Annotated in this window: 48 protein-coding genes and 4 tRNA genes; 22 read left to right on the top strand and 30 right to left on the bottom strand. The window is 57.6% G+C overall.

Annotated features, from left to right (window positions below; translation table 11 throughout):
• Positions 1-6 precede the first annotated feature (6 nt).
• The 13 genes from AX755_RS14590 to mltB form a co-directional block, all read right to left on the bottom strand.
• Positions 7-83 (bottom strand) — tRNA-Arg (locus AX755_RS14590).
• A gap of 29 nt (positions 84-112) precedes the next feature.
• A tRNA-Arg gene (locus AX755_RS14585) sits at positions 113-189 on the bottom strand.
• A gap of 64 nt (positions 190-253) precedes the next feature.
• A tRNA-Arg gene (locus tag AX755_RS14580) sits at positions 254-330 on the bottom strand.
• Positions 331-334: 4 nt separating this feature from the next.
• Positions 335-427, bottom strand: a tRNA-Ser gene (locus AX755_RS14575).
• A 343-nt stretch (positions 428-770) separates the two neighbouring features.
• On the bottom strand, positions 771-956 hold the full coding sequence (gene csrA, locus AX755_RS14570; protein ID WP_000906486.1) for a carbon storage regulator CsrA: 186 nt from the start codon (positions 954-956) through the stop codon (positions 771-773).
• Between the two features lie 241 nt (positions 957-1197).
• Positions 1198-3825, bottom strand: a complete 2628-nt coding sequence (gene alaS, locus AX755_RS14565) for an alanine--tRNA ligase (RefSeq protein ID WP_062856979.1) — start codon at positions 3823-3825, stop codon at positions 1198-1200.
• Positions 3826-3956: 131 nt separating this feature from the next.
• Entirely contained in the window at positions 3957-4457 is a 501-nt protein-coding gene (recX, locus tag AX755_RS14560) for a recombination regulator RecX (protein ID WP_013098437.1), read from the bottom strand.
• 68 nt (positions 4458-4525) lie between these two features.
• Positions 4526-5584, bottom strand: a complete 1059-nt coding sequence (gene recA / locus AX755_RS14555; protein WP_013098438.1) for a recombinase RecA — start codon at positions 5582-5584, stop codon at positions 4526-4528.
• An 89-nt stretch (positions 5585-5673) separates the two neighbouring features.
• Complete coding sequence (gene pncC, locus AX755_RS14550; protein ID WP_013098439.1) at positions 5674-6171, bottom strand: nicotinamide-nucleotide amidase; 498 nt, start codon at positions 6169-6171, stop codon at positions 5674-5676.
• A 129-nt stretch (positions 6172-6300) separates the two neighbouring features.
• A complete protein-coding gene (locus AX755_RS14545; protein ID WP_061772095.1) occupies positions 6301-7179 on the bottom strand; it encodes a metal ABC transporter substrate-binding protein in 879 nt (292 codons plus the stop codon).
• Between the two features lie 14 nt (positions 7180-7193).
• A complete protein-coding gene (locus tag AX755_RS14540) occupies positions 7194-8054 on the bottom strand; it encodes a metal ABC transporter permease (protein ID WP_013098441.1) in 861 nt (286 codons plus the stop codon).
• Positions 8051-8704 (bottom strand): metal ABC transporter ATP-binding protein, encoded by a 654-nt coding sequence (locus tag AX755_RS14535; protein WP_013098442.1) that lies wholly within the window; start codon positions 8702-8704, stop codon positions 8051-8053. Before AX755_RS14535 ends, AX755_RS14540 begins: the two co-directional genes overlap by 4 nt.
• 242 nt (positions 8705-8946) lie before the next feature.
• Positions 8947-10047: a lytic murein transglycosylase B gene (mltB, locus tag AX755_RS14530; RefSeq protein WP_023620633.1), complete on the bottom strand. Its 1101-nt coding sequence runs from the start codon at positions 10045-10047 to the stop codon at positions 8947-8949.
• A gap of 274 nt (positions 10048-10321) precedes the next feature.
• On the opposite strand from mltB, the gene srlA reads away from it, so the two are divergent.
• The 7 genes from srlA to gutQ all read left to right on the top strand — a co-directional run bounded on the left by srlA (position 10322) and on the right by gutQ (position 15232).
• The gene (gene srlA, locus AX755_RS14525) at positions 10322-10885 is read left to right on the top strand and encodes a PTS glucitol/sorbitol transporter subunit IIC (protein ID WP_013098444.1); all 564 of its coding nucleotides are present in this window, start codon (positions 10322-10324) and stop codon (positions 10883-10885) included.
• Positions 10882-11841: a PTS glucitol/sorbitol transporter subunit IIB gene (srlE, locus tag AX755_RS14520; RefSeq protein ID WP_020689263.1), complete on the top strand. Its 960-nt coding sequence runs from the start codon at positions 10882-10884 to the stop codon at positions 11839-11841. The genes srlA and srlE overlap by 4 nt, the downstream gene beginning before the upstream one ends.
• Before the next feature lie 12 nt (positions 11842-11853).
• Positions 11854-12216, top strand: a complete 363-nt coding sequence (srlB, locus tag AX755_RS14515; protein WP_013098446.1) for a PTS glucitol/sorbitol transporter subunit IIA — start codon at positions 11854-11856, stop codon at positions 12214-12216.
• A 14-nt stretch (positions 12217-12230) separates the two neighbouring features.
• Complete coding sequence (gene srlD, locus AX755_RS14510) at positions 12231-13010, top strand: sorbitol-6-phosphate dehydrogenase (protein WP_013098447.1); 780 nt, start codon at positions 12231-12233, stop codon at positions 13008-13010.
• Positions 13011-13077: 67 nt separating this feature from the next.
• Entirely contained in the window at positions 13078-13437 is a 360-nt protein-coding gene (gene gutM / locus AX755_RS14505) for a transcriptional regulator GutM (RefSeq protein ID WP_013098448.1), read from the top strand.
• Between the two features lie 63 nt (positions 13438-13500).
• Complete coding sequence (gene srlR, locus AX755_RS14500) at positions 13501-14274, top strand: glucitol operon DNA-binding transcriptional repressor SrlR (protein WP_013098449.1); 774 nt, start codon at positions 13501-13503, stop codon at positions 14272-14274.
• The gene (gutQ, locus tag AX755_RS14495; protein WP_062856978.1) at positions 14267-15232 is read left to right on the top strand and encodes an arabinose-5-phosphate isomerase GutQ; all 966 of its coding nucleotides are present in this window, start codon (positions 14267-14269) and stop codon (positions 15230-15232) included. Before srlR ends, gutQ begins: the two co-directional genes overlap by 8 nt.
• Here gutQ and norR read toward each other — a convergent pair.
• A complete protein-coding gene (gene norR / locus AX755_RS14490) occupies positions 15229-16743 on the bottom strand; it encodes a nitric oxide reductase transcriptional regulator NorR (protein ID WP_058678788.1) in 1515 nt (504 codons plus the stop codon). The genes gutQ and norR overlap by 4 nt on opposite strands.
• Positions 16744-16927: 184 nt before the next feature.
• Here norR and norV point away from each other — a divergent pair, with 184 nt between their 5' ends.
• The gene (norV, locus tag AX755_RS14485) at positions 16928-18370 is read left to right on the top strand and encodes an anaerobic nitric oxide reductase flavorubredoxin (protein ID WP_013098452.1); all 1443 of its coding nucleotides are present in this window, start codon (positions 16928-16930) and stop codon (positions 18368-18370) included.
• A complete protein-coding gene (gene norW, locus AX755_RS14480) occupies positions 18367-19500 on the top strand; it encodes an NADH:flavorubredoxin reductase NorW (RefSeq protein ID WP_062856977.1) in 1134 nt (377 codons plus the stop codon). Before norV ends, norW begins: the two co-directional genes overlap by 4 nt.
• 286 nt (positions 19501-19786) lie before the next feature.
• Here the strand turns inward: norW and AX755_RS14475 are convergent, their stop codons facing one another.
• The 4 genes from AX755_RS14475 to AX755_RS14460 form a co-directional block, all read right to left on the bottom strand.
• Complete coding sequence (locus AX755_RS14475; RefSeq protein WP_038984766.1) at positions 19787-20809, bottom strand: HoxN/HupN/NixA family nickel/cobalt transporter; 1023 nt, start codon at positions 20807-20809, stop codon at positions 19787-19789.
• A 1-nt stretch (position 20810) separates the two neighbouring features.
• The gene (gene hypF, locus AX755_RS14470; RefSeq protein ID WP_062856976.1) at positions 20811-23027 is read right to left on the bottom strand and encodes a carbamoyltransferase HypF; all 2217 of its coding nucleotides are present in this window, start codon (positions 23025-23027) and stop codon (positions 20811-20813) included.
• A gap of 6 nt (positions 23028-23033) precedes the next feature.
• Positions 23034-23579 carry an electron transport protein HydN gene (hydN, locus tag AX755_RS14465; RefSeq protein ID WP_014833044.1) on the bottom strand — a complete coding sequence of 182 codons (546 nt, stop codon included), beginning with the start codon at positions 23577-23579 and terminating at the stop codon, positions 23034-23036.
• Positions 23580-23713: 134 nt separating this feature from the next.
• Positions 23714-24727 (bottom strand): LacI family DNA-binding transcriptional regulator, encoded by a 1014-nt coding sequence (locus tag AX755_RS14460; protein WP_029883949.1) that lies wholly within the window; start codon positions 24725-24727, stop codon positions 23714-23716.
• Between the two features lie 215 nt (positions 24728-24942).
• Here AX755_RS14460 and ascF point away from each other — a divergent pair, with 215 nt between their 5' ends.
• Together ascF and AX755_RS14450 are read left to right on the top strand one after the other, a co-directional pair.
• Positions 24943-26394, top strand: a complete 1452-nt coding sequence (ascF, locus tag AX755_RS14455; protein WP_062856975.1) for a PTS cellobiose/arbutin/salicin transporter subunit IIBC — start codon at positions 24943-24945, stop codon at positions 26392-26394.
• An 18-nt stretch (positions 26395-26412) separates the two neighbouring features.
• Positions 26413-27837 carry a 6-phospho-beta-glucosidase gene (locus AX755_RS14450; protein ID WP_062856974.1) on the top strand — a complete coding sequence of 475 codons (1425 nt, stop codon included), beginning with the start codon at positions 26413-26415 and terminating at the stop codon, positions 27835-27837.
• A 67-nt stretch (positions 27838-27904) separates the two neighbouring features.
• Here AX755_RS14450 and hycI read toward each other — a convergent pair whose 3' ends face one another.
• From hycI to hycA, 9 genes are all read right to left on the bottom strand, one after another.
• Positions 27905-28378 (bottom strand): hydrogenase maturation peptidase HycI, encoded by a 474-nt coding sequence (gene hycI / locus AX755_RS14445; protein ID WP_013098461.1) that lies wholly within the window; start codon positions 28376-28378, stop codon positions 27905-27907.
• On the bottom strand, positions 28371-28781 hold the full coding sequence (locus AX755_RS14440; RefSeq protein WP_014833049.1) for a formate hydrogenlyase maturation HycH family protein: 411 nt from the start codon (positions 28779-28781) through the stop codon (positions 28371-28373). Before AX755_RS14440 ends, hycI begins: the two co-directional genes overlap by 8 nt.
• Positions 28778-29545 carry an NADH-quinone oxidoreductase subunit B family protein gene (locus tag AX755_RS14435; RefSeq protein ID WP_014833050.1) on the bottom strand — a complete coding sequence of 256 codons (768 nt, stop codon included), beginning with the start codon at positions 29543-29545 and terminating at the stop codon, positions 28778-28780. The genes AX755_RS14440 and AX755_RS14435 overlap by 4 nt, the downstream gene beginning before the upstream one ends.
• Positions 29545-30087 (bottom strand): formate hydrogenlyase complex iron-sulfur subunit, encoded by a 543-nt coding sequence (locus tag AX755_RS14430; protein ID WP_062856973.1) that lies wholly within the window; start codon positions 30085-30087, stop codon positions 29545-29547. Before AX755_RS14430 ends, AX755_RS14435 begins: the two co-directional genes overlap by 1 nt.
• A gap of 9 nt (positions 30088-30096) precedes the next feature.
• Positions 30097-31806, bottom strand: coding sequence for a formate hydrogenlyase subunit HycE (gene hycE / locus AX755_RS14425; protein ID WP_062856972.1), 1710 nt, complete (start codon positions 31804-31806; stop codon positions 30097-30099).
• Between the two features lie 15 nt (positions 31807-31821).
• Positions 31822-32745 (bottom strand): respiratory chain complex I subunit 1 family protein, encoded by a 924-nt coding sequence (locus AX755_RS14420; RefSeq protein ID WP_062856971.1) that lies wholly within the window; start codon positions 32743-32745, stop codon positions 31822-31824.
• 1 nt (position 32746) lies between these two features.
• Positions 32747-34561, bottom strand: a complete 1815-nt coding sequence (hycC, locus tag AX755_RS14415) for a formate hydrogenlyase subunit 3 (protein ID WP_062856970.1) — start codon at positions 34559-34561, stop codon at positions 32747-32749.
• Positions 34558-35166, bottom strand: a complete 609-nt coding sequence (locus tag AX755_RS14410) for a 4Fe-4S dicluster domain-containing protein (RefSeq protein ID WP_013098468.1) — start codon at positions 35164-35166, stop codon at positions 34558-34560. The genes hycC and AX755_RS14410 overlap by 4 nt, the downstream gene beginning before the upstream one ends.
• A 70-nt stretch (positions 35167-35236) precedes the next feature.
• Entirely contained in the window at positions 35237-35701 is a 465-nt protein-coding gene (gene hycA, locus AX755_RS14405) for a formate hydrogenlyase regulator HycA (RefSeq protein ID WP_013098469.1), read from the bottom strand.
• A gap of 210 nt (positions 35702-35911) precedes the next feature.
• Between hycA and hypA the strand changes: the two genes are divergently transcribed.
• The 10 genes from hypA (at position 35912) to AX755_RS14355 (ending at position 45841) form a co-directional block, all read left to right on the top strand.
• The gene (gene hypA, locus AX755_RS14400) at positions 35912-36262 is read left to right on the top strand and encodes a hydrogenase maturation nickel metallochaperone HypA (protein ID WP_014833056.1); all 351 of its coding nucleotides are present in this window, start codon (positions 35912-35914) and stop codon (positions 36260-36262) included.
• A 3-nt stretch (positions 36263-36265) separates the two neighbouring features.
• Positions 36266-37129 carry a hydrogenase nickel incorporation protein HypB gene (hypB, locus tag AX755_RS14395; RefSeq protein WP_062856969.1) on the top strand — a complete coding sequence of 288 codons (864 nt, stop codon included), beginning with the start codon at positions 36266-36268 and terminating at the stop codon, positions 37127-37129.
• A complete protein-coding gene (locus AX755_RS14390) occupies positions 37120-37392 on the top strand; it encodes a HypC/HybG/HupF family hydrogenase formation chaperone (RefSeq protein ID WP_020689280.1) in 273 nt (90 codons plus the stop codon). Before hypB ends, AX755_RS14390 begins: the two co-directional genes overlap by 10 nt.
• Positions 37393-37394: 2 nt before the next feature.
• Positions 37395-38516: a hydrogenase formation protein HypD gene (hypD, locus tag AX755_RS14385; RefSeq protein ID WP_062856968.1), complete on the top strand. Its 1122-nt coding sequence runs from the start codon at positions 37395-37397 to the stop codon at positions 38514-38516.
• Positions 38513-39523 (top strand): hydrogenase expression/formation protein HypE, encoded by a 1011-nt coding sequence (gene hypE / locus AX755_RS14380; protein ID WP_062856967.1) that lies wholly within the window; start codon positions 38513-38515, stop codon positions 39521-39523. Before hypD ends, hypE begins: the two co-directional genes overlap by 4 nt.
• Positions 39524-39585: 62 nt before the next feature.
• Positions 39586-41658 carry a formate hydrogenlyase transcriptional activator FlhA gene (gene flhA / locus AX755_RS14375; RefSeq protein WP_029883188.1) on the top strand — a complete coding sequence of 691 codons (2073 nt, stop codon included), beginning with the start codon at positions 39586-39588 and terminating at the stop codon, positions 41656-41658.
• Between the two features lie 151 nt (positions 41659-41809).
• Positions 41810-42808 carry an ABC transporter substrate-binding protein gene (locus AX755_RS14370; protein ID WP_013098477.1) on the top strand — a complete coding sequence of 333 codons (999 nt, stop codon included), beginning with the start codon at positions 41810-41812 and terminating at the stop codon, positions 42806-42808.
• Positions 42808-43845: a FecCD family ABC transporter permease gene (locus tag AX755_RS14365; protein ID WP_013098478.1), complete on the top strand. Its 1038-nt coding sequence runs from the start codon at positions 42808-42810 to the stop codon at positions 43843-43845. The genes AX755_RS14370 and AX755_RS14365 overlap by 1 nt, the downstream gene beginning before the upstream one ends.
• A complete protein-coding gene (locus AX755_RS14360) occupies positions 43845-44606 on the top strand; it encodes an ABC transporter ATP-binding protein (RefSeq protein WP_013098479.1) in 762 nt (253 codons plus the stop codon). Before AX755_RS14365 ends, AX755_RS14360 begins: the two co-directional genes overlap by 1 nt.
• Positions 44607-44620: 14 nt before the next feature.
• Positions 44621-45841, top strand: a complete 1221-nt coding sequence (locus tag AX755_RS14355; protein ID WP_062856980.1) for an MDR family MFS transporter — start codon at positions 44621-44623, stop codon at positions 45839-45841.
• Positions 45842-45846: 5 nt separating this feature from the next.
• Here AX755_RS14355 and AX755_RS14350 read toward each other — a convergent pair whose 3' ends face one another.
• Entirely contained in the window at positions 45847-46191 is a 345-nt protein-coding gene (locus AX755_RS14350; protein ID WP_062856966.1) for a nitrous oxide-stimulated promoter family protein, read from the bottom strand.
• A gap of 174 nt (positions 46192-46365) precedes the next feature.
• Here AX755_RS14350 and AX755_RS14345 point away from each other — a divergent pair, with 174 nt between their 5' ends.
• On the top strand, positions 46366-46611 hold the full coding sequence (locus AX755_RS14345) for a SymE family type I addiction module toxin (protein ID WP_013098482.1): 246 nt from the start codon (positions 46366-46368) through the stop codon (positions 46609-46611).
• Here the strand turns inward: AX755_RS14345 and AX755_RS14340 are convergent.
• A complete protein-coding gene (locus AX755_RS14340) occupies positions 46589-47068 on the bottom strand; it encodes a membrane protein (RefSeq protein ID WP_023621089.1) in 480 nt (159 codons plus the stop codon). The two genes, AX755_RS14345 and AX755_RS14340, sit on opposite strands and share 23 nt — an antisense overlap.
• Complete coding sequence (locus tag AX755_RS14335) at positions 47065-47880, bottom strand: winged helix-turn-helix domain-containing protein (protein WP_038984748.1); 816 nt, start codon at positions 47878-47880, stop codon at positions 47065-47067. Before AX755_RS14335 ends, AX755_RS14340 begins: the two co-directional genes overlap by 4 nt.
• Positions 47881-48240 lie beyond the last annotated feature (360 nt).

The following is a 48240-nucleotide window of genomic DNA, read 5'->3' as shown; positions in this document are numbered from 1 at the left end:
AATAGATGGTGCATCCGGGAGGATTCGAACCTCCGACCGCTCGGTTCGTAGCCGAGTACTCTATCCAGCTGAGCTACGGATGCATCAGGGTACTGCTTTCAGAAATAGTAAATGGTGCATCCGGGAGGATTCGAACCTCCGACCGCTCGGTTCGTAGCCGAGTACTCTATCCAGCTGAGCTACGGATGCATCGGGATTTACTACTGTACTGCTCGATGTTCATATCACTTCTAAAGCAATATGAAGTAATAGATGGTGCATCCGGGAGGATTCGAACCTCCGACCGCTCGGTTCGTAGCCGAGTACTCTATCCAGCTGAGCTACGGATGCAAAATGGCGGTGAGGCGGGGATTCGAACCCCGGATGCAGCTTTTGACCGCATACTCCCTTAGCAGGGGAGCGCCTTCAGCCTCTCGGCCACCTCACCACACAACGCCTCTTTCGAGTGCTTCGAGCCACTCGTTAAGAGCTTCTCGTCGCTGCGTGGCGCATATATTACTTTCTGGGACTTATAAGTCAAACAATTTTCCAAAAGCTTTTATCGTTTGCACAAATCACAGGCAATTCGCATGTAAAAGCCGCAAAGAGAGTGTTTTATAAGCGGATTTTGCAGACATCCTCACAGAAATCTATGAAGAGAAGCGTGTGGTTTGGACGAGATAAGCTGGCGAGAGTGGTTAAAAACAGAGCGATTGAAATCGAACGGTAACTTTAAGCAGGAAAAATAACAGGAGGGGTTGCGTCTCGCCCGACAGCGAGACGCGACAATATCAGTAACTGGACTGCTGGGATTTTTCAGCCTGGATACGCTGGTAGATCTCTTCACGGTGGACAGATACTTCTTTAGGAGCGTTAACACCAATACGTACCTGGTTACCCTTTACCCCTAAAACTGTCACGGTGACCTCATCCCCAATCATGAGGGTCTCACCAACTCGACGAGTCAGAATCAGCATTCTTTGCTCCTTGAAAGATTAAAAGAGTCGGGTCTCTTGTATCCCGGCATTATCCATCATATAACGCCAAAAAGTAAGCGATGACAAACACGTAAAGTGTAAGCAGTCACGGCATCACATTCTGTTAAACGTAAGTTTAGCCGATATACACAAACTCAACCTGACTTTATCGTTATCGATAGTGCAGTGAACAAGACGCCATAACGTTACCGCTATGGCGTCTGTTTGTGCTTTGTAGTTATTACAGTTTCGCGCTTACCCAGCTTTCAACGCTGGCCAATGCCGCAGGAAGTGCCGCCGCATCCGTACCACCGGCTTGCGCCATGTCCGGACGACCGCCACCTTTGCCACCCACCTGCTGGGCAACCATGCCAATCAGTTCCCCTGCTTTAACGCGGTCGGTCACATCCTTAGAGACGCCCGCAATCAGAGAAACCTTACCTTCTGCTACCGTCGCCAGTACGATAACCGTCGAACCAAGCTGGTTCTTGAGATCGTCGACCATGGTACGCAGCATCTTAGGCTCTACACCTGCCAGATCGCTGACAAGCAGTTTGACGCCCTTAATGTCTACAGCTTTGCTGGAGAGGTTTGCACTCTCCTGCGCCGCAGCCTGCTCTTTCAGCTGCTGCAGCTCTTTTTCCAGCTGGCGAGTACGATCCAGCGCAACACGCACTTTCTCGCCCAGATTCTGGGTATCGCCTTTCAACAGCTGCGCGATATCGTGCAGTTGGTCGCTCTGCGCATGCAGGCTGGCAATCGCGCCTTCACCGGTCACCGCTTCAATACGACGCACGCCTGCCGCCGTACCGGATTCAGAAACGATGCGGAACAGACCGATATCACCGGTACGCGATGCGTGTGTGCCACCGCATAGCTCGGTAGAGAAGTCGCCCATGCTCAATACGCGAACACGGTCGTCATATTTCTCACCAAACAGGGCCATCGCACCTTTTTTCTTCGCCGCGTCGAGATCCATAATGTGGGTTTCGATTGGCAGGTTACGACGGATTTGCGCGTTCACCAGATCTTCCACCGCACGGATCTCAGACGGTTTCATCGCTTCAAAATGCGAGAAGTCGAAACGCAGCACTTTGTCGTTAACCAGAGAACCTTTCTGTGCAACATGCGTTCCCAGAACCTCACGCAGTGCAGCGTGCATCAGGTGCGTTGCCGAGTGGTTCAGACGGATGCGTGCGCGGCGCGCTTCGTCAACATTAGCCTGAACGCCCTCGCCCACTTTCAGGGAGCCTGAAACCAGTTTACCCAGATGACCAATCGCCTGGCCGTATTTCTGAGTGTCGTTCACACTGAAGCTGAAACCGTTGCCTTTCAGTTCGCCTTTATCGCCAACCTGACCACCGGATTCCGCATAGAACGGAGTTTTATCCAGAATGACAACTGCATCCTGACCTGCGCTGATGCTGCCTACGGCTTTGCCGTCAACAAACAGGGCGGTCACTTTGCCAGTCAGTTCCAGCGCTTCATAACCTTTGAATTCAGACGCGCTGTCCACGCGGATCATCGCGTTGTAGTCTGCGCCAAAACCGCTGGACTCACGCGCACGACGACGCTGCTCCTCCATCGCCGCTTCGAAGCCCGCTTCGTCCACTTTGATGTTGCGCTCACGGCAAACGTCCGCCGTCAGGTCAACCGGGAAGCCGTAAGTGTCGTACAGGCGGAAGGCGGTTTCGCCATCCAGCGTGTCGCCCTTAAGCTTAGCGAGTTCTTCATCCAGCAGCGCCAGACCACGCTCCAGCGTACGTGCAAACTGCTCTTCTTCAGTCTTCAGTACTTGCTCAACCTGCGCCTGCTGGCGTTTCAGCTCGTCACCTGCAGAACCCATTACGCCAATCAGTGGCCCAACGAGCTTATAGAAGAAGGTGTCCTTCGCGCCCAGCATGTTGCCGTGACGGATAGCACGACGAATGATACGACGCAGCACATAGCCACGGTTTTCATTCGACGGAATAACACCGTCAGCAATCAGGAACGCACAGGAACGGATATGGTCTGCGATTACGCGCAGTGATTTGTTGTTCAGATCGGTCGCGCCGGTCACTTCTGCAACGGCTTTGATCAAGGTGCTGAACAGATCAATTTCGTAGTTGGAGTTAACGTGCTGCAGAACAGCCGCAATACGCTCCAGGCCCATACCGGTATCAACGGACGGTTTTGGCAGCGGCTCCATGGTGCCGTCGGCCTGACGGTTGAACTGCATGAAGACGATGTTCCAGATCTCAATGTAGCGATCGCCGTCTTCTTCAGGGCTGCCTGGAGGGCCACCCCAGATGTGGTCGCCGTGATCGTAGAAGATCTCGGTGCATGGACCGCAAGGGCCGGTGTCACCCATCTGCCAGAAGTTGTCAGACGCGTACGGTGCGCCTTTGTTGTCACCGATGCGAATAATACGTTCGCGCGGGATACCGACTTCTTTTTCCCAGATTTCGTAGGCTTCGTCATCGGTTTCATAGACGGTAACCCACAGACGCTCTTTCGGCAGGTTGAACCAGTTTTCACCGGTCAGCAGTTCCCACGCGTATTGAATAGCATCATGTTTGAAATAGTCGCCGAAGCTGAAGTTACCCAGCATTTCGAAGAAGGTATGGTGGCGCGCGGTGTAACCGACGTTTTCCAGGTCGTTGTGTTTACCGCCCGCACGCACGCAACGCTGTGAGGTTGTGGCGCGGGAATAATTACGCTTGTCGAGACCAAGGAACACATCCTTGAACTGGTTCATCCCGGCGTTGGTAAACAGCAGAGTTGGGTCGTTGTTCGGCACCAGGGAGCTGCTGGCAACAACCTGGTGTCCCTTACTATGGAAAAAATCGAGAAACGCCTGACGGATCTCAGCGGTGCTCTTGCTCATAATTATCCTGAAATCAAGCTAACGAAATGTCGTAGCAAGCCGGTATCGGTAAACCCCTGGACAGACCTGCTACTGGAAAAAGTGGGAATAAGATAAGTTTTCTTTGGTGGGAAGTAAAATCCCGCATGCGTTCAATCGGCAAAATTACGCCAGATATCCTGAATATCTTCCATCAGAAAGCCGCGGTAGAGCAAAAAGCGCTGGATTTTGACTTTTTCTGAAAATTCACGCGGCAGCGGTTCACCGTATTTACGAATCGCCTGCTCTTTTGCCAGCGCACACCAGTCGGTGTCACAGTCGCGCATTGCTTTTTCGATGGACTCACGGGCAACGCCCTTCTGGTTCAGCTCCTGACGAATACGCGCCGGACCGTATCCCTTGCGGCCACGGCTGGCCAGGAACCGGGAAGCAAAACGGTCGTCATCCAGATAGTGATGCTCGTAGCACCAGGCAATCACCCGGTCATAATCTTCCGCGGTGGCATCAATCTCTTCCGGCCCATTTTTACTCATCACCGGGGCCGACAGTTTACGCCGCAGCTCTTGTTCACTGTGGTCACGCACGGCAAGGATCCGCACCGCGCGGTCCAGTAATCGCGCATAAGCGGGTCGACGCGTTGTGGATTCGCTCATAAAAAACCTGCTGGTTCAGAAATGCAAAAAGGGCCGCATCAGCAGCCCTTCATTTTTAAACGAAAGCCTTAAAAGTCTTCGTTAGTTTCTTCAGCATCCGCACCATCAACCACAAAATCAGGTTTAGAGTCCTGGTTGTTCAGCAGAAGCTCACGCACTTTCTTCTCGATCTCTTTCGCTGCAGCCGGGTTCTCTTTCAGCCAGGAGATCGCATTCGCTTTACCCTGACCAATTTTATCGCCGTTGTAGCTGTACCATGCGCCCGCTTTTTCGATCAGCTTCTCTTTCACGCCCAGGTCAACCAGTTCGCCGAAGAAGTTGATACCTTCACCGTAGAGGATCTGGAATTCAGCCTGTTTGAACGGCGCGGCGATCTTGTTCTTCACGACCTTCACGCGGGTTTCACTCCCCACCACGTTCTCACCCTCTTTCACCGCACCGATACGGCGGATATCCAGACGGACAGAAGCATAGAATTTCAGCGCGTTACCACCAGTAGTGGTTTCCGGGTTACCGAACATTACGCCAATTTTCATACGGATCTGGTTGATGAAGATCAGCAGCGTGTTGGACTGCTTCAGGTTACCGGCCAGCTTACGCATTGCCTGGCTCATCATACGTGCCGCGAGGCCCATGTGAGAGTCGCCGATTTCGCCTTCGATTTCCGCTTTTGGCGTCAGCGCAGCAACGGAGTCGACCACGATAACGTCAACCGCACCGGAACGCGCCAGCGCGTCACAAATCTCCAGCGCCTGTTCACCTGTATCTGGCTGAGAACACAGCAGGTTATCGATATCCACACCCAGCTTACGAGCATAAACAGGGTCCAGCGCGTGCTCGGCATCGATAAAGGCACAGGTTTTACCTTCGCGCTGCGCCGCGGCAATCACCTGCAGCGTCAGGGTGGTTTTACCGGAGGATTCTGGCCCGTAGATCTCTACGATACGGCCCATTGGCAGACCGCCCGCGCCCAGCGCGATATCCAGAGAAAGCGAACCGGTGGAGATCGTTTCCACATCCATGGTACGGTCTTCACCCAGGCGCATGATGGAGCCTTTACCGAATTGCTTTTCGATCTGGCCCAGTGCTGCCGCCAACGCTTTCTGTTTGTTTTCGTCGATAGCCATTATTACTCCTGTCATGCCGGGAGAAGCGACTGTGCTTCACCGTGGATTTCTGTTCTGTTGGTGCAATTATACTGTATGGTCATACAGTATCAAGTGTTTTGTAGAAATTGTTGCCAGAGCGTTTTTAACGCATAAACGGTGGCCTGACGACGCACGCTTTCACGATCGCCGCTAAAGCACTCGCGACGCGTGATCCCTTCACCTTTAGAGGTGGCAAAACCAAACCAGACGGTGCCGACAGGCTTCACGTCACTGCCGCCGTCCGGGCCGGCGATACCGCTAATAGAGATGGCATAATCTGCACGCGCCGCTTTCAGCGCACCAATCGCCATCTCAATCACCACCGGTTCGCTGACCGCGCCATGCTGTTCAAGCGTGGATTCATGCACGCCAATCATTTGCGCTTTAGCTTCGTTACTGTAGGTCACAAAGCCGCGTTCAAACCAGGCGGAACTGCCTGCAATATCGGTAATGGCTTTAGCAACCCAGCCGCCGGTACAGGATTCGGCAGTCGTGATAGTCGCGCCACGTTGCTTAAGCGCCAGTCCTACGACTTCGCTAAGCTGCATCAATTCATGGTCAGTCATTCTCGCTCCGGGCATCAGAAAAACGTGCAGCACAAGATAGCACTTTCTCGTCAGATATGGAGATGAGGATCATGTTTTACGAGGGGGGTTCAGAAAAAAGCCGATGCGAATGCACCGGCTAAGAAAAGGTTACTTCATGCTCCTGGCGAGGGTATTCACGTTATGGCGAAACGCCTTAACGTAGGTATCCGCCACGCCGCCTTTGGCCGACAGCGCCTCCGGGTAAAGTTCGCCCCCCGGCTGCGCACCGGTGGCCGTGGCAATTTGTTTAACCAGGCGCGGGTCGAGCTGGTTTTCCATAAACCAGGTTTTCACCCCGTCCGCTTTAATCTGATTGATAATCTCAGCCACCTGCGCTGCGCTGGCTTCGCTCTCTGACGACAAGCCCTGCGGCGCAATAAAGGTTACGCCATAGGCGCGGCTGAAGTAGCCGAAGGCGTCATGGCTGGTGAGGACTTTACGTTTTACCTGCGGGATCTGGCTGAACTGCGTTTTGGCCCAGTTGTCCAGTTGCATAAGCTGCGCGATATAGGGTCGACCGGTGGCCTCCAGCGCCGCCTTATCTTCAGGATCAGCTTTTACCAGACCGGCAAGGATATTTTGCGCATACAGTGCCCCGTTCGCCGCGCTGTTCCAGGCATGCGGATCGGTCACGGTTTTCCCGTCCTCTTCAAGCGTGTGGGTTTTCACCCCGGTCGAAGCCACCACCAGCTGGCCCTTAAATCCGGAGGCCTTCACCAGACGGTCGAGCCAGCCCTCCAGCCCCAGACCGTTCACCACCACTACATCGGCCTTGCTGAGCGCCGCACTGTCTTTCGGCGACGGTTCAAAGGTATGCGGATCGCCGTCCGGCCCCACCAGCGTGGTCACATTGACCCGGTCTCCCCCTACCTCACGCGTGATATCTCCCAGAATGGAAAAACTGGTGACCACATTAAGCGTTTTCGCCATTACGCCCTGTGACAACATCCCGAGCGCGAGCGCCATTATTAACCCTGTACGTTTCATCATTTCCCCTTGCGTTAAAAAAGCGCACGCAGGCTGCCAGCCAGGTGGCTTCGTGTGCCAAATAAAACAGAAATAAAGAACAGCGCGCTGGCGGTCAGCACGATGGACGGCCCGGCGGGTAAACTCACCGCCCAGGAGAGGCTTAACCCCAGCCATGCGCAAAAAACGCCGCTGATGCCCGCCAGGCAGAGCAACCCTGGCAGGGTGCGCACCCAGCAGCGTGCCGCCACCGCCGGCAACATCATCAGCCCGACGGCCATCAGCGTGCCGAGAACCTGAAAACCGGCCACCAGGTTAAGCACCAACAGCGCCAGAAACAGCCCGTGCAACAGGCCGGGCAGCCAGCGGGCATTAACCTGTAGCCAGGCGGTATCGAACGCCTCGGTCACCAGCCCACGATAGAAAACTGCCAGCGTCACCAGCGTGAAGATGCATACGCCAGCCACAAACAGCGCGGCGTCGTTATCCACCGCCAGAATGGAGCCAAACAGCAGGTGCAGCAGATCGACGTTCGAACCACGTAGCGACACCAGCGTCACGCCCAGCGCCAGCGAGCCGAGATAGAACCCGGCAAAACTGGCATCCTCTTTGAGCGGCGTACGTCGACTGACCAGCCCGGCCACCAGCGCCACGGCGATCCCAGCGATAAACCCGCCGATGCTCATCGCCAGCAGTGACATACCGCTCAGCAGATAGCCCACCGCAACGCCGGGTAAAATGGCGTGTGATAGAGCATCGCCCATCAGGCTCATCCGGCGCAGTTGAAGGAAAACGCCCAGTGCCGTGGTGCTGACGGACAGCGCCAGGCACACCACCAGCGCGCGACGCATAAAGCCGTATTCGATAAAAGGCTGAAAGAAGAGATGCCAGATCATGCCACCCTCACCCGCTCGGTTTTCCAGTGCGGAATAGCCGTATCCAGCCGTAGTGTTTGCGGAAAATGACGCGATACGCGCTCGCTGTCATGCAATACCGCAAGCAGGGTCTGGCCCTGCATGTACATCTCAAGCATCAGGTCCATCAGCACATTACAGGTAGCTTCATCGACGCCGGTAAAAGGTTCATCCAGCATCACCAGCGGCGCCTGTTGCACCAGGATCCGCGCAAACAGCATGCGCTGAAACTGGCCGCCGGAGAGTGCATCGATGGTAGATAACGCCATGGCGTCCAGCCCGACACGCTCCAGCGCGCTGGCAATGCGCGAGCGTGTTTCCCGACGAAAGCCGGAAAAGAGCGACACACGCGGCCAGCAGCCCATACTCACCACATCCTGCACCGTCAGCGGAAACTGCGCCTCCAGCGCGTGACGCTGTGCCAGCCAGCCAATCACCGGGCGTTTCTCCTGCCAGCGAAAACGGCCGCTCACCGGCGGAATAAACCCGGCGAGCGTTTTGAGCAGCGTGGATTTTCCACATCCATTGGCCCCGATAATGGCGGTCATGCTTCCGCGTTCAATCACGCCCGACAAGGCGCGCGTAACGGGCATGCGGTCGTAACCCGCAACCAGTTCATCCATGACAATCATGGCAATGCCACCGCCCAGCGCACGGCCAGCCCGATAAACACGATAATCACCAGCGCCAGCAGAAACCTAACTGCCGCAGACAAAGAGAAAAGGGACGTTGACATGTTGACACCACATTAAATGTTATAACGTAACAATAATGAAAGGCGATTGAGATGTAAATGGCGCGTTTGCAAAGGGAGTGTGGCGAAATGTTTCTGCAAAATTCCCCTCTCCCGTGGGAGAGGGGGGAATAAAGCGACTTACTGACTGAACGGTGACGCCGCAGGGACACGCGCCTGCGATACCGCCAGGCCCAGCTGCCACACGGCCATCGCATAGTGCGTGCTGTGGTTATAGCGGGTGATGGTGTAGAAGTTCGGCATACCGTACCAGTACTGATACCCGGTTCCTACATCCAGACGCAGCAGGCTCACCTGATCGACATTACCCAGCGGCTGCGTTGGCGTTAAACCTGCCGCCGTCAGCTGCGCAACGCTGTATTTGGTTTTGAAGCCGTTTTCCAGACCAAACGCTTCGCCGTTAGCCTGCACGGCAACCTGCCCACCCGGCGTCCAGCCGTGTGCCTTGAAGTAGTTCGCCACGCTGCCGATGGCATCCACCGGATCCCACAGGTTGATGTGACCATCTCCGTTAAAGTCGACGGCATACTGTTTGTAGGAAGAGGGCATAAACTGGCCGTAGCCCATCGCTCCGGCAAACGACCCTTTCAGATCGAGCGGGTCATCCTGTTCGTTACGCGCCATCAGCAGGAAGGTTTCCAGCTCGGAAGAGAAGTACTCGGCACGACGCGGATAGTTAAACGAGAGCGTGGCCAGCGCATCAAGAATGCGCGTTTTACCCATCACGCGGCCCCAGCGCGTTTCCACACCAATAATGCCGACGATGATTTCAGGCGGCACGCCGTAGACCTGCCACGCGCGATTGAGGGCATCTTCATACTGATTCCAGAACACCACACCATTTTGCACGTTGTCCGGGGTAATAAACTGTTTGCGATAGCGCAACCACGCACCGTTTGGCCCGGTTGGCACCTGCGCTGACGGTGCCTGCCTGTCCATCAGGCGCAGCACGTAGTCCAGACGTTTCGCCTGCGACAAGATTTCATGCAGTTGCTGTCTGTCAAAGCCGTGTTTGCTCACCATTTTATCGATGAACTGTTCGGCCGCCGGGTTATTCGCGAAGTCGCCCCCCATCTGCATCATATTGTGCTGCGGCTCCAGCAGGAATCCTCCTGAAGGCGCGCCAGCCGTCTGCACAGCGGCTTCAGTCTTGGGTTTACTACTACAGGCGGACAGCAGAATAAGCGCAGGTAACAACGCTGCATAACGACGCTTGAACATGGGACATCCATTTAACGGGTTCGATAAGAACCCAGTATGGTAAAGCATCCGCAACACCTCAAGGAAGCGGTACGCGCTTTACCCACCAAATCTTTACGCTCCTCAACGCAAATCTGCGCTTTTTTCAACCAAAATGCGTCTCCCCTGCCCATTAACTTTCAAAATAATCCATTTTTCTTTCATTGTGAGATCTGATTAACACTTTAAAACCTTTCAAAGTGATTATTATTAGTCCCGGTAATACAAAACAAGAAAAGCCTCACAGGAGAGAAGAATGATAGAAACCATCACCCACGGCGCCGAGTGGTTCATCGGGCTATTTCAGAAAGGCGGAGAAGTCTTCACCGGCATGGTGACCGGGATCCTGCCCCTGCTGATCAGCCTGCTGGTGATCATGAACGCGCTGATTAATTTTATCGGCCAGCAACGCATTGAACGCTTCGCCCAACGCTGTGCCGGGAACCCGTTATCCCGTTACCTGCTGTTGCCCTGCATTGGAACCTTCGTTTTCTGCAACCCCATGACCTTAAGCCTCGGCCGCTTTATGCCAGAAAAATACAAGCCGAGTTATTACGCCGCCGCCTCATATAGCTGTCACTCCATGAACGGCCTGTTCCCGCATATCAACCCGGGGGAATTGTTTGTTTATCTCGGCATTGCCAGCGGCCTGACCACGCTTGGCCTGCCGCTCGGCCCACTGGCGGTGAGCTATCTGCTGGTCGGCCTGGTCACCAACTTCTTCCGTGGCTGGGTGACCGATCTCACCACCACCATTTTTGAGAAAAAAATGGGCATCCAGCTTGAGCAACGCGTTCATTTGTCAGGAGCCACAGCATGAGCCGGATCCGCATTGAGAAAGGTACGGGTGGCTGGGGCGGCCCGCTGGAGTTCGACGCCACCGAAGGCAAAAAAATCGTCTATATCACCGCAGGCACACGCCCGGCGATTGTCGACAAACTACGCGAGCTGACCGGCTGGGAAGCGGTCGACGGTTTCAAAGAAGGCGAACCACCAGAGGCGGAAATCGGCGTGGCAGTTATCGACTGCGGTGGCACCCTGCGCTGCGGCCTCTATCCGAAGCGTCGCATTCCGACGGTGAATATTCACTCCACCGGAAAATCAGGCCCGCTGGCGCAGTACATCCTCGAAGACATTTATGTCTCAGGCGTGAAGGAGGACAACATCACGCTGGTGAATGGCACTTCCGCGCCGCAAAAAGCCGCACCGCGTGATTACGACACCAGTAAGAAGATCACCGAGCAGAGCGACGGCCTGCTGGCGAAGGTCGGCATGGGAATGGGATCCGCCGTGGCGGTACTGTTCCAGTCCGGGCGCGACACCATCGACACGGTGCTAAAAACCATTCTGCCGTTTATGGCCTTCGTCTCCGCGTTAATCGGCATCATCATGGCCTCCGGTCTGGGAGACTGGATCGCCCACGGCCTTGCCCCGCTTGCCAGCCACCCGCTCGGTCTGGTGACGCTGGCGCTGATCTGCTCCTTCCCGCTGCTGTCGCCGTTCCTCGGCCCGGGGGCGGTGATTGCTCAGGTCATCGGCGTCCTGATTGGCGTGCAGATTGGTCTGGGCAACATTCCTCCGCACCTGGCTCTGCCTGCGCTGTTTGCCATTAACGCTCAGGCAGCCTGCGACTTCATTCCTGTTGGCCTGTCGCTGGCCGAAGCGCGCCAGGACACCGTACGCGTGGGCGTGCCGTCTGTGCTGGTCAGTCGTTTCCTGACGGGCGCACCGACGGTGCTGATTGCCTGGTTCGTTTCCGGCTTTATTTATCAATAAGAGGTTCCTGCGATGACCGTGATTTATCAGACCACCATCACCCGCATCGGCCAGAGCGCGGCCGATGCGCTCAGCGACCAGATGCTGATCACTTTCCGCGAAGGTGCACCGGCAGATATCGAAGAGTTTTGCTTTATCCACTGCCACGGCGAGCTGCACGGAGCGTTAAAGGCAGGAAGCCAGCTGGAGCTGGGTGACACCCGCTATGCCGTCACTGCCGTGGGCGACGTGGCCGAGCAAAACCTGCGCGAGCTGGGCCACATCACCCTGCGGTTCGATGGCCAGCCGCAGGCAGAGTATCCCGGCACGGTTCACGTGGAGGGGCCGGTTCCGCAGGCTGTTACCCCAGGCTGCACATTAAAATTTGTTGCGTAATTAAGGAGAGCGTTATGAGTCAGGTTGCCGTTGTCATTGGTGGAGGACAAACCTTAGGAGAGTTTCTCTGCCGTGGGCTTGCCGCAGAAGGTTACCGCGTGGCGGTAGTGGATATTCAGAGTGAGAAAGCCGCCCGCGTGGCGGATACCATCAACACCGAGTTTGGTGAGGGGATGGCGTACGGGTTTGGTGCCGATGCCACCAGCGAGCAGAGCGTCATGGCGCTGGCTCGCGGGGTAGACGAGATTTTTGGCCGTACCGACCTGCTGGTCTACAGCGCAGGGATCGCGAAAGCGGCGTTTATCAGCGATTTCGAACTGGGGGACTTTGACCGCTCGCTGCAGGTGAATCTGGTGGGTTACTTCCTCTGCGCCCGCGAATTTTCCCGTCTGATGATCCGCGATGGCATTCAGGGGCGCATCATTCAGATCAACTCCAAATCGGGCAAAGTGGGCAGCAAGCATAACTCCGGCTACAGCGCGGCGAAATTTGGCGGCGTAGGGCTGACCCAGTCTCTGGCGCTGGATCTGGCCGAATACGGGATTACCGTTCACTCGCTGATGCTGGGCAACCTGCTGAAGTCGCCAATGTTCCAGTCGCTGCTACCTCAATACGCCACCAAGCTTGGCATCAAAGAAGACGAAGTGGAGCAGTATTACATCGACAAAGTGCCGCTGAAGCGCGGGTGCGACTATCAGGACGTGCTGAACATGCTGCTGTTTTACGCAAGCCCGAAAGCCTCGTACTGCACCGGCCAGTCGATTAACGTCACCGGTGGGCAGGTGATGTTCTGATCGAGCAGTCTGATGCCCTCACCCTCACCCTCTCCCTGTGGGAGAGGGAATATAACAAGGAGCCGATATGGTAACCGCACTCATCACCGTCGCCGCCCTCGCCTGGATCTGCCAGATGGCATTCGGCGGCTGGCAGATCCATCAGTTTAACCGCGCGTTTGACGCCCTGTGCCAGAAGGGCCGCGTGGGCGTCGGGCGCTCCGGGGGGCGCTTTAAACCGCGCGTTGTGGTTGCAATTGCGCTGGATGAACAGAATCGGGTATGCGACTCCCTCATCATGCGCGGGATGACAGTGTTTGCCCGCCCGGTGAAAATTCAGGCAATTAACGGCATATCGTTGCAGGAATTACAGCCTGATGTGATCTTCCCCCACGATCCACTCTGTCAGAATGCACTATCATTAGCGCTTAAATTGAAACATGGATAATTTCGTTGTGAACGCGATAAGCTTGCGAAATTATCATTTCGCAACGTAAGGAACGAAGCGCCTATGAAACCTCGTCAGCGGCAGGCGGCCATTCTTGAGCATCTGCAAAAGCAGGGAAAATGCTCAGTAGAAGAGCTGGCCCACTACTTTGACACCACCGGCACAACGATACGCAAGGACCTGGTATTGCTCGAAAACGCAGGCGCGGTCATTCGAACCTACGGTGGGGTGATGCTCAACAAAGATGAAGCCGACCCGCCTATCGATCACAAAACGCTGATCAACACCCACCAGAAAGCGCTGATTGCCGAAGCCGCCGTGAAATTTATCCATGACGGTGACTCCATTATTCTTGATGCGGGCAGTACCGTCCTGCAGATGATCCCGCTGCTCAACCGCTTTAACAACATCACGGTGATGACCAACAGTCTGCACATCGTCAACGCCCTGGCAGAGTTCGACAGCGAACAAACCATTCTGATGCCCGGCGGTACCTTCCGTAAAAAATCGGCGTCCTTTCACGGCCAGCTGGCGGAAAATGCCTTCGAACACTTCAGCTTTGACAAACTGTTTATGGGCACCGACGGCATCGACCTGAACGCCGGTGTCACCACGTTCAACGAGGTGTTCAGCGTCAGTAAAGCCATGTGCAACGCCGCCCGGGAGGTGATTTTGATGGCGGATTCCTCGAAGTTTGGCCGTAAAAGCCCCAACATTGTCTGCAGCCTTGAAAGCGTCGATACGCTGATTACCGACGCAGGGATCGATCCGGCGTTCAAAAAAGCGCTGGAAGAGAAAGGCATCGATGTGATCGTAACGGGAGAAAAAGATGAGTGATTTTCTGTTAAACGCAGGCCGTCAGACCCTGATGCTGGAGCTACAGGAGGCCAGCCGCCTGCCGGAACGGCTGGGCGACGATTTTGTCCGCGCCGCCAACACCATCATCCAGTGTGAAGGCAAAGTGATTGTCTCCGGGATCGGCAAGTCCGGCCACATCGGCAAAAAAATTGCCGCAACGCTGGCGAGCACCGGGACACCGGCGTTCTTCGTGCACCCGGCTGAAGCCCTGCACGGCGATCTGGGGATGATTGAAAGCCGCGACGTGATGCTGTTTATCTCCTACTCCGGCTCGGCCAAAGAGCTGGACCTCATCATCCCGCGCCTGCAGGAAAAATCGATCGCCCTGCTGGCCATGACCGGTAAATCCCGCTCGCCGCTGGCGCTGGCGGCCAAAGCGGTGCTGGATATTGCCGTGGAGCGCGAAGCCTGCCCGATGCACCTCGCCCCCACCTCCAGCACCGTCAACACCCTGATGATGGGCGACGCGCTGGCAATGGCGGTGATGCAGGCGCGCGGTTTCAATGAAGAAGATTTCGCCCGTTCACACCCTGCCGGGGCGCTCGGCGCACGGCTGCTGAATAATGTTCATCACCTGATGCGCTCTGGCGATGCCATCCCGCAGGTCAAACTCGACACCAGCGTGATGGACGCGATGCTGGAGCTGAGCCGCACCGGGCTGGGGCTGGTCGCCGTCTGCGACGATACGCGCCAGGTGAAAGGCGTCTTTACCGACGGCGACCTGCGCCGCTGGCTGGTGGGCGGCGGCAAGCTGGAGGCTCGCGTCTCAGAAGCGATGACCTCTGGCGGGTTAACGCTTAATGCCAACAGCCGTGCCATTGAAGCCAAAGAGGCGCTGATGAAACGTAAAATCACCGCCGCGCCGGTGGTGGATGACGCTGGCCGCCTGTGCGGCGCCATCAACCTGCAGGATTTCTACCAGGCAGGCATTATTTAACCCTTCAGTCCCAGACGCTTCGCCAGCCGGTGCAGGTTGGCGACGTCCATTTCCAGCGCCCGCGCGCACGCCGCCCAGCTGCGGTTGTTCTGTTCCAGCGCGCGGGTAATCATCTGACGCTGAAATTCTTCCGTCGCTTCACGCAGGTTCTCGTTCACGCTTTCAGGCGCAGCGGGCTTCACGGACGGTATATTTTCATCATGCAGGGCAAAATGGCGCGCATGAATCACGATTTCATCTCCCGAGCGCGTCGCCCGCGCCAGCACCACCGCACGATGGATGGCGTGCTCCAACTCGCGTACGTTACCCGGCCAGCCGTAGGTCAGCAGATGGCTTCGCGCCCCCGGGCTTAATACCACGCGCGACAAGCCCATTTTGAGCCGACACTGTTCGCAGAAAAAACCCGCCAGCAGCACCACATCGTCCCCACGCTCGCGCAGCGGCGGCACGGTAAGCGGAAAAACACTCAGACGATGGAACAGATCGGCGCGGAAATTGCCGTTCAGCACCGCTTCGCGCAGGTCGCGGTTGGTTGCCGCCAGCACGCGCACGTTGACCCGTAAGCTGCGGTCGTCTCCCACGCGCTGAATATCACCGTACTGTAATACGCGCAGCAGCTTGGCCTGCAGCGACAGCGAAAGCTCGCCTATTTCATCGAGGAACAGCGTGCCGTTATCGGCCATTTCAAACTTGCCGCTGCGGTTGCTGATAGCCCCGGTAAATGCCCCTTTGACGTGGCCGAACAGCTCGCTTTCCGCCACGCTTTCCGGCAGTGCGGCGCAGTTAAGGTAGACCAGCGGGTTGGCCGCACGCGGTGAAGCTTCGTGAATGGATTTCGCCACCAGCTCTTTACCGGTGCCGGTCTCACCGAAGATCAGCACGTTCAAATCGGATGCCGCGACGATCTCAATCTCTTTTTTGAGTTGTACCATGCCTGGCGAGAGGCCAATCATCTCCGTATGCGCGACCTGTTCAAACGCCGCCGGGCTGCCGGGAAGAATATTCTGGCTCTCCAGCTGTTCAATCAGCAGAGCATTGTTCAGCGCCCCGGCCGCCAGGGCCGCAATCAGGCGCAGCTCCTCGTCGCTGAAGGTATCGAACTGGTCCGGCGACATGCCGTCGAGGGTCAGCGCCCCAATCAGGTTTTGTCCGGCAAACAGCGGCAGGCCGATACAGGCGTGCACCTTCAGGCTCTCCTGCCCGGGTATAAGGCCGTCGTACGGGTCGGGCAGATCGCTGTCTGCCGGAAAACGCACTACGTCACCCGCCCGGGCGATGGTCTCCAGCCGCGGGTGACCTTCCAGCGTAAAGCGTCGCCCGAGCACGTCCTGCGCCAGCCCGTCGATGGCCAGCGGAATAAACTGCCGTCCCTCGTAGCGCAGCAGCGCCGAAGCATCGCAGTCCAGCACGTGGCGCAGCGTGGAGATCAGCCGCTGAAAACGATCCTGATGCCCGATGCCGGTTTGCAGTTCAATGGCGATTTTCGCCAGCACGTCTACGGAAAAGCTCATGTCTGCCTCGCTGTCATTTTGACAATACATAGTGTCATATTGACATCTTTAACGATAGTCATAATGACTACCCATTCCGGGGCATAACAAATTTAATCCATAAAAATCAATAAAATAAAAGTTGGCACGCAAGTTGATATAGACAAAACATCTTTTTCAACACGCCGTATTATTTGAGGTTGCTATGTCTATTCTGGTTAAAAATAACATTCATTGGGTTGGTCAACGTGACTGGGAAGTGCGTGATTTTCACGGAACGGAATATAAAACGCTGCGCGGCAGCAGCTATAACAGCTATCTCATTCGTGAAGGTAAAAACGTACTGATCGATACCGTCGATCATAAATTCAGCCGCGAGTTCGTGCAGAACCTGCGCAGTGAAATCGATCTGAACGACATCGACTACATAATCATCAACCACGCGGAAGAGGATCACGCCGGGGCGTTGACCGAGTTGATGTCCCACATTCCGGATACCCCAATCTACTGCACCACCAACGCCATCGACTCCATCAACGGTCACCATCACCATCCGGAGTGGAACTTCCACACCGTGAAAACCGGCGACACGCTGGATATCGGTAACGGCAAACAGCTGATCTTCGTAGAAACCCCGATGCTGCACTGGCCGGACAGCATGATGACCTACCTGACCGGCGATGCGGTGCTGTTCAGCAATGACGCCTTTGGTCAGCACTACTGCGACGAACGCCTGTTTAACGATGAAGTGGATCAGACCGAGCTGTTTGAACAGTGCCAGCGCTACTACGCCAACATCCTGACCCCGTTCAGCCGTCTGGTGACGCCCAAAATCACCGAGATCCTCGGCTTCAACCTGCCGGTGGATATGATTGCCACCTCCCACGGCGTGGTGTGGCGTGAAAACCCCACCCAGATCGTTGAGCTGTACCTGAAATGGGCGGCGGATTATCAGGAAGACCGCATCACGATTTTCTACGACACCATGTCCAACAACACCCGCATGATGGCGGACGCCATCGCCCAGGGTATCAACGAGGTGGACCCGAACGTGGCGGTGAAAATCTTCAACGTGGCGCGCAGCGATAAAAACGAGATCCTCACCAACGTCTTCCGCTCTAAGGGCGTGCTGGTGGGCACCTCCACCATGAACAACGTGATGATGCCGAAAATTGCTGGCCTGGTGGAAGAGATGACCGGCCTGCGCTTCCGTAACAAACGTGCCAGCGCCTTTGGCTCCCACGGCTGGAGCGGCGGCGCGGTAGATCGTCTCTCCACCCGCCTGCAGGATGCCGGTTTTGAGATGTCCATGAGCCTGAAGGCCAAATGGCGCCCGGATCTTGACGCGCTGGAAGTCTGTCGTCAGCACGGCCGCGATATTGCTCGTCAGTGGGCGCTTGCACCGCTTCCTGAGGCCGCAGCACTCCCCGCCGAACAGCCGCAAACCTGTGCCGGGGCAGCCAGCGCCGATCTCGGTCCACGTATGCAGTGCAGCGTCTGCCAGTGGATCTACGACCCGGAACTGGGCGAGCCGTTGCAGGACGTGGCTCCAGGTACGCCGTGGAGTGAGGTGCCGGACAACTTCCTCTGCCCGGAATGTTCCCTCGGAAAAGACGTCTTTGACGAACTGGCAACGGAGGCAAAATGAGCAACGGTATCGTCATCATCGGCTCGGGCTTTGCCGCCCGCCAGCTGGTGAAAAATATCCGCAAACAGGACGCTAACGTGCCGCTGACGATGATCGCGGCCGACAGCATGGACGAGTACAACAAGCCCGATTTAAGCCATGTGATTAGCCTGAACCAGCGCGCCGACGATCTCACCCGCCAGACGGCGGGGGAGTTCGCGGAGCAGTTCAACCTGCGTCTGTTTCCGTACACCTGGGTCACCGATATCGACGCCGATGCCCACGTGGTAAAAGCGAAAGATAAAACCTGGCAGTACGACAAGCTGGTGCTGGCGACGGGGGCCTCTGCGTTCGTGCCGCCGGTTACCGGCCGCGAGCTGATGATGACGCTCAACAGCCAGCAGGAGTATCGGGCCAGCGAAACGAAGCTTCGTGATGCAAAACGGGTAATGATTGTTGGCGGCGGTTTGATTGGCACCGAGCTGGCGATGGATTTTTGTCGGGCGGGTAAAGCCGTCACCCTGGTCGACCACGCAGCAAGCATTCTGTCGGCCTTGATGCCTGCAGAAGTAAGCAGTCGCTTACAGCACCGTCTGACCGACATGGGCGTGCATCTGCTGTTGAAATCGCAACTGCAACATCTGACCGAAACCGAAGGCGGCATTCGCGCGACGCTTGACTGCAATCGCAGCCTGGAAGTCGATGTGGTGGTTGCCGCGACGGGGTTGCGCCCGGAAACGGCGCTGGCGCACCGCGCAGGCGCTGAAACAGGCCGTGGCGTGAAGGTGAATAGCTACCTGCAAACCACGCAGCCCGACATTTACGCCCTGGGGGACTGCGCGGAAATCAACGGCCAGGTACTGCCTTTCCTGCAGCCGATCCAGCTTAGCGCCATGTATCTGGCAAAAAACCTGCTCGGCAACAGCGCGCCGCTGAAGTTACCGGCCATGCTGGTGAAGGTGAAAACGCCAGCGTTACCGCTGCATCTGGCAGGTGAAACCCAGCGCCAGGATCTGAACTGGCAGATCGCTGTGGAAGCTCAGGGAATGGTCGCGCGCGGCTCTGACGCCGATGGCCAGCTCCGCGCCTTCGTGGTTAGCGAAGATCGGATGAAGGAGGCTTTCGCGCTACTGAAATCGCTGCCCGCTTAACCCTTAACCTTTTACCACGCTTACTTAACCCTGGGATTTTATTATCCGCAGCCCCGATGTCCCGGGGCTTTTTTTTACGTAATTTATTAGCAAGATAAATACAAAAGAGGTAAATCATCGCCATCTGTCCTTAACTTATTATTTGACTGAATATAAAAGTGTAAAAACCTTCATAAACAGCAAGATATTCATTCCATTTTTCCAGCAAAACGGCACCCTGCTTCGCTTTACCGGAACGACATCATGGCGATTTTACCCCTCAAACACAATGGTTTTAGCGCAGCACTCAGGAATGTATGACCAGCGCGTCGTAGCCGCGCCAGCGATAGTTGATCATGGAGATCAGCCAGCAGGCGACAAACAGCCCGACCACCACAAAACCGGCGTTGCCGAGGTTATCGTTGACGGCACCAATGCGATCCCAGATGCCGCCGCTGAGGGCAAATTTTTCCATCAGCAGCCCCAGCGCTTCCAGCCCGCCGATAAACACCGCCACCACCACAGAGGTACCGGTAATGGTCATGTTGTAGTAGAGCTTGCGCTGCGGCTTGTTAAATGCCCAACCGTAAGCCCCCACCATCAACAGGTTGTCGAGGGTATCCACCAGCGCCATGCCGCTGGCGAAAAGCGCCGGGAAGATCATGATTGACCACACCGACATACCGTTTGAGGCGCTGGCGGCAGAGATCCCGAGCACGCCGATTTCAGTGGCGGTATCAAAACCAAGCCCGAACAGAAAACCGACCAGATACATCTGCCAGCTTTTGTTGACCAGGCGGAAAGTCGCGCCAAACAGCCAGTTCATTATTCCGCCCTGCGCCGGGAGGGAGATGTCTCCCTGCACCGCCTGCCCGTTTTTCAGCGCCTGAAAATTGCGCCAGACGCCGCGCAAAATCACCATATTGACTAACGCCATCGCCAGCAGGAACGTCGCGGAGACGGCCGTGCCAATCAGGCTGCCGGTTTCATGAAACCAGGCCATATTTTTCTGAAACGCGGTCGCCGTCGCGGCTATGGCGATGGAGGCCAGCACCACAATGGTGGAGTGCCCCAGTGAGAACCACGCCCCGACGCCTGAGGGGCGCTTGCCCTGCTGCATCATCTTGCGTGTCACGGTATCAATGGCCGCGATGTGGTCAGCATCCACCGCGTGACGCAACCCATAGCACCAGGCAAGCAGGCTTGCGGCCATTAACGCAGAACTGCTGCTAAAGGCGTTCCACGCCCAGCCCCACGCCAGAAGATTAGCCATTACCAGCGCCAGCAGCAGGAGCGCGGCGCGAGGTTCATTGCGTAAGCGTCGTAACATTTTACATCCTTTTTGAACATGACCGGGCTGCGGCAACCACCGCCTGCCCGAAGGAGATAGCCCCGTCACCCGCAGGCAGATGATAGGGAAAAAGAAGCGTGAAATCAGAGAGGTGTACCCGCAGACGCGCCCGCAGCAGGCGGTTATGCAACACGCCGCCGCTGAAACAGACGGTAGAGAGCGACAGGCGTCGGGCATGGTGTCGGGCTAACGCCGCCAGCCCTTTTGCCAGCGCGTCGTGAAAGGCCCACGCGCGCTCACAGGGTTGCGCCTGCCAGGCCAGCCACTGCCGCCAGAAGAGCGCAAGGTTTTCAACCTGAAGCGTCACCGGGTGCTCAACATCCGGGCACTGCTCGGCCAGCGCCTCCAGCCTGCAGGCGGCTTCGCCTTCATAGCGTTGTGTTTCAATACCCAGAGCACAGGCCACCGCATCAAACAACCGCCCGCAGGACGACGCCAGCGGCGCGTTAAGGCCGCGCTGAACGGCGGTCGCTAAAAGCGGCCAGTTTTGCGAACGTACGACGCGGGTTTCCGGGTAGCGTTGCCAGTCAGGAACAAACGCCAGGCAGTGTGCCAGCAGATTTCGCCAGGGCTGCATGGCCGCGAGATCGCCGCCCGGCATCGCCACGGCGGGCAGGCCGCCCAGATGCTCGCACTCAAGGTAGTTCACCCGCAGACACTCCCCGCCCCACAGCGCGCCGTGCTCGCCCATGCCGATCCCGTCCAGCGTCAGGGCGATGGCGTCGCCACCGTCGAGCGGCCAGCCGTTTTCGGCAAGGCAGGCCGCGGCATGCGCGTGATGATGCAGTACGGTATCGACCGGCAGCGCCTGCTCCTGTGCCCAGTGCCGGGCGTGATAGCCAGGATGGGCATCGCACACCAGCCGCTCTGGCTGAAAGGCGTAGATCTGCTGCATCAACGACAGTGCTGAACGCCACTGGGCCTCGACACCGTCGTCACTGAGATCGCCAAAATGCTGGCTCAGCACCGCCTGGTTACCGCGCACCAGACAGAAGGTATTCTTCATGTCGGCACCGGTCGCCAGAATAGAGGGAACAGGGCTAAAACCGGCGGGTAACGTGATGGCATCCGGCACGAATCCACGCGCCCGACGCAGCATGGCCCCGTCCTGATCCAGTACGGAATCGTCCATCCGCTGCAGAATGTCGCGGTTATGGAGCAGAAAACCGTCAGCAATCTCTGCGAGCTGTTCCAGTGCCTGTGGATTACTGATGGCAGGCGGTCTGCCGCTGAGGTTGCCGGAGGTCATCACCAGCGGGCGTTGCGTCTCCTGCATCAGCAAATGGTGCAGCGGATTGGCCGGGAGCATCACACCGAGGCTATCCAGGCCCGGCGCGATGTCGTCCGGGAAGGCCGGCAGCCAGGCTTTAGGGATCAGCACGATGGGCGCGGCAGGCGAGCGCAGCCGTGTTTGCACCGGCTGCGGAAGGCCGTCGGCGTTCGGGATCATCACCGCCAGCGGTTTCCCCGGACGCTGCTTACGTGCCCGCAGCATTGCCACCGCCTGCGGGTTAAGCGCGTCGCAGGCCAGATGAAATCCGCCCAGCCCTTTGATAGCCACAATGCCACCGTTTTTCAGCATCTGCACCGCCGCGTTCAGCGCCAGCTCGCGGGTGACAACCCCATCGGCCGCACGCCACTCAAGCTCAGGGCCGCAGTCCGGGCAAGCCACGGGCTGGGCGTGAAAACGTCGGTCCGCAGGGTTGTGGTATTCCGTTTCGCACGGCGAGCAGAGCGGGAATGGCGCCATGGCCGTGGCCGGGCGGTCATACGGCATGGCGCGGATAATGGTAAAACGCGGGCCGCAGTGGGTGCAGTTAATAAACGGGTAACGATAGCGGCGCTCGTGGGGGTCGTTCATCTCCGCAAGGCACGCGGGACAGGTGGCGGCATCCGGTACAATCTGGGTGTCCATTGCCCCGCCCGCGCTGTGGCGAATGGTGAATGTCTCTGGCATCGTTGACCAGTGGAACGGCTGCGTGTCGATACTCTCGATGCGCGCCAGCGGCGGGCAGTCCTGGCGCAGCCTCGCGGTGAAATGCCCCCCATTACCCGCGAGGCGCACCAGCACGCCCTCTCCGTCGTTGCAGACATCGCCGGTCAACTGCAGCGCCTGAGCCAGTTGCCAGACGAAGGGCCGAAAGCCCACGCCCTGCACCTTGCCACGCACCCGCAACTGTACGCCGTTACCGCCCATGACGGATCAGAACAGCAGAGATGAGGTGGTATCGAACGCTGCGCGACGGCGCTTCTCGGCGCTCATCTGCTCGAGCTTATCGCGATCCACGCAAACCAATGCGTGTGTCGGGCAGGCCTCCATACAGGCCGGACCGGCGTCACGGTGATAGCAAAGATCGCATTTGTTGGCTTCGGCTTTTTCCGCCCGCACATTCAGCCCCATGCCGCTGTTGCGGACCACCGGACGAACCACCACCTCCATCGCGCCGTACGGGCAGGCGACCACGCAGGTTTTACAGCCGATACAGCGCGCCTGCATCACATGCACAAAGCCTTTTTCACGTTTGATTGCACCGTTAGGGCAGACGTTGGCGCACGGCGCGTCTTCGCACTGACGGCAGATAGCGGCAGTGGAAATATTCACGCCTTTGATGACGTGGATCCGCGGCAAAAAGGTCTCAGGCGTAAGCGAAGCGCAATCCTGCTCCGCCTGATGAGACACCACGCACGCCACTTCACAGGTACGGCAGCCAATGCATTTACTGGCATCGGCCATAATAAAACGGTTCATCTGCTTCTCCAGCATTACAGTCATGCGCGGAGATATTCATAAACCGTGCCAGTTTTTAACTCGTTGATTTATAGTGATTTAGAAAATGACGCCAGGGCTGTCATCGTCACTTCTGACGATGACAGCTGTCGACATCAGCGGTGCGGGCCGTCGATGACAGAGTCGCGCAGGATAAGCTCACCCGAGAAGGTTTGCTGATATTTAAACTCGCCGCCGTCGAGCATAAAAATCAGGCGGCTGATGGTCTCTTTAATCATCTCCGTAACCGGAATACGCACGCTGGAGAGCGAGGGCACGATGTAGGGCGCAATCGCCACATCGTCGAAGCCTACCACCGACACCGCATCAGGCGTGGCGACGCCGCTGTCGTGAAGCTGTTTCATGGCGCCAATCGCCATATCGTCGTTACTCGCCACCAGCGCGGTAAAGGTTTCGCCGCGCGAGAGCAGCTCAGACACGGCCGCCGCGCCGCTGGCCGGGTTCCATTTGCCGTGGGCGATCAGCGTCGGACGCAGCGGGATCTGGTGCTGCGCCAGGGCATCTTTGTAGCCGGAGAGACGCTCCACGCCCGTGGGCGAATCCAGCGAGCCGGTGATAAACGCAATGTCACGGTGCCCTTTCTCAATCAGCTGTGACACCGCTTCCTGACAGGAGGCTTTATGATCTGACCAGACGCTGTGGCTGCTGTTTTTACGCAGGCGACGGTTCAGTACCATGATCGGCTGCTCGTATTTCTCGACGATCTCGTCCATCTCTTCCACGCTCAGAAAACGCGGATAGATAATGACCGCGTCACAGCGCATATCAAGCAGGTACTGGATGGCTTCGCGCTCTTCATCGGCGCTGTGCTTGCCGTCCGCCAGGATCAGCTGCCGTCCCTTCTCTTCCGTCATGCGGGCGGCGTGAAACAGCAACTCACTAAAATAGACGCCGTGATACAGGGTGTTGGTCACCACCAGTCCCAGCGTCTGGGTGCGTTTGGTCGCCAGGTTGCGCGCCAGCAAATTGGGGCGATAGCCGCTCTCTTCGATGGCCTGAAACACCCGGTCTTTGGTCTCCTGGCTGACATAGCCATTCCCCGACAGCACCCGGGAAACCGTCGCTTTCGAAACGCCTGCCCGCTTCGCCACTTCAAGCATCGTGGTCATGTTGTTATTCCCTTTCATACTGATGGCACGCAGTGTACTGCACTGCAAAACAATTGTCGCAACGACGCGCTCACGCTTTTTGAACCGTCTGGTGATCGCCATCACGAAATGAAAAAATGGTCAAAATGCGATCTTGTTTCATTCAAAGAAACTCATGATGATTATGTGGAACCGGTTTCCTACATACTCTCACAACAACAACAGGATCACATCCGATGGCCAAAAATTATGCCGCGCTGGCGCAAGACGTTGTCAGCGCGCTTGGCGGCAAAGACAACATCGTCGCCGTCACCCATTGCATGACGCGACTGCGTTTCGTCCTGAAAGACGAAACCGCTACCGATACCGCACGCCTGAAAAATATCAGCGGCGTACTGGGCGTGGTACGTAACGACAACCAGTGCCAGGTGATTATCGGCAATACCGTTTCTCAGGCGTACCGTGAGGTGGTAAGCCTGCTGCCAACCGACCTGCAGCCTGCCGTACCGGAAGGCCCACAGAAATTGACCCTGCGCCGCATCGGTGCCGGGATCCTCGACGCGCTGATTGGCACCATGTCGCCGCTGATCCCGGCGATCATCGGCGGCTCGATGGTCAAGCTGCTGGCGATGATCCTTGAGATGACCGGCGTGCTGGAGAAAGGCGCGCCGACGCTCACCATTTTGACCGTCATCGGCGACGGGGCGTTCTTTTTCCTGCCGCTGATGGTGGCAGCATCTGCCGCCGTGAAATTCAAAACCAACATGTCGCTGGCGATCGCCATTGCAGGCGTGCTGGTGCATCCGAGCTTTATCGAGCTGATGGCGAAAGCCGCGCAGGGTGAGCACGTCGAATTCGCGTTTATCCCGGTGACGGCGGTGAAATACACCTACACAGTGATCCCGGCGCTGGTGATGACCTGGTGCCTGTCGTATATCGAACGCTGGGTGGATCGCATTACGCCTGCGGTGACGAAAAACTTCCTCAAGCCGATGCTGATCGTGCTGATTGCCGCCCCGCTCGCCATCGTGCTGATTGGGCCGCTGGGGATCTGGATCGGCAGCGCCATCTCCGCGCTGGTCTACACCATTCACGGCTATCTGGGCTGGCTCTCCGTGGCGATCATGGGCGCGCTCTGGCCGCTGCTGGTCATGACCGGGATGCACCGCGTCTTTACCCCGACTATCATTCAGACCATTGCCGAAACGGGTAAAGAGGGGATGGTGATGCCGTCGGAAATCGGTGCCAACCTGTCGCTCGGCGGTTCATCCCTGGCGGTGGCATGGAAAACGAAAAACCCGGAGCTGCGTCAGACGGCGCTGGCCGCGGCGGCTTCCGCCATCATGGCGGGCATCTCTGAACCGGCGCTGTACGGCGTGGCGGTTCGCCTGAAACGCCCGCTGATTGCCAGCCTGATTAGCGGCTTTATCTGTGGCGCGGTGGCCGGTATTGCGGGGCTTGCCAGCCACTCAATGGCGGCGCCGGGGCTGTTTACCAGCGTGCAGTTCTTCGATCCGGCCAACCCGATGACCATTGTCTGGGTATTCGGCGTCATGGCGCTGGCGGTCGTGCTCTCCTTCATGCTGACCCTGATATTAGGCTTTGAAGATATCCCGGTCGAAGACGAGGCTGAAAAAGCCCGCGCCCTGCAGAGCGCGCCGGTGCAGGCCAAAACCGCACAAGTTTAACCGTATAACGAGGTAGAAATGTCTGTTTTTCCACAAGGATTTTTATGGGGCGGCGCGCTTGCCGCCAACCAGAGCGAAGGCGCTTACCGTGAAGGCGGCAAAGGGCTGACCACGGTCGACATGATCCCTCACGGCGCAAACCGCCTGGCGGTGAAGCTTGGTAAGGAAAAGCGTTTTTCGCTGCGTGACGACGAGTTTTACCCAAGCCACGAGGCGATCGATTTTTACCATCGCTACAAAGAGGACATCGCCCTGATGGCGGAGATGGGCTTTACGGTGTTCCGCACCTCGATTGCCTGGAGCCGCCTCTACCCGAACGGCGACGAACCGCTGCCGAACAAAGAGGGCATTGCCTTCTATCGAGCGGTGTTTGAAGAGTGCAAAAAGTACAACATTGAGCCGCTGGTCACCCTGTGCCACTTCGATGTGCCGATGCATCTGGTGACGGAGTACGGCTCCTGGCGCAACCGCAAGATGGTGGATTTCTTCGCCCGCTACGCCCGCACCTGTTTCGAAGAATTTAACGGCCTGGTGAAATACTGGCTCACCTTCAACGAGATCAACATCATGCTGCACAGCCCGTTCTCCGGCGCGGGGCTGGTGTTCGAAGAAGGTGAAAACGAAGATCAGGTGAAATACCAGGCCGCGCACCACGAGCTGGTCGCAAGCGCGCTGGCGACCAAAATCGCCCACGAGGTAAACCCGGAAAACCAGGTCGGCTGCATGCTGGCGGGCGGGAATTTCTACCCTTACTCCTGCAAGCCGGAAGACGTATGGATGGCGCTGGAGAAAGATCGCGAGAACCTGTTCTTTATCGACGTGCAGGCGCGCGGCAGCTATCCGGCCTACTCCGCCCGCGTGTTCCGCGAAAAAGGGGTGGTGATTGTGAAAGATCCGGGCGACGACGAACTGCTGAAAAACACCGTCGACTTTGTCTCGTTCAGCTATTACGCCTCGCGCTGCGCGTCGGCCGATATGAATGCGAACAATACCAATGCGGCGAACATCGTCAAATCCCTGCGCAACCCGCATATTCAGGTGAGCGAATGGGGCTGGGGCATCGATCCGCTCGGCCTGCGCATCACCATGAACATGATGTACGACCGCTATCAGAAACCGCTGTTCCTGGTGGAAAACGGCCTTGGCGCAAAAGATGTCATTGATGAAAACGGCGAAATTAACGATGACTACCGCATCAGCTATCTGCGCGAGCATATCCGCGCGATGGGCGATGCCATTGAGGACGGTGTGCCGCTGATGGGCTATACCACCTGGGGCTGCATTGACCTGGTGGCGGCCTCAACGGGCGAAATGAGCAAGCGCTACGGGTTTGTCTATGTTGACCGCGACGATGCCGGAAACGGCACGCTGGAGCGCAAACGCAAGAAGTCGTTCTGGTGGTATAAGAAGGTGATTGCGAGTAACGGGGGGGATCTGGCGTAGCCTGTTGCTTCCCCCTCACCCCGGCCCTCTCCCCACAGGGGAGAGGGTGTATTTTGTCCCCTATCCCCTATGGGGAGAGGGTTAGGGTGAGGGGCTGGAACCCACCCTTTCCAACCCACCCCGCAAGCCGTGAATAGACCACTTCCACCGCGGCTTTCACCGGGGGTGTCATCGGGTAATAAAACCCGACAATGTCCGGCTGAATGCCTAAAAACAGCACCTCGCCAACGTCCTCTTTGATCTGATCCACCAGATAGTTAAGCGGCATATTATGCGTGGTCATCATGAACATGTCGGCAATGTCGTCCGGGTCGATCAGGCGGATGTCCCCCGGGTTCAGCCCCATATCCGTAGCATCGACAATCAACAGCCGATCAGGGTGCAGCTCGCGGATGGCCACCACGTCGTTTTCCGGCGCGCTGCCGCCGTCAATCACCACCCAGTTGCCCTGCGGATTCGCGGCACACATCTCTGCCAGCAGCGGGCCTGCGCCGTCGTCGCCCATCATGCTGTTGCCGACACACAGTAAAACGTCAGTCACGTAATCTCCTCACCATCAGGTAGATGGCACTTTCCTGATGAATATCATGCAGCATGCTGAGCAGCGTTTTGCTCCACGCCTGCTGTTCGGGGGTTTGCCGTTTCAGCGCCGCGTCAAACGCGTTCGCCAGCATCGCAATATGGTTGGCGTCGATAACGATTTCACCGTACTTCGGTACCCCTTCCATTTTGCGCCGCGCCGTACTGCCCTCCTCCAGCGTGGCGATCCACGCCAGATAGTCGGACCACGGGCAGCTCAGCGCCGCCTCCAGGCAGTCGATCACCCCGAGGTGATGCCCAATCGCCAGGCTGTAATAGACCACCTGCTGCGCCGCGTCCGGCGTGGCATCGTTCTCATCAATAAATTTACGGCTCAGCTGACTGAACACCACCGTCTCACTCATCGGATACGCGCCTCATCCACAATGCTGTTCAGGTTCGCCACAATCTCATTGAGACGCGGGTCGTTTTCCGCCTCCAGCCAGCGCGCCACCTGGTGCTCGCCCTGGCTCAGCAGGCGCAGGTAATCGTCGGCAATCTGACGGCCATAGCGATAGCCCGCCAGCCTGCGCGCCGTGCGATCTACCTTCACCCGCAGCGGCTGCACCATGTCCGGGTGCAGGATCATCGCAGGCTGATTGTCGGGTTCACCCGGTTCACGGGCGTGGATTTTCTGCTCCAGCAGGCCGAGCGCCATGGCAAAGCCGTACAGCGTGGCGGCAGGCGTCGGCGGACAGCCCGGAATGTAGACGTCCACCGGCACGATTTTGTCGGTGCCGCCCCACACGCAGTAGAGGTCATGGAAGATGCCGCCGCTGTTACCGCACGCCCCATAGGAGATACAGATTTTCGGATCGGGCGCAGACTGCCAGGCGCGCAGCGCGGGCGAGCGCATGGCGCGGGTGACGGCCCCGGTGAACAGCAGAATGTCGGCATGACGCGGAGACGGCACCACTTTGATGCCGAAGCGTTCGGCGTCAAACAGCGGTGACAGCGTGGCGAAGATCTCAATCTCGCAGCCGTTGCAGCCGCCGCAGTCCACGCGGTAAACGTAGGCCGAGCGTTTGATTTTTTTCAACAGCGACGCCTTCATGCTGGCGATGGACTCCTCCACCGTCATTGGCACCGGAATGCCCCGCTCGTCGCGCGGACCGAGTAAGTTTTCCATCAGCTGGCCTCTCTCATATGACGGGTGATATCGATGCGGTCGGACGGCAGCAGACATTTCTGCCGTTTGCATTCCGGGCAGGTTTCAAAGCTTTCGCGATGATGCTCCGCGCGGGCATCGCCGTTGTGCTTAAGCAGCGCGATGGCGTAGTCGATCTCTTTTTGCACGGCGAACGGACGTTTGCATACGCGGCAGTTACACAGGGCAAAACGCGACTGCTGCAAAAAATCCTCTTTCTTCCACACCGCCAGCTCGTACTCCTGAGACAGACGAATGGCGACCGTCGGGCAAACCTCTTCGCAGCGGCCGCAGAAGATGCAGCGTCCGAGGTTAAACTGCCATGCCAGTTGGCCGGTTTTCAGATCCGTTTCCACCGTCAGGGCATTCGACGGACAGGCGTTGACGCAGGCCGCACAGCCGATGCACTGCTGCGGGTTGTGCTCCGGCTTGCCGCGAAAGTTTTTATCCACCGGCATCGGCCCCAGCGGATAGCGGCTGGTGGGCGTGCCGGTTTTGATCACTTTTTTGATAAAGGTAAACATGACGAGTCCTTATTTCAGCGGCGAGTTCTTACGCTCGATGCTGTAGCGCTCAAGCTCTTTGTACGGCACCACCTGGCTTTTCTTCTTGCGCACGTCCACCACGGTCATGCGGTCGGTGCAGGAGTAGCACGGGTCGAGGCTGCCGATGATCAGCGGCGCGTCGGAGACCGTGTTGCCGCGCAGCATATAGCGCAGGGTTGGCCAGTTGGCGTAGGTGGCCGCACGGCAGCGCCAGCGGTAAAGCTTCTGGTTATCGCCGGTCATGCTCCAGTGGATGTCGTCCCCGCGCGGCGCTTCGGCAAAGCCGAGGGCAAAGCGGTTCGGGATGTAGGTGAAGCCCTCCACCATCAGCGGGCCGCCCGGCAGGTTATCGAGCCCAAAGTCGATCATATTCAGCGCGGTGAAGACCTCGTTGATACGCACCTTCAGGCGGGAGATGACGTCGCAGCCCTGTTCGCTGTGTACGGTCATTGGCAGCAGGCCGTAACCGACAAACGGGTGATCGGCGCGGGTGTCGCGGGCGTGGCCGCTGGCGCGCACCATCGGGCCAACGTTGCTGAAGTCGCGGGCGATCTCCGGATCAAGACGGCCGATCCCCACGGTACGCTGCTCGATGTTGGGCGTGCTGAGCAGCATATCCACCAGCTCCTGCACGTCGCGACGCATCTGCTGTGCCAGCTGTCGGGTCTGGATCATGTCGTTTTTAAGCAGGTCACGGCGGATCCCGCCGATCAGGTTCAGACCGTAGGTTTTACGCGCCCCGGTGAGGATCTCCGCCATCTTCATCGACGCCTCGCGCACGCGGAAGAACTGCATAAACCCGGAGTCGAAACCGACAAAGTGACAGGCCAGACCGAGATTCAGCAGGTGCGAGTGCAGACGTTCCACTTCCAGCAAAATGGCGCGGATCATCTGCGCGCGCTCCGGCACCACGAGCCCCATGCCGTTCTCCACCGAGGTGGTATAGGCGGTGCTGTGGGCGAAGCCGCAGATGCCGCACACGCGGTCCGAGAGGAATGTCACCTCGTTATAGCCCATCCGGGTTTCCGCCAGCTTTTCCATGCCGCGATGGACGTAGAACAGGCGGTAGTCGGCGTCGATAATGTTTTCGCCATCAACAAACAGGCGGAAGTGGCCTGGTTCATCAGAGGTGACGTGCAGCGGGCCAATCGGCACCACGTTGTTCTTTTTGTTGCCGAGTTCGTTAATGAACTCGTAGGTTTCGCTGTCGGTGGTTGGGGCCGGACGCTGGCGGTAATCCATGCTGTCCTTGCGCAGCGGATACAGTTCGTCCGGCCAGTCGTCCGGCAGCACCAGGCGGCGTTCATCCGGCAGCCCCACCGGCACCAGGCCATACATGTCACGCACTTCGCGCTCGCCCCAGACGGCGGCAGGCACGCGCGGTGTGACGGACGGGTACTCCGGCTTGTTCGGGTCGACTTCCACGCGCACAGTAAGCCAGCACTTCTCGCCCTGCTCCATCGACATCACGTAGTACACCGCGTAATTGCCGCACAGCTGACGCTCGTCATTGCCGAACAGCACCGACAGCCAGCCACCCTGCTGGTAGTAAAGAAATTCCACCACTTCCGGCAGATAGTTCACCTTAATGGTGACGGTTACCTGGTCTTTGGTCTGCCATCCTTCATCCAGCACAACACCCGGAAAAGCCTGATGCAACGCGGCGAGATACTGCTGACCTTTCTTTTCTTCAGACATAAATACTCTCTTTAATCACGCCACCAGCAAGGAGACGAACGCTAAAAATGCAAAACCAAAACCGGCCCAGGTGATGCGCGAGGTCGCGACAAAGCGCAGACGCGCCATGCTGTTTTCAAACAGGGCAATCACCAGCACGCCGACCAGCAGCTTGAGCGCGGCAACCACCACGGCCAATAACAGTCCCCCAGCGGAGAAGTGCGTCATCTGCCCCCACGGGAAGAAGACGCCAACAAACATCTGCAGGACCACCAGCTGCTTAAGGCTGATGCCCCACTTAAGCACCGCAAAGCCGTAGCCGCTGTATTCGGTGAGCGGCCCTTCCTGCAACTCCTGCTCGGCTTCTGCGAGGTCAAACGGCAGTTTGCCCATCTCAATAAAGGTGGCGAACGCGCAGGCGCAAAGGGCCAGCACTAGCGGGAGGGTACGTGACACCGGCCAGTGGTAAACGGTGTGGGTGATAAAGCTGATATGGGTGGAACCCGCGACCTGCGCGGCCACCCACAGCCCCAGCAGCAGGATCGGTTCGACCAGCACGCCCAGCATCGCCTCGCGGCTGGCGCCGATACCGGTAAACGGGCTGCCGGTATCCAGGCCCGCAATAGCAAAGAAGAAGCGGGCAATGGCGAAGAGGTAAATCAGCGTAATCAGATCCCCAAGTGCAGGCAGCGGCGAGCCCACCGTCACTACCGGCAGCGCGGTGGCGATGGTCAGCATCACGCCGACCATCACGAACGGCGTCAGGCGGAAGACCCAGCCTGCGGCATCCGGCGCCACGCTCTGGCGGGAGAGCAGCTTGAAGAGATCGCGGAACTCCTGGAGCACGCCAGGCCCGCGACGGTTGTGCATCCGGGCGCGCGCCACGCGCGTGATGCCCGACAGCAGTGGCGCAACGGCGAACAGCACCAGCGCCTGAAGTATTGCCAGTAACAGACTCATGTCAGGCTCCTCGTGAAATCACAATGACCACCAGCACCGCCAGCTCGATCAGCGCCAGACGGCGGAACAGCGCAGGTACGGCGGCGCTCTGCCAGCCCGGCATCCAGCCCACCGGGTTCAGCCAGTGGCGCAGCTTCAGCACGGCAGCGAAGTTCTCTTTCACCGGCATGGCAAAACCGTGGGCGGTGATGACCATCGATTGTTCGTGTTCGTAGCCGCAGGCCCAGGCCGCCCCGCGCGAGCGGGAGGGGAGTCGGTCGCGCCTGAAGAACAGCATCAGCACAAACGGCAGCAGCGGTGCGGCAATCAGCAGCAGCGCCATCATCGGCTGGGAGACGGTGGTATGGGCGGTGGTCAGCGGCAGTGGAATGGCGTTACCCAGCAGCGGCAGCAGCCATGGGGCGGCGACCCCGCCCGCGATGCAGCACAGCGCCAGCGCGACCACGCTGGCACACATCAGTACCGGGGCGCAGCAGGCGTTTTCCGCTTCGCGGGTGCGCGGTGCGCCGAGGAAGGTGACGCCGTAGACTTTTGCCATACACATCACCGCCAGCGCCCCGGTTATCGCCAGCCCAACCGCCAGCAGCGGGCCGAGCAGTCGGGCGATAAAGGCGTCGCTCTGACCGAGCGCGAAGAAGGACTGGTAGATCACCCACTCTCCCGCAAAGCCGTTCAGCGGCGGCAACGCGGCCATCGCCATCAGCCCGACCAGCATGGCGAGAGAAATCAACGGCATCTTTTTGCCAATGCCGCCGAGTTTTTCGATATCCCGATGACCAGTACGGAACCAGACGCTGCCCGCGCCCAGGAACAGGGTGCTTTTAAACAGGCTGTGGTTAACGAGGTGATACAGCCCCCCGATAAACCCGGCGGCAATCAGCGCCGGTTGATTAAGTGCCAGGCCGGTCACGCCTGCGCCGATGCCGAGCAGGATAATGCCGATATTTTCCAGGGTGTGGTACGCCAGCAGACGCTGAATGTTGTGCTCCATCAGCGCATACAGCCCGCCGACAAAGGCGGTAACCATACCTGCGATAAGCAGCGCGACACCCCACCACAGCGGCGGCTGGCCGCCGGTCAGGGTGATCGTCAGAACGCCGAACAGACCGACTTTCATCACCACGGTGGAGAACAGCGCGGCAGCGGGTGCAGAGGCATTCGCGTGCGCCTGCGGCACCCAGCCGTGCAGAGGGATGATCCCGGCCAGCAGGCCAAAGCCCACCACGCCCAGCAGCCAGACGTCATTTCCCAGCGGCTGACCGTTAAGCGCTGCGAAGTCGAGCGTGCCGAAACGTTGCCACACCAGCCAGCAGACCAGCGCCAGCAGCAGCGTGCCGAGGCGACCGAGCGCAAACCACAGCTTGCCGGAGGCGCTACATCCCGTCAGGAATACGCCGCAGAGCGCCATGATCTCCGCCATCACCACCAGCGCGCCGAGGTTGCTGGCAATGACGGTGCAGACCGCCGACGCCAGCAGCAGGTTAACCAGCAGACCATTCGCACGGGTGTGCTGATGGCGGTGCCAGTCAATATTGAACAGGCTGATAAACACCCCGCACAGGCCAAAAGTCACCAGCCAGATGGCGTTCAGCGGCGTGAGCTGAACGGTATGACGGACGATCGGAATCATTGCTTCGGCGGTCTGGCCGCTGAGTAACACTGCCGTACCTGCTGCCAGCGTCATCAGGCTGCCCACCGCCCCGCCGATACCGGCGATCCAGCCGCTCAGGGTTTTATGGAATGACAGGAGCCACGCCAGCACAGCAGCGGCGGCAAAGTACGCCACGGCGCTGTTAATCATGAATATCGCGTTCATTTCGCCCCCTCGTTAAGCGCCTGAAGCAGAGAAAGATCGCCGACGTCGGTATTAATGGTCAGCTCGCGCTTGCGTTTGCTGGTGCGGGCAATATCGCGAATGTTGACCAGAATCAGCGCTTTGGTCGGGCAGGTGCGCACGCAGGCCGGGCCCTGCTCATCGAAGCTGCACAGGTCGCACTTCACCGCCACCGCACGCACGCCGGGCACCCAGTCAAGCAGCGTACTGACACGTGCCGGAGCCGGGGGAGCAGGCGGCGCTTTTGGAGTATTGGCATTCGCCGGAATATGCAGCGGACGGCTGCCGGAAAATTCAATCGCACCGAACGGGCAGGCTATGCCGCACAGCTTGCAGCTCACGCACAGGCTTTCGTTCAGCTGTACCGCGCCGTCAACGCGGGTGATGGCATTCACCGGACAGACGCCTGCGCACGGCGCATCTTCACAATGGTGGCAGAGCTGCGGGGCAGACTCTTTTTCATTACGCATGACGCGCAGGCGCGGCATGGACTGGAGCCCGTGCAGGCGGTGCGTTTCCGAACAGGCCGCCTCACAGGTTCGACAGCCAATACAGACCGTCGAGTCAGCAATTACAAAACGGTTCACCGGGTCATCCTCTGGTGATAGTCATTTTTGACGAAAAACTGTCATGTCGACACTTCTCGACACGTGATGATCAGGCCACGTCCGCTGAGGCGTGTTCATCCATCAGCTGCTTCAGGTTGACCGGGAGATCGTGTTCAACGGCGGTGTACAGACCGTTATAAACCGGCGCGATTTTTTCCAGATAGTGCTCCAGCACCTGCTGGCGATCGCGGTTGCTGACGTGACCGTCAACCATGCCGTCGGCCATCAGTTGCGCCTTCGCAATACACTGTTTTTCACCCTCTTTTGTCTCGACGTAGTACTCGATGGTGTGGCTGTTGAAGGTGTCGGCCAGGGTGACGTAAATCGTGAAATGGCCGAACAAAACAAAGCGCATATCCCCCTGCGCCGCACAGCTCATGGCGTGGTGAAGACGGGCTTTGGAGAGGGTGATCCCCTGGACCAGTGAGTTGCAGTAAAGGTGCCACTGGTCCTGTAACTGCTGGTGACGCTGCGCGATGTAATCCGCTTTTTCGCTAATTTCCCAAATAGTCATAGAAGGTATCCGGTTAATGGAGATAGCGGCTGTTAAGCAGATTCCATGCCAGTTTTTAATGCTTTGATATTTAATGGATTTAATTCAAAACAGGCTGTCAACGTGAGGGTGTCGACGTGTCATTTCGACAGCGTTGACATCGTCACCCCCTAACCAAAACCAGGCTGGCATTGTTATTGCATTAACGGGGCAATTCATTAAGGAGGCGTCATGCACGAAATCACCCTCTGCCAGCGGGCACTGGAACTCATCGAACAGCAGGCAGCGCAAAACCACGCGACGCGCGTGACCGGCGTCTGGCTGAAGGTCGGGGCCTTTTCCTGCGTCGAAACCAGCGCCCTCACCTTCTGTTTTGAGCTGGTGTGCCGCGGCACGCTGGCGGAAGGCTGCGAACTTCATATTGAAGAGCAGCAGGCGGAGTGCTGGTGCGAGCAGTGTCAGCAGTACGTCACTCTGCTGTCGTCGAAGGTCCAGCGCTGCCCACAGTGTCAGCACACCGGCCTTCGCATCGTGGCGGATGACGGGATGCAGATCCAACGCCTTGAAATCGAGAAGGAGTAAAGTATGTGTAGTACCTGCGGTTGCGCCGAAGGCAACCTGTATATCGAAGGGGATGAACACCGTCCTCACTCCGCGTTTCGCTCCGCCCCTTTTACCCCCGCACCGCGTCCGGCAGCGGCACTCACCGGCATTCGCTTTGCGCCTCAACGCTCCGATATGGGCGATCTTCATTACGGCCACGGCGAGGCGGGTACCCATGCGCCGGGCATGAGCCAGCGCCAGATGCTGAACGTAGAAATCAACGTACTCGATAAAAACAACCAGATCGCCGCCCGCAACCGCGCCCGGTTTGCCGCACGTCAACAGCTGGTGCTCAACCTCGTCTCCAGCCCCGGCTCCGGCAAAACCACGCTGCTGACGGAAACGCTCAAACGCCTGAACGAACGCGTCTCCTGCGCAGTGATCGAAGGCGATCAGCAAACGGTCAACGATGCCGCCCGTATTCGTGAAACCGGCACCCCGGCGATTCAGGTCAATATCGGTAAAGGCTGCCATCTGGATGCGCAGATGATTGCCGATGCCGCGCCGCGTCTGCCACTGGCGGATAACGGCATTCTGTTTATCGAAAACGTCGGCAATCTGGTCTGCCCGGCCAGCTTCGATCTCGGGGAGCGGCATAAAGTGGCGGTCCTCTCGGTGACCGAAGGAGAAGACAAGCCGCTCAAATATCCGCATATGTTTGCCGCCGCGTCGCTGATGCTGCTGAACAAAGTGGACCTGCTGCCGTACCTGAATTTCGACGTGGATAAATGTCTGGCTTATGCCCGTGAAGTGAACCCGGACATTGCGATCCTGCTGGTCTCCGCCACACGCGGCGACGGCATGGCGCACTGGCTAAACTGGCTGGAGAGTGAACGATGTGCATAGGCGTCCCTGGACAAATCCATTCCATTGACGGAAACCAGGCCAAAGTGGAGGTCTGCGGCATATTACGCGACGTCGATTTAACGCTGGTGGGCAGCACCGATGAGACGGGGGTCTCGCGCCTTGGTCAGTGGGTGCTGGTACACGTGGGGTTTGCCATGAGCGTGATTAATGAAGCGGAAGCACGCGACACGCTGGATGCCCTGCAAAACATGTTTGATGTGGAGCCGGACGTCGGCGCGCTGCTGTACGGCGAGGAACGGTAATTATGCGTTACGTTGATGAATACCGCGCACCTGAGCAGGTGATGCAGCTTATCGGTCATCTGAAAACGCGGGCCGCCCTGCTGAAACACACGGCGGAAAAGCCGCTGCGGATCATGGAAGTCTGCGGCGGGCACACCCATGCCATTTTCAAATTTGGCCTCGATCAGCTGCTGCCGGACAACATAGAGTTTATCCACGGCCCGGGCTGCCCGGTTTGCGTGCTGCCCATGGGGCGCATCGACAGCTGTATCGAGATCGCCAGCCAGCCTGACGTCATTTTCTGTACCTTTGGCGACGCGATGCGCGTGCCGGGGAAAAAGGGCTCGCTGCTGCAGGCCAAAGCCCGCGGCGCGGATGTGCGCATCGTGTACTCGCCGATGGATGCCCTGAAGCTTGCAACCGATAACCCTGGCCGAAAGGTGGTATTTTTCGGGCTGGGTTTTGAGACCACCATGCCCGCTACGGCGATCACGCTGCAGCAGGCAAAACGCAGCAATGTCACCAATTTTTTCTTTTTTTGTCAGCACATTACGCTTATTCCGACGCTGCGCAGCCTGCTGGACGCCCCGGACAACGGCATTGACGCGTTCCTGGCACCGGGCCATGTCAGCATGGTGATCGGTACCGGGGCCTACGGCTTTATCGCTGACGATTACCATCGCCCGTTAGTCGTCGCTGGTTTCGAACCTCTTGATCTACTGCAAGGCGTCACCATGCTGGTTGAGCAGAAAATAGCAGCCCTGAGCGCGGTGGAAAATCAGTACCGCCGCGTGGTGCCGGATGCCGGAAATGAACGGGCGCAGCAGGCGATAGCTGACGTGTTTAGCGTTGAGGGCGACAGCGAGTGGCGCGGGCTGGGGTTGATTGCTGAATCCGGCGTGCGCCTGACCCCAGCCTACCGGTCGTTTGATGCAGAAACGCATTTCCGCCCACAGCCACAACAGGTTTGCGACGATCCCCAGGCCCGCTGCGGCGAGGTCCTTACCGGAAGATGTAAACCCCACCACTGCCCGTTATTTGTCAACACCTGTAACCCGCAAACGGCATTTGGCGCGCTGATGGTCTCTTCCGAAGGGGCATGTGCCGCGTGGTATCAGTACCGCAACCAGGAGAGTGAAGCATGAACACGGTTGAAATGGCGCACGGCAGCGGCGGTCTGGCGATGCAGCAGCTGATAAACCGGCTGTTTATGGAGGCCTTTGATAACCCCTGGCTCGCCGAGCAGGAAGACCAGGCCCGCATTGACCTCGCTTCCCTCACCGCCCAGGGCGACAGGCTGGCCTTCTCCACCGACAGCTATGTGATTGACCCGCTGTTCTTCCCCGGCGGCGATATCGGCAAGCTGGCCGTCTGCGGTACCGCGAACGATGTCGCCGTCAGCGGTGCCATTCCGCGCTACCTCTCCTGCGGATTTATCCTTGAAGAAGGTTTGCCGATGGAGACGCTCGCGGCGGTGGTCAGCAGCATGGCGCACACCGCGCGCGAGGCAGGGATTGCTATCGTCACCGGCGATACCAAGGTGGTGCAGCGCGGCGCGGCGGATAAGCTCTTTATCAACACCGCCGGGATGGGGGCGATCCCCGCCGATATTCACTGGGGCGCGCAGCAACTGGCCGTGGGCGACGTGCTGCTGGTCAGCGGCATGCTGGGCTGTCACGGGGCGACCATTCTTAACCTGCGCGAAGGGCTGGGGCTGGACGGGGAACTGCGCAGCGACTGCGCGGTGCTCACCCCGCTTATCCAGACGCTGCGGGCGATCCCCGGCGTGAAAGCCCTGCGGGATGCCACCCGTGGCGGCGTCAATGCCGTGGTGCATGAGTTCGCGGCCTGCTGCGGCTGCGGTATTGAACTTACTGAGCGCAGCCTGCCCGTGAAGCCTGCGGTTCGCGGACTGTGCGAGCTGCTGGGACTGGATCCGCTCAATTTTGCTAATGAAGGCAAGCTGGTGATAGGCGTTGAGCGCACCGCGGCCGAAGCCGTACTTGAACAGTTGCGGGCGCATCCGTCAGGAAAAGAGGCCGCGATAATTGGTGAGGTGGTTGAGCGCAAAGGGGTGCGCCTGGCCGGACTGTATGGCGTGAAGCGCACGCTGGATCTGCCGCACGCGGAACCGTTACCCCGCATTTGCTAGAACCGCGCGAAAAGCGGTCGGCACGGAATTTATTTTTTTGCCCGTTTCTACTGGAAAGCACTATGCCGTATACACCGATGAGCGATCTCGGACAGCAGGGTCTGTTCGACATTACGCGAACACTTTTACAGCAGCCCGACCTGGGTGCGCTGAGCGATGCCCTGACGCGCCTGGTCAGGCAATCTGCACTGGCAGACAGCGCCGCCATTGTGCTCTGGCATAGCGGGAGCCATCGTGCGAGCTACTTCTCCACACGAGAAAACGGAAAAGCGTTTGAATACGAAGACGAAACGTATCTCGCTCACGGGCCGATACGCCGTATTCTTTCCCGGCCGGAAGCGCTGCACTGCAATTTTGAGGAGTTCCGTCAGGCGTGGCCGATGCTGGCCCGGAGCGCCTTATATCAGCCGTTTGGTCATTACAGCCTGCTGCCGCTGGCGGTGGAAGGCCACATTTTTGGTGGCTGCGAGTTTATCCGCAATACCGACCAGCCGTGGAGCGAGGCGGAATATGAGCGTCTGCACACCTTTACCCAGATAGTGGCCGTCGTCGCCGAGCAGATCCAAAGCCGCGTCAGCAATAATGTGGATTACGACCTGCTGAGCCGTGAGCGCGACAACTTCCGCATTCTGGTGGCAATCACCAACGCCGTGCTCTCCCGTCTCGACATGGATGAGCTGGTCAGCGAAGTGTCGAAGGAGATCCATCACTACTTCAAAATTGACGCCATCAGCATTGCCTTGCGTGGCCATCGCAAGGGCAAGCTCAACATCTACTCCACGCACTATCTCGACGAAGCGAACCCGGCCCATGAGCAGAGCGAGGTGGATGAAGCGGGAACCCTTTCTGAACGGGTGTTTAAAAGTAAGGAGATCCTGCTGCTCAATCTCAGCGAGCAGGATGTGATGGCGCCTTACGAGCGAATGCTGTTTAACATCTGGGGCAACAAAATCCAGACTCTGTGCCTGCTGCCGTTGATGTCCGGTAACACCATGCTGGGCGTTCTGAAGCTGGCGCAGTGTGAGGAAGGGGTGTTCACCACCGCCAACCTGAAGCTGCTGCGTCAGATTGCCGAGCGTATCTCCATCGCGCTGGATAACGCGCTGGCGTATCAGGAGATCCACCGTCTGAAAGAACGGCTGGTGGATGAAAACCTGGCGCTGACGGAACAGCTTAACAATGTCGACAGCGAGTTTGGCGAAATCATTGGACGCAGCGATGCCATGTACAGCGTGCTCAAACAGGTGGAGATGGTCGCGCAAAGCGACAGTACAGTGCTGATCCTGGGCGAAACCGGTACGGGTAAGGAGCTGATTGCCCGCGCGATCCACAATCTCAGCAACCGCAACAGCCGCCGGATGGTGAAAATGAACTGTGCCGCCATGCCTGCGGGTCTGCTGGAAAGCGATCTCTTTGGCCATGAGCGCGGTGCGTTTACCGGTGCCAGCAGCCAGCGCCTGGGCCGTTTCGAGCTGGCGGATAAAAGCTCGCTGTTCCTCGACGAAGTGGGCGATATGCCGCTGGAGCTACAGCCTAAACTGCTGCGTGTGCTGCAGGAACAGGAGTTCGAACGTCTTGGCAGCAATAAGCTGATTCAGACCGACGTGCGGCTGATTGCCGCCACCAACCGCGATCTGAAAAAAATGGTCGCCGACCGCGAGTTTCGCAGCGACCTCTACTATCGCCTGAACGTGTTCCCGATTTGCCTGCCGCCCCTGCGCGAGCGCCCGGAAGATATCCCGCTGCTGGTCAAAGCGTTTACCGCCAAAATTGCCCGCCGGATGGGACGCAACATCGACAGCATTCCCGCCGAGACGTTACGCACCCTTTCCTCGATGGAGTGGCCCGGCAACGTGCGCGAGCTGGAAAACGTCATTGAGCGTGCGGTGCTGCTGACGCGCGGTAATGTGCTGCAACTCTCCCTGCCGGAGGTTTCTCTGCCGGACTCTCCCGCGGCCGCGACCGACGTGGCCCAGGACGGGGAAGATGAATATCAATTGATCGTCCGCGTACTGAAAGAGACCAACGGCGTGGTGGCCGGGCCGAAAGGGGCAGCCCAGCGTCTGGGGTTAAAACGCACCACCCTGCTGTCGCGCATGAAGCGCCTTGGAATAGATAAAGAGAGCCTGATTTAAGGCGCATTCCGGCGGTGCTTTCTGGCACCGCCTTTTGTCACCCTGCGTTATTGTCCCTCATTGACACACAATATTTTCCTCTGTATAAAATTCCGCCTTAATAATGAGTTTCATTTGCATCAAAAATAACTTTAATGAAGGGTAGCGTTTAATGAAGAAGGTCATCTGCGCGTTAGGCCTGGCGGTTGCGTCGGTCAGTTCTGCTCTGGCAACCACGTATCCTCTGACCATTGAAAACTGCGGTTATAAAGAGACCTTCACCAAAGCGCCGGAACGCGTCGTGGCCCTTGGTCAAAATACCGTTGAGATTTTGCTTCTGCTGGGTCTGGAAGATAAGGTGAAGGCCAGCGCCTTCTGGCCGACCAAAGTGCTGCCGCAGCTGGCGGAACAGAATGCCAAAATTAAAACGCTCACCGTCGAAATTCCTACGCTGGAATCTATCCTTGCGCAAAACCCCGATTTTGTTCCTGCACAATTGCCGCTGCTGCTCGGGCCAGAAAGTAAGGTCGCAAAACGTGAGGATCTGGCTACCGTCGGCGTGAACAGCTATTTATCACCGGGCATGTGCGCCACTAAAAAAGCCTCGGGCGATATGTACGGCAGCCGCCAGAAGCTGTGGGACATGACATACCTTTATAAAGAGATTGAAGATTTCGCCAAAATTTTCAACGTTGAAGACCGTGGTCAGGCCGTTATCGCCAGCTTCAAAAAACGTGAGGCAGACCTGCGCAAAGAATTTGGCAAAAGCAAAAAAGACCTCTCCTTTGTCTTCTGGTTCTCAAGCGCCTCCCCTTCTGCTGATGCCTACGTGGGCGGTAAAAACAGCGCCTCAGGCTTTATCGCTGACGTACTGGGTGGCCATAACGCCATCACCGCCGAGGCCGAATGGCCAACCGTGGGCTGGGAAAGCATCATTGCCGCTAACCCGGACGTGATTGTGGTCTCAAGCCTCGACCGTAACCGCTGGGCGCTGGATAACGCGGAAGAGAAAATCAAATTCCTGAAAAGCGATCCGGCCGTCAGCCAGCTTGATGCCGTCAAAAAAGGCCATATCGTGGTGATGGACGGCCAGGCAATGAACCCGACGATCCGTACCATTTATGGCGCTGAACAGGTGGGCGAACAGCTCAGAAAACTGGGGCTGAACTGATGACGGCAGCCGTACTTCAGGCCCGACAGGGCCTGTTCCTGACCACTTCCGCTCTGCTGGCTATTGTCCTGTTGTTTCTGGTTATCGCCCTAGGCGTAAGCGTCGGAGAGTTGTCGATTCCGCTGTCCAATGTCTTTTATGCTATCGGTAATAAGCTGGGGCTGACCGCGGTTCCGCTCAACCGCATCTATGAGAGCGTGATCTGGGACTTCCGCCTGAGCCGCGCGCTGGTGGCGGCCTGCTGCGGCGCGGGGCTGGCTATCTGCGGCGCGGTTTTGCAGAGCCTGCTGAAAAACGCGCTGGCTGAACCTTACGTGCTCGGCGTCTCTGCGGGGGCGTCCACCGGCGCGGTTTCCGTCGTGGTGCTGGGGATGGGGACCGGCGCGGTGTCGCTCTCTGCGGGCGCGTTTGCCGGCGCATTCGCCGCCTTTGCGTTTGTCGCCTTTCTGACCAACGGCGCGCGCGGCGGCAACGAGCGCACCATTCTGGCGGGCGTAGCCGCCTCTCAGCTCTTCAACGCCATCACCGCCTATACCATCAGCACCTCTGCCAGCGCGCAGCAGGCGCGTGATGTGATGTTCTGGCTGCTGGGCAGCTTTAGCGGTGTACGCTGGCCTGAATTCCAGCTGGCACTGGTTGTGGTGCTGATTGGGTTAGCCATTTGCCTCTACTATTCCCGGGCGCTGGATGCCTTTACCTTTGGTGACGACGCCGCGGCCTCGCTGGGGATTGCCGTCCCCTGGGTGCGCCTGGCGCTCTTTACCACCACCGCATTGATTACTGCAACCATCGTCAGCATGGCGGGCTCAATCGGCTTTGTCGGGCTGGTGGTTCCGCACGTCATGCGTTTCTTGTTCGGTCCTCTGCATCGAACCCTGCTGATTGCCAGCGCACTGGCGGGTGCGATCCTGATGGTGCTGGCAGATATCGCCTCGCGCATGCTGATTGCCCCGCAAAGTTTGCCCGTCGGGGTGGTAACCGCCCTGGTTGGCGTGCCGTTCTTTGCCGTGATCATCTACCGCTCAAGGAATAAGTAATGAGTATCTGCGCTGAAAATATTACCTGGAAGGTAGGCAAAAAGGTCATCGTCAATAACGTGTCGCTCAAGGTGGCGCGCGGTGAAACGGTAGGACTGCTTGGCCCTAATGGTTGCGGTAAATCATCGCTTCTGCGCATTCTGGCTGGCCTGCGCCGCCCGGATGCGGGCTGTGTGACGCTGGACGGTCAGGACATTTCCCGCATCGCCAAAAAGCAACTTGCGCGCCGGGTGGCCTTCGTTGAACAGCACGGTATGACCGATGCCAATATGCGCGTTCGCGATGTCGTCAAACTCGGTCGTATCCCGCATCACTCCCCGTTCTCGAACTGGAGCAAGCAGGATGACGAGACCGTTACCGCCGCCCTGCAGCGGGTGGATATGCTGGAAAAAAGCGATCAGGGCTGGCTGAGCCTCTCCGGCGGGGAGCGCCAGCGCGTGCATATCGCCAGGGCGCTGGCGCAGACGCCTACAGAAATTTTGCTGGATGAACCGACCAACCACCTGGACATTCACCATCAGATGCAGCTGATGCACCTGATAAGCGACCTGCCGGTGACCAGCATTGTGGCTATTCACGATCTCAACCATGCATCGATGTTCTGCGATTCGCTGATTGTGATGCAGCAGGGGCAAATCGTGGCCACCGGAACGCCGCAGGAGATCCTCTCTGAGGCGTTGCTCTGGGACGTTTTTCGGGTCAAAACCAAAATCGAGATCTCGCCGTTCCATGGCAAAAAGCACATTCACTTTATCGTTTAAGCGCCCGTAACATGATGCCCCTGCGCCCTGCCACAACGCTCTGGCCGCCCGTCTTACTGGGCAGCCAGTTTGTGTTTAACATCGGTTTTTACGCGGTCGTTCCCTTCCTGGCGATCTTTTTGCGCGACGACATGCTGCTTTCCGGCGGCCTTATCGGGCTGATTCTGGGGCTGCGTACCTTTTCGCAGCAGGGGATGTTCATCGTCGGCGGTGCGCTCTCAGACCGCTTTGGTGCCAAAATCATTATCCTCTGCGGCTGCGTCATCCGCATTGCGGGTTATCTGCTGCTGGCATTTGGACACGCGCTCTGGCCCATCATCCTTGGCGCCTGTCTGACTGGTATTGGCGGCGCGTTGTTCTCTCCCTCCATCGAAGCGCTGCTGGCCAGGGCGGGTACGCATAGCGAGACTAAAGGTCAACGCAGCCGTGCAGAGTGGTTTGCGCTGTTTGCCGTCTGCGGTGAACTCGGCGCGGTGCTGGGCCCGGTTGTCGGGGCGTTGCTCACGGGGCTGGGGTTTCGCCAGGTGGCGCTGGCGGGGGCGGGGGTCTTCGTCGTCGCGCTGATTGTGCTCTACTTCTGCCTTCCGGCTGCGCAACACAGCAAGCAGGCACTCAATATTGTTCCCTGGTGGACAACCTTCCGTCAGCCGCGCTTTGTCGCCTTTATCATCGCCTACAGCTCGTGGCTGTTGAGCTACAACCAGCTCTATCTGGCGCTGCCCGTAGAGATCCAGCGTGCCGGTGGTAACGAGAAAGATCTCGGCCCCCTGTTTATGCTGGCCTCTGTGCTGATCATCACCTTGCAGCTTCCGCTGGCCCGCTTTGCGCGACGCGTGGGTGCGGTGAGAATTTTGCCGGTGGGCTTTTTGCTGCTCTCGGCATCCTTTGCGAGCGTGGCGGTGTTCGCCCCGACGGTGCCGCCGGAAGGCTGGCTGCGCTTGCTGCCGTCGGTATGTTTTGTGGCGCTATTAACGCTTGGGCAAATGCTGCTGGTGCCCTCGGCGAAAGATCTGGTTCCTCGTTTTGCGGAGGAATCGACGCTTGGCGCGCACTACGGCGCACTCGCCACCGCAGGCGGTGTTGCGGTGCTGCTGGGGAATTTGCTGTTTGGCAGTCTGCTGGATCGTGCGCTTGTCCCTTCGCCGCAGGCGATGTCCCCCTGGCTGCTGCTGGCCCTGTTCCCGCTATGCAGCGCGATCGCCATGAAGATCATTTGTCGCCCTTTCACACGCTGAGACGGTTACTTTTTCGGGCGATACTTTTCCGGTAATTCCGGTACCGGGCGACGATCGTCAAGCAGATGGCGTAACGTCAGGATGGGGTGACGCCACAGCATGCGGGGCCCCGCCCAGCGCATAATCTGCTTCATCTCTTCACGCCGGGCGGGCTGATAGCAGTGTACCGGACACTGTTTACAGGCCGGTTTTTCCTCACCAAAGACGCACTTATCCAGACGCTTATCCGCATAGGCATTCAGCGCCTGATAATGTCCCTCTTCCTGAGAAGCCTCCGGGCACTGCTTTTCATACAGAGCGATCATTCTGGCGATCGTCTTTTTTTCCCGTGAAATACGTTTACCAGACATAGCGGCTCACCGACCAAAAACATGCATTAATAATACTCCTTTATCTGCCACTTTTCAGTCGTTGCATTTCGTTTTCTGAAGCCGCCTTCCACTATTAAGCCCACCCCCACCCTTTTTTACTGGTATTTTATACAGGCATTAACAACACGCGTCGCTCATCGTTACGGAGGCTATATGCAAGAGATCGCCACGACCAAACACTATCGCCACTTAAAAGTCGGTTATTTCAGAAAGCGTCACGAAGACCGGAAGACCAAAATCCCGCGACGTTACAGCGTACATGCGGCGTTGAGCTTAAAAGGCGACTGGCTGGAGCAGGCAGGGTTTACTACCCACTCTCAGGTCAGGGTGGGGGTTGAACAGGGGAAAATTGTCATCGAACTACTGAAAGAAGATCTCAGCGAGAGCAGAAGAAAATAGGACGCTTACCGACGGTAAATAGAAACCCTCTGGGCCCTTGTTTCAGAATGGTATAGTTCAATTTATGGTTCGGATAAATAAAGAAATCAGGCAACACGTCGCCGAGCACATTATCCGGCAGGGAGTCTTCATTAACCTCATGGATCTTCACGGAGGTAAACTGGAAAGAGTCTTTGTTTTCGGTCCAGATATAAGACACATCCCGGCGGATAGAGGCTATCGCCTTCTCATTTTTAAAATATGTCCCGCTTAGCGCGATGACCCCGGTCTGCTTTTGCATGGTGTACATAAAATCCAGCGTCAGGTTTGCGCGGGCATCTTCATGGTAAACAACAACAGAAACTGAACAGGCTTCCGTATTTTGTTTTTTTTCTAAGTGATAATGATAAAGCCAGGACGTCAGCGCCCCAACGGCAAACAGGACGAGACACAGGATGGCAGTAGACTTTTTAGTCACTGATTGTACCCCCTAAAATAAAGCGTAACGCATCCTGCATCTTCTTCTTGCTCATACGGTTTTCTGCAAATGAGTACAGAAAGTGCCGGAGCCGTGCTGGATGAAGAGAAGTAGGCCCAGGGGTATTTTTTACAATCAAGCCCTGTTCGCATGATAATTTGCTTATAACGCGTGAAGTTACCCCTGCTTTTAATATCATCGTTTCGTGAGAAAAAATGGCAGCCATTTTCCGTACTGCTTATGGTGTAGTCTTTAAAAAAGTCTTTTCTGGAATAGTCATGGACCGCCAGATGAAGAATAAAATAGCCCAGCCCAAAAGAGAGGGCCATAAAAAGCAGTGGAAGATAGCGACGATAGTGATGACGCGGGGTCTTATCTTTCACCTGAACGGCAGCAGTTTCCGCAATCACCTCTTTCGAGCCGCTGACAGGCTGGGCTTCTGCTATCGCGCTTTCTGATTCTGTTACGTCGTTTTCAATTCGGCTGACCTTAACTTCTTTTTTAATCTGGAACCCTTTTCTGGGTACCGTGGCAACCAGCGTGTCGTCAGTCTCTCCCGTCGTGCGCAGCCCACGCCGGATAATGGAGATATTCTGATAAAGGGTATTGGCCGGAACTAACATTCCGTCTTCACCCCAAACTTTAGTGAAGAAATCCCTTTGATTAACCACTTCCGGGGCGGACTCAAGCAGAAGAACCAGACAACGACTGGCTGGCGTGGTCAGAATGACGCTCAACTCCGGTCGGGTCATAGAGACAAGTAAGTTTTTCTCTGGACAAAATTTAATATTATCGTTAATTATCCAGAACATATGAGACTCACTATGCAATAAACAGAATCAGAAAACTGTTGCCAGAGTTAGCAAGTATACTCTGCGAATATTCCTTGTCAAAGCAGTAAGTTATGGTGTTTGTTCAGCAGTAACACCGAAATAAAATAATGTCAGCATAATAGAATATTATCCCCACATCGAAGACAAATACGTTTCTGAAACAGAAAAAAAGGATGACGTTATATTCTGACGCCTTTATTCCCGTTTACGTTTAATACGCAAGGAATATCGCGCGGTGTTCCTTTAGCGTTACCGGTGATCTTGACCCGCCATTTCCGGACAGCTTTTGTATCTTAAGTTAACGATGCCCGCTGCCGCCGGTATTCTCTCGGAGAGTGA

The organism is Enterobacter sp. SENG-6 (assembly GCF_001605945.1).
Classification (GTDB): Bacteria; Pseudomonadota; Gammaproteobacteria; order Enterobacterales; family Enterobacteriaceae; genus Enterobacter; species Enterobacter cloacae.
This window is presented reverse-complemented; position numbering and strand designations above follow the sequence as displayed.

Coding starts and splice junctions, on each gene's coding strand:
- gutM (WP_013098448.1), top strand. CDS start 13,078: ATGGTAACCGCACTCATCACCGTCGCCGCCCTCGCCTGGATCTGCCAG.
- AX755_RS14420 (WP_062856971.1), bottom strand. CDS start 32,745: ATGAGTCTGTTACTGGCAATACTTCAGGCGCTGGTGCTGTTCGCCGTT.
- mltB (WP_023620633.1), bottom strand. CDS start 10,047: ATGTTCAAGCGTCGTTATGCAGCGTTGTTACCTGCGCTTATTCTGCTG.
- srlE (WP_020689263.1), top strand. CDS start 10,882: ATGAGCCGGATCCGCATTGAGAAAGGTACGGGTGGCTGGGGCGGCCCG.
- recX (WP_013098437.1), bottom strand. CDS start 4,457: ATGAGCGAATCCACAACGCGTCGACCCGCTTATGCGCGATTACTGGAC.
- AX755_RS14350 (WP_062856966.1), bottom strand. CDS start 46,191: ATGTCTGGTAAACGTATTTCACGGGAAAAAAAGACGATCGCCAGAATG.
- AX755_RS14335 (WP_038984748.1), bottom strand. CDS start 47,880: ATGTTCTGGATAATTAACGATAATATTAAATTTTGTCCAGAGAAAAAC.
- AX755_RS14390 (WP_020689280.1), top strand. CDS start 37,120: ATGTGCATAGGCGTCCCTGGACAAATCCATTCCATTGACGGAAACCAG.
- recA (WP_013098438.1), bottom strand. CDS start 5,584: ATGGCTATCGACGAAAACAAACAGAAAGCGTTGGCGGCAGCACTGGGC.
- srlR (WP_013098449.1), top strand. CDS start 13,501: ATGAAACCTCGTCAGCGGCAGGCGGCCATTCTTGAGCATCTGCAAAAG.
- flhA (WP_029883188.1), top strand. CDS start 39,586: ATGCCGTATACACCGATGAGCGATCTCGGACAGCAGGGTCTGTTCGAC.
- hypD (WP_062856968.1), top strand. CDS start 37,395: ATGCGTTACGTTGATGAATACCGCGCACCTGAGCAGGTGATGCAGCTT.
- norV (WP_013098452.1), top strand. CDS start 16,928: ATGTCTATTCTGGTTAAAAATAACATTCATTGGGTTGGTCAACGTGAC.
- norR (WP_058678788.1), bottom strand. CDS start 16,743: ATGAGCTTTTCCGTAGACGTGCTGGCGAAAATCGCCATTGAACTGCAA.
- srlD (WP_013098447.1), top strand. CDS start 12,231: ATGAGTCAGGTTGCCGTTGTCATTGGTGGAGGACAAACCTTAGGAGAG.
- srlB (WP_013098446.1), top strand. CDS start 11,854: ATGACCGTGATTTATCAGACCACCATCACCCGCATCGGCCAGAGCGCG.
- AX755_RS14360 (WP_013098479.1), top strand. CDS start 43,845: ATGAGTATCTGCGCTGAAAATATTACCTGGAAGGTAGGCAAAAAGGTC.
- AX755_RS14535 (WP_013098442.1), bottom strand. CDS start 8,704: ATGATTGTCATGGATGAACTGGTTGCGGGTTACGACCGCATGCCCGTT.
- hypB (WP_062856969.1), top strand. CDS start 36,266: ATGTGTAGTACCTGCGGTTGCGCCGAAGGCAACCTGTATATCGAAGGG.
- hypF (WP_062856976.1), bottom strand. CDS start 23,027: ATGGGCGGTAACGGCGTACAGTTGCGGGTGCGTGGCAAGGTGCAGGGC.
- hypE (WP_062856967.1), top strand. CDS start 38,513: ATGAACACGGTTGAAATGGCGCACGGCAGCGGCGGTCTGGCGATGCAG.
- AX755_RS14540 (WP_013098441.1), bottom strand. CDS start 8,054: ATGATCTGGCATCTCTTCTTTCAGCCTTTTATCGAATACGGCTTTATG.
- hypA (WP_014833056.1), top strand. CDS start 35,912: ATGCACGAAATCACCCTCTGCCAGCGGGCACTGGAACTCATCGAACAG.
- hycC (WP_062856970.1), bottom strand. CDS start 34,561: ATGAACGCGATATTCATGATTAACAGCGCCGTGGCGTACTTTGCCGCC.
- ascF (WP_062856975.1), top strand. CDS start 24,943: ATGGCCAAAAATTATGCCGCGCTGGCGCAAGACGTTGTCAGCGCGCTT.
- AX755_RS14370 (WP_013098477.1), top strand. CDS start 41,810: ATGAAGAAGGTCATCTGCGCGTTAGGCCTGGCGGTTGCGTCGGTCAGT.
- AX755_RS14450 (WP_062856974.1), top strand. CDS start 26,413: ATGTCTGTTTTTCCACAAGGATTTTTATGGGGCGGCGCGCTTGCCGCC.
- AX755_RS14430 (WP_062856973.1), bottom strand. CDS start 30,087: ATGTTTACCTTTATCAAAAAAGTGATCAAAACCGGCACGCCCACCAGC.
- AX755_RS14460 (WP_029883949.1), bottom strand. CDS start 24,727: ATGACCACGATGCTTGAAGTGGCGAAGCGGGCAGGCGTTTCGAAAGCG.
- hycE (WP_062856972.1), bottom strand. CDS start 31,806: ATGTCTGAAGAAAAGAAAGGTCAGCAGTATCTCGCCGCGTTGCATCAG.
- alaS (WP_062856979.1), bottom strand. CDS start 3,825: ATGAGCAAGAGCACCGCTGAGATCCGTCAGGCGTTTCTCGATTTTTTC.
- AX755_RS14365 (WP_013098478.1), top strand. CDS start 42,808: ATGACGGCAGCCGTACTTCAGGCCCGACAGGGCCTGTTCCTGACCACT.
- AX755_RS14475 (WP_038984766.1), bottom strand. CDS start 20,809: ATGTTACGACGCTTACGCAATGAACCTCGCGCCGCGCTCCTGCTGCTG.
- hycA (WP_013098469.1), bottom strand. CDS start 35,701: ATGACTATTTGGGAAATTAGCGAAAAAGCGGATTACATCGCGCAGCGT.
- norW (WP_062856977.1), top strand. CDS start 18,367: ATGAGCAACGGTATCGTCATCATCGGCTCGGGCTTTGCCGCCCGCCAG.
- srlA (WP_013098444.1), top strand. CDS start 10,322: ATGATAGAAACCATCACCCACGGCGCCGAGTGGTTCATCGGGCTATTT.
- AX755_RS14435 (WP_014833050.1), bottom strand. CDS start 29,545: ATGGAAAACTTACTCGGTCCGCGCGACGAGCGGGGCATTCCGGTGCCA.
- hydN (WP_014833044.1), bottom strand. CDS start 23,579: ATGAACCGTTTTATTATGGCCGATGCCAGTAAATGCATTGGCTGCCGT.
- AX755_RS14440 (WP_014833049.1), bottom strand. CDS start 28,781: ATGAGTGAGACGGTGGTGTTCAGTCAGCTGAGCCGTAAATTTATTGAT.
- AX755_RS14345 (WP_013098482.1), top strand. CDS start 46,366: ATGCAAGAGATCGCCACGACCAAACACTATCGCCACTTAAAAGTCGGT.
- gutQ (WP_062856978.1), top strand. CDS start 14,267: ATGAGTGATTTTCTGTTAAACGCAGGCCGTCAGACCCTGATGCTGGAG.
- AX755_RS14545 (WP_061772095.1), bottom strand. CDS start 7,179: ATGAAACGTACAGGGTTAATAATGGCGCTCGCGCTCGGGATGTTGTCA.
- pncC (WP_013098439.1), bottom strand. CDS start 6,171: ATGACTGACCATGAATTGATGCAGCTTAGCGAAGTCGTAGGACTGGCG.
- csrA (WP_000906486.1), bottom strand. CDS start 956: ATGCTGATTCTGACTCGTCGAGTTGGTGAGACCCTCATGATTGGGGAT.
- AX755_RS14355 (WP_062856980.1), top strand. CDS start 44,621: ATGCCCCTGCGCCCTGCCACAACGCTCTGGCCGCCCGTCTTACTGGGC.